59 protein-coding genes (2 of these 59 only partly in view) are annotated in these 54,830 nt (G+C 68.9%); 33 read left to right on the top strand and 26 right to left on the bottom strand.

All coding sequences use genetic code 11. The annotated features are described in order from the left end of the window. The 3 genes from cysK to J7654_RS18210 form a co-directional block, all read left to right on the top strand. Window positions 1-151: the end of a cysteine synthase A gene (gene cysK, locus J7654_RS18220; RefSeq protein WP_209737239.1), read on the top strand. The gene continues 854 nt to the left of window position 1, outside the view; 151 of the gene's 1,005 nt are visible here — the last part of the coding sequence; its start codon lies off the left edge, out of view; the stop codon is at window positions 149-151. 110 nt (window positions 152-261) lie between these two features. Then, window positions 262-1,233, top strand: a complete 972-nt coding sequence (locus J7654_RS18215; protein WP_209737238.1) for a mechanosensitive ion channel family protein — start codon at window positions 262-264, stop codon at window positions 1,231-1,233. Window positions 1,234-1,270: 37 nt separating this feature from the next. Then, entirely contained in the window at window positions 1,271-2,161 is an 891-nt protein-coding gene (locus J7654_RS18210) for a universal stress protein (RefSeq protein WP_209737237.1), read from the top strand. Between the two features lie 52 nt (window positions 2,162-2,213). Here J7654_RS18210 and J7654_RS18205 read toward each other — a convergent pair whose 3' ends face one another. Further along, window positions 2,214-3,578, bottom strand: a complete 1,365-nt coding sequence (locus tag J7654_RS18205; protein WP_209737236.1) for a cytochrome P450 — start codon at window positions 3,576-3,578, stop codon at window positions 2,214-2,216. A gap of 169 nt (window positions 3,579-3,747) precedes the next feature. Between J7654_RS18205 and gyrB the strand changes: the two genes are divergently transcribed. The 5 genes from gyrB (at window position 3,748) to J7654_RS18180 (ending at window position 8,753) form a co-directional block, all read left to right on the top strand. Next, window positions 3,748-6,195 carry a DNA topoisomerase (ATP-hydrolyzing) subunit B gene (gyrB, locus tag J7654_RS18200; protein WP_209737235.1) on the top strand — a complete coding sequence of 816 codons (2,448 nt, stop codon included), beginning with the start codon at window positions 3,748-3,750 and terminating at the stop codon, window positions 6,193-6,195. Between the two features lie 69 nt (window positions 6,196-6,264). Further along, on the top strand, window positions 6,265-6,717 hold the full coding sequence (gene aroQ / locus J7654_RS18195) for a type II 3-dehydroquinate dehydratase (protein WP_209737234.1): 453 nt from the start codon (window positions 6,265-6,267) through the stop codon (window positions 6,715-6,717). A 14-nt stretch (window positions 6,718-6,731) separates the two neighbouring features. After that, window positions 6,732-7,661, top strand: coding sequence for an ABC transporter ATP-binding protein (locus J7654_RS18190; protein ID WP_209737233.1), 930 nt, complete (start codon window positions 6,732-6,734; stop codon window positions 7,659-7,661). Window positions 7,662-7,696: 35 nt separating this feature from the next. Beyond that, a complete protein-coding gene (locus J7654_RS18185; RefSeq protein ID WP_425340255.1) occupies window positions 7,697-8,419 on the top strand; it encodes an ABC transporter permease in 723 nt (240 codons plus the stop codon). Between the two features lie 52 nt (window positions 8,420-8,471). After that, window positions 8,472-8,753 carry an Rdx family protein gene (locus tag J7654_RS18180; RefSeq protein WP_209737231.1) on the top strand — a complete coding sequence of 94 codons (282 nt, stop codon included), beginning with the start codon at window positions 8,472-8,474 and terminating at the stop codon, window positions 8,751-8,753. Window positions 8,754-8,799: 46 nt separating this feature from the next. Here J7654_RS18180 and J7654_RS18175 read toward each other — a convergent pair whose 3' ends face one another. Next, the gene (locus J7654_RS18175; protein WP_209737230.1) at window positions 8,800-9,435 is read right to left on the bottom strand and encodes a DUF1236 domain-containing protein; all 636 of its coding nucleotides are present in this window, start codon (window positions 9,433-9,435) and stop codon (window positions 8,800-8,802) included. 109 nt (window positions 9,436-9,544) lie between these two features. Here J7654_RS18175 and J7654_RS18170 point away from each other — a divergent pair, with 109 nt between their 5' ends. From J7654_RS18170 to yacG, 5 genes are all read left to right on the top strand, one after another. After that, window positions 9,545-9,706, top strand: coding sequence for a hypothetical protein (locus J7654_RS18170; protein ID WP_209737229.1), 162 nt, complete (start codon window positions 9,545-9,547; stop codon window positions 9,704-9,706). Between the two features lie 77 nt (window positions 9,707-9,783). Then, window positions 9,784-11,073 (top strand): UDP-N-acetylglucosamine 1-carboxyvinyltransferase, encoded by a 1,290-nt coding sequence (murA, locus tag J7654_RS18165; RefSeq protein WP_209737228.1) that lies wholly within the window; start codon window positions 9,784-9,786, stop codon window positions 11,071-11,073. A gap of 162 nt (window positions 11,074-11,235) precedes the next feature. Continuing rightward, window positions 11,236-11,454, top strand: coding sequence for a translation initiation factor IF-1 (gene infA, locus J7654_RS18160; RefSeq protein WP_158876295.1), 219 nt, complete (start codon window positions 11,236-11,238; stop codon window positions 11,452-11,454). 21 nt (window positions 11,455-11,475) lie between these two features. Next, on the top strand, window positions 11,476-12,114 hold the full coding sequence (locus J7654_RS18155; RefSeq protein WP_209737227.1) for a Maf-like protein: 639 nt from the start codon (window positions 11,476-11,478) through the stop codon (window positions 12,112-12,114). Continuing rightward, complete coding sequence (gene yacG, locus J7654_RS18150) at window positions 12,111-12,314, top strand: DNA gyrase inhibitor YacG (protein WP_209737226.1); 204 nt, start codon at window positions 12,111-12,113, stop codon at window positions 12,312-12,314. The genes J7654_RS18155 and yacG overlap by 4 nt, the downstream gene beginning before the upstream one ends. A gap of 131 nt (window positions 12,315-12,445) precedes the next feature. On the opposite strand, the gene J7654_RS18145 is transcribed toward yacG, so the two are convergent. The 7 genes from J7654_RS18145 to hrcA all read right to left on the bottom strand — a co-directional run bounded on the left by J7654_RS18145 (window position 12,446) and on the right by hrcA (window position 17,481). After that, window positions 12,446-12,850: a GFA family protein gene (locus J7654_RS18145; protein ID WP_209737225.1), complete on the bottom strand. Its 405-nt coding sequence runs from the start codon at window positions 12,848-12,850 to the stop codon at window positions 12,446-12,448. Between the two features lie 11 nt (window positions 12,851-12,861). Beyond that, entirely contained in the window at window positions 12,862-13,209 is a 348-nt protein-coding gene (locus J7654_RS18140; protein WP_209737224.1) for a DUF3088 domain-containing protein, read from the bottom strand. Window positions 13,210-13,212: 3 nt separating this feature from the next. Continuing rightward, window positions 13,213-14,493: an NAD(P)/FAD-dependent oxidoreductase gene (locus J7654_RS18135; protein WP_209737223.1), complete on the bottom strand. Its 1,281-nt coding sequence runs from the start codon at window positions 14,491-14,493 to the stop codon at window positions 13,213-13,215. Between the two features lie 17 nt (window positions 14,494-14,510). Then, entirely contained in the window at window positions 14,511-14,651 is a 141-nt protein-coding gene (locus tag J7654_RS18130) for a DUF3096 domain-containing protein (protein ID WP_209737222.1), read from the bottom strand. A gap of 10 nt (window positions 14,652-14,661) precedes the next feature. Beyond that, window positions 14,662-15,441, bottom strand: coding sequence for a 3-hydroxybutyrate dehydrogenase (locus tag J7654_RS18125; protein WP_209737221.1), 780 nt, complete (start codon window positions 15,439-15,441; stop codon window positions 14,662-14,664). Window positions 15,442-15,569: 128 nt separating this feature from the next. Continuing rightward, complete coding sequence (grpE, locus tag J7654_RS18120) at window positions 15,570-16,226, bottom strand: nucleotide exchange factor GrpE (RefSeq protein WP_209737220.1); 657 nt, start codon at window positions 16,224-16,226, stop codon at window positions 15,570-15,572. A gap of 130 nt (window positions 16,227-16,356) precedes the next feature. Beyond that, window positions 16,357-17,481, bottom strand: coding sequence for a heat-inducible transcriptional repressor HrcA (hrcA, locus tag J7654_RS18115; protein ID WP_209737219.1), 1,125 nt, complete (start codon window positions 17,479-17,481; stop codon window positions 16,357-16,359). A 125-nt stretch (window positions 17,482-17,606) separates the two neighbouring features. Here hrcA and rph point away from each other — a divergent pair, with 125 nt between their 5' ends. From rph to J7654_RS18085, 6 genes are all read left to right on the top strand, one after another. Beyond that, the gene (rph, locus tag J7654_RS18110) at window positions 17,607-18,323 is read left to right on the top strand and encodes a ribonuclease PH (RefSeq protein WP_209737218.1); all 717 of its coding nucleotides are present in this window, start codon (window positions 17,607-17,609) and stop codon (window positions 18,321-18,323) included. Between the two features lie 115 nt (window positions 18,324-18,438). After that, window positions 18,439-19,074, top strand: coding sequence for an RdgB/HAM1 family non-canonical purine NTP pyrophosphatase (gene rdgB, locus J7654_RS18105; protein WP_209737217.1), 636 nt, complete (start codon window positions 18,439-18,441; stop codon window positions 19,072-19,074). Beyond that, the gene (gene hemW, locus J7654_RS18100) at window positions 19,071-20,270 is read left to right on the top strand and encodes a radical SAM family heme chaperone HemW (RefSeq protein WP_209737216.1); all 1,200 of its coding nucleotides are present in this window, start codon (window positions 19,071-19,073) and stop codon (window positions 20,268-20,270) included. Before rdgB ends, hemW begins: the two co-directional genes overlap by 4 nt. Further along, entirely contained in the window at window positions 20,267-20,590 is a 324-nt protein-coding gene (locus tag J7654_RS18095) for a YnfA family protein (RefSeq protein ID WP_209737215.1), read from the top strand. The genes hemW and J7654_RS18095 overlap by 4 nt, the downstream gene beginning before the upstream one ends. Next, window positions 20,587-21,480: a 16S rRNA (cytidine(1402)-2'-O)-methyltransferase gene (gene rsmI, locus J7654_RS18090; protein ID WP_209737214.1), complete on the top strand. Its 894-nt coding sequence runs from the start codon at window positions 20,587-20,589 to the stop codon at window positions 21,478-21,480. Before J7654_RS18095 ends, rsmI begins: the two co-directional genes overlap by 4 nt. Then, window positions 21,477-21,839, top strand: coding sequence for a YraN family protein (locus J7654_RS18085; protein ID WP_209737213.1), 363 nt, complete (start codon window positions 21,477-21,479; stop codon window positions 21,837-21,839). Before rsmI ends, J7654_RS18085 begins: the two co-directional genes overlap by 4 nt. A 6-nt stretch (window positions 21,840-21,845) precedes the next feature. Here the strand turns inward: J7654_RS18085 and J7654_RS18080 are convergent, their stop codons facing one another. Beyond that, window positions 21,846-22,493 carry a TetR family transcriptional regulator gene (locus J7654_RS18080; protein WP_209737212.1) on the bottom strand — a complete coding sequence of 216 codons (648 nt, stop codon included), beginning with the start codon at window positions 22,491-22,493 and terminating at the stop codon, window positions 21,846-21,848. A gap of 125 nt (window positions 22,494-22,618) precedes the next feature. Here J7654_RS18080 and J7654_RS18075 point away from each other — a divergent pair, with 125 nt between their 5' ends. The 6 genes from J7654_RS18075 (at window position 22,619) to J7654_RS18050 (ending at window position 32,679) form a co-directional block, all read left to right on the top strand. Further along, window positions 22,619-23,959 (top strand): efflux RND transporter periplasmic adaptor subunit, encoded by a 1,341-nt coding sequence (locus J7654_RS18075; protein ID WP_209737211.1) that lies wholly within the window; start codon window positions 22,619-22,621, stop codon window positions 23,957-23,959. Window positions 23,960-23,971: 12 nt separating this feature from the next. Next, entirely contained in the window at window positions 23,972-27,154 is a 3,183-nt protein-coding gene (locus J7654_RS18070) for an efflux RND transporter permease subunit (RefSeq protein ID WP_209737210.1), read from the top strand. Window positions 27,155-27,399: 245 nt separating this feature from the next. Beyond that, window positions 27,400-29,301, top strand: a complete 1,902-nt coding sequence (locus J7654_RS18065) for a potassium transporter Kup (RefSeq protein WP_209737209.1) — start codon at window positions 27,400-27,402, stop codon at window positions 29,299-29,301. 61 nt (window positions 29,302-29,362) lie between these two features. After that, the gene (gshB, locus tag J7654_RS18060; protein ID WP_209737208.1) at window positions 29,363-30,301 is read left to right on the top strand and encodes a glutathione synthase; all 939 of its coding nucleotides are present in this window, start codon (window positions 29,363-29,365) and stop codon (window positions 30,299-30,301) included. 97 nt (window positions 30,302-30,398) lie between these two features. Next, on the top strand, window positions 30,399-30,995 hold the full coding sequence (locus tag J7654_RS18055) for an SH3 domain-containing protein (RefSeq protein ID WP_209737207.1): 597 nt from the start codon (window positions 30,399-30,401) through the stop codon (window positions 30,993-30,995). A 151-nt stretch (window positions 30,996-31,146) separates the two neighbouring features. Further along, window positions 31,147-32,679, top strand: a complete 1,533-nt coding sequence (locus J7654_RS18050) for a YifB family Mg chelatase-like AAA ATPase (RefSeq protein ID WP_209737206.1) — start codon at window positions 31,147-31,149, stop codon at window positions 32,677-32,679. Window positions 32,680-32,724: 45 nt separating this feature from the next. Here the strand turns inward: J7654_RS18050 and J7654_RS18045 are convergent, their stop codons facing one another. Continuing rightward, window positions 32,725-33,747, bottom strand: coding sequence for an adenosine kinase (locus J7654_RS18045; RefSeq protein WP_209737205.1), 1,023 nt, complete (start codon window positions 33,745-33,747; stop codon window positions 32,725-32,727). A gap of 138 nt (window positions 33,748-33,885) precedes the next feature. On the opposite strand from J7654_RS18045, the gene J7654_RS18040 reads away from it, so the two are divergent. Beyond that, window positions 33,886-34,665, top strand: coding sequence for a sulfate transporter family protein (locus J7654_RS18040; protein ID WP_209737204.1), 780 nt, complete (start codon window positions 33,886-33,888; stop codon window positions 34,663-34,665). On the opposite strand, the gene nth is transcribed toward J7654_RS18040, so the two are convergent. Next, window positions 34,595-35,380 carry an endonuclease III gene (nth, locus tag J7654_RS18035; protein WP_209737203.1) on the bottom strand — a complete coding sequence of 262 codons (786 nt, stop codon included), beginning with the start codon at window positions 35,378-35,380 and terminating at the stop codon, window positions 34,595-34,597. The two genes, J7654_RS18040 and nth, sit on opposite strands and share 71 nt — an antisense overlap. A gap of 85 nt (window positions 35,381-35,465) precedes the next feature. Between nth and J7654_RS18030 the strand changes: the two genes are divergently transcribed. The 3 genes from J7654_RS18030 to J7654_RS18020 are packed head-to-tail and all read left to right on the top strand — an operon-like array spanning window position 35,466 to window position 37,587. Continuing rightward, window positions 35,466-35,951 (top strand): DUF2244 domain-containing protein, encoded by a 486-nt coding sequence (locus J7654_RS18030; RefSeq protein ID WP_209737202.1) that lies wholly within the window; start codon window positions 35,466-35,468, stop codon window positions 35,949-35,951. Between the two features lie 59 nt (window positions 35,952-36,010). Then, window positions 36,011-36,907, top strand: coding sequence for a bifunctional helix-turn-helix domain-containing protein/methylated-DNA--[protein]-cysteine S-methyltransferase (locus tag J7654_RS18025; RefSeq protein WP_209737201.1), 897 nt, complete (start codon window positions 36,011-36,013; stop codon window positions 36,905-36,907). Next, on the top strand, window positions 36,904-37,587 hold the full coding sequence (locus tag J7654_RS18020; RefSeq protein ID WP_245195567.1) for an endonuclease III domain-containing protein: 684 nt from the start codon (window positions 36,904-36,906) through the stop codon (window positions 37,585-37,587). The genes J7654_RS18025 and J7654_RS18020 overlap by 4 nt, the downstream gene beginning before the upstream one ends. On the opposite strand, the gene dapB is transcribed toward J7654_RS18020, so the two are convergent. The 10 genes from dapB to rpmI form a co-directional block, all read right to left on the bottom strand. After that, entirely contained in the window at window positions 37,557-38,357 is an 801-nt protein-coding gene (gene dapB / locus J7654_RS18015) for a 4-hydroxy-tetrahydrodipicolinate reductase (RefSeq protein ID WP_209740708.1), read from the bottom strand. The two genes, J7654_RS18020 and dapB, sit on opposite strands and share 31 nt — an antisense overlap. After that, window positions 38,357-40,168, bottom strand: a complete 1,812-nt coding sequence (locus J7654_RS18010) for an ABC transporter ATP-binding protein (protein WP_245195566.1) — start codon at window positions 40,166-40,168, stop codon at window positions 38,357-38,359. Before J7654_RS18010 ends, dapB begins: the two co-directional genes overlap by 1 nt. Window positions 40,169-40,230: 62 nt before the next feature. Further along, complete coding sequence (locus J7654_RS18005) at window positions 40,231-41,259, bottom strand: glucokinase (protein WP_209737200.1); 1,029 nt, start codon at window positions 41,257-41,259, stop codon at window positions 40,231-40,233. 53 nt (window positions 41,260-41,312) lie between these two features. Next, entirely contained in the window at window positions 41,313-42,287 is a 975-nt protein-coding gene (mepA, locus tag J7654_RS18000) for a penicillin-insensitive murein endopeptidase (protein ID WP_209737199.1), read from the bottom strand. Between the two features lie 139 nt (window positions 42,288-42,426). Continuing rightward, window positions 42,427-44,841 (bottom strand): phenylalanine--tRNA ligase subunit beta, encoded by a 2,415-nt coding sequence (pheT, locus tag J7654_RS17995; protein WP_209737198.1) that lies wholly within the window; start codon window positions 44,839-44,841, stop codon window positions 42,427-42,429. A 24-nt stretch (window positions 44,842-44,865) separates the two neighbouring features. Beyond that, complete coding sequence (locus J7654_RS17990; RefSeq protein WP_209737197.1) at window positions 44,866-45,261, bottom strand: hypothetical protein; 396 nt, start codon at window positions 45,259-45,261, stop codon at window positions 44,866-44,868. Window positions 45,262-45,317: 56 nt separating this feature from the next. After that, window positions 45,318-46,367, bottom strand: a complete 1,050-nt coding sequence (locus J7654_RS17985) for a glycosyltransferase family 2 protein (protein WP_245195565.1) — start codon at window positions 46,365-46,367, stop codon at window positions 45,318-45,320. A gap of 10 nt (window positions 46,368-46,377) precedes the next feature. Beyond that, window positions 46,378-47,460 carry a phenylalanine--tRNA ligase subunit alpha gene (gene pheS, locus J7654_RS17980; RefSeq protein ID WP_209737195.1) on the bottom strand — a complete coding sequence of 361 codons (1,083 nt, stop codon included), beginning with the start codon at window positions 47,458-47,460 and terminating at the stop codon, window positions 46,378-46,380. A gap of 154 nt (window positions 47,461-47,614) precedes the next feature. Continuing rightward, entirely contained in the window at window positions 47,615-48,031 is a 417-nt protein-coding gene (gene rplT, locus J7654_RS17975) for a 50S ribosomal protein L20 (RefSeq protein WP_209737194.1), read from the bottom strand. A gap of 53 nt (window positions 48,032-48,084) precedes the next feature. Then, window positions 48,085-48,285 (bottom strand): 50S ribosomal protein L35, encoded by a 201-nt coding sequence (rpmI, locus tag J7654_RS17970; protein ID WP_209737193.1) that lies wholly within the window; start codon window positions 48,283-48,285, stop codon window positions 48,085-48,087. A gap of 273 nt (window positions 48,286-48,558) precedes the next feature. Here rpmI and J7654_RS17965 point away from each other — a divergent pair, with 273 nt between their 5' ends. Beyond that, on the top strand, window positions 48,559-49,428 hold the full coding sequence (locus J7654_RS17965; protein WP_209737192.1) for a hypothetical protein: 870 nt from the start codon (window positions 48,559-48,561) through the stop codon (window positions 49,426-49,428). A gap of 32 nt (window positions 49,429-49,460) precedes the next feature. Here J7654_RS17965 and infC read toward each other — a convergent pair whose 3' ends face one another. Next, window positions 49,461-50,000, bottom strand: coding sequence for a translation initiation factor IF-3 (gene infC, locus J7654_RS17960; RefSeq protein WP_209740704.1), 540 nt, complete (start codon window positions 49,998-50,000; stop codon window positions 49,461-49,463). A gap of 228 nt (window positions 50,001-50,228) precedes the next feature. Between infC and J7654_RS17955 the strand changes: the two genes are divergently transcribed. Both J7654_RS17955 and J7654_RS17950 read left to right on the top strand, forming a co-directional pair. Then, window positions 50,229-51,008 carry an alpha/beta hydrolase gene (locus J7654_RS17955; protein WP_209737191.1) on the top strand — a complete coding sequence of 260 codons (780 nt, stop codon included), beginning with the start codon at window positions 50,229-50,231 and terminating at the stop codon, window positions 51,006-51,008. A gap of 30 nt (window positions 51,009-51,038) precedes the next feature. After that, window positions 51,039-51,890: an SDR family NAD(P)-dependent oxidoreductase gene (locus J7654_RS17950; RefSeq protein WP_209737190.1), complete on the top strand. Its 852-nt coding sequence runs from the start codon at window positions 51,039-51,041 to the stop codon at window positions 51,888-51,890. 3 nt (window positions 51,891-51,893) lie between these two features. Here the strand turns inward: J7654_RS17950 and J7654_RS17945 are convergent, their stop codons facing one another. Further along, window positions 51,894-52,643 (bottom strand): TSUP family transporter, encoded by a 750-nt coding sequence (locus J7654_RS17945; protein WP_209737189.1) that lies wholly within the window; start codon window positions 52,641-52,643, stop codon window positions 51,894-51,896. Window positions 52,644-52,788: 145 nt separating this feature from the next. On the opposite strand from J7654_RS17945, the gene cobT reads away from it, so the two are divergent. Further along, window positions 52,789-53,805 carry a nicotinate-nucleotide--dimethylbenzimidazole phosphoribosyltransferase gene (gene cobT / locus J7654_RS17940; protein WP_209737188.1) on the top strand — a complete coding sequence of 339 codons (1,017 nt, stop codon included), beginning with the start codon at window positions 52,789-52,791 and terminating at the stop codon, window positions 53,803-53,805. On the opposite strand, the gene J7654_RS17935 is transcribed toward cobT, so the two are convergent. Continuing rightward, on the bottom strand, window positions 53,802-54,005 hold the full coding sequence (locus J7654_RS17935) for a DUF3329 domain-containing protein (RefSeq protein ID WP_209737187.1): 204 nt from the start codon (window positions 54,003-54,005) through the stop codon (window positions 53,802-53,804). The genes cobT and J7654_RS17935 overlap by 4 nt on opposite strands. 3 nt (window positions 54,006-54,008) lie before the next feature. After that, window positions 54,009-54,830: the 3' portion of an OpgC family protein gene (locus J7654_RS17930; RefSeq protein ID WP_209737186.1), read on the bottom strand. It continues 369 nt past the right edge of the window; 822 of the gene's 1,191 nt are visible here — the last part of the coding sequence; its start codon lies off the right edge, out of view — the gene reads right to left on this strand; it ends in the stop codon at window positions 54,009-54,011.

Genomic DNA, 54,830 nt, shown 5'->3' with positions numbered 1-54,830 from the left:
GGGCGCCGCGCTGACGGCGGCGATCGCGGTGGGCTCGCGGCCCGAAAACGAGGGCAAGAACCTCGTCGTCATCATCCCCTCCTTCGCCGAGCGCTATCTTTCGACCGCGCTGTTCGAGGGGCTGCTGGAGGACGAGGCGCCGAAGGCCTGACCGCGCCCCGAGGCCGGGTCATCCACAGGGGCCGCGCAAGCGGCCCTTTTCTTTTTCATCGAACGACCATCCTTAAAGGGCAGGCTCAAGGACGACGAGGACCCGAACGCATGGACATGGAGACGCTGGAGGAAACGCGCGTGGCCGCCGGCCGCTTCACGGAGGCGCTGATTGCTTTCCTGCCCAGCCTGATCTCGGCGCTCGTCATCCTCATCATCGGCCTTTTCCTGGCCGGCTGGCTCTCGCGCGGGGTGGGCAACGCGCTCGGCCGCTCGGTTCGGCTCGACCCCACCGTTCGCGCGCCGATCGTGGCCATCGTCAAATATCTCGTCGTCATCATGACGCTCGTCATCGCGCTGGGGCAGGTCGGCGTGCAGATGACCTCGCTGCTGGCGATCCTGGGCGCGGCGGGCCTTGCCATCGGCCTTGCGCTGCAAGGCACGCTCACCAATATCGCCGCCGGCATCATGCTTCTGTGGCTCCGGCCGTTTCGCGTGGGCGACTATATCGAGACAGGGGCCTTTTCCGGCACGGTGCGCGAGATCGGCCTGTTCGTCTCGCATCTGGAGACCTTCGACGGCCTCTTCGTCTTCGCGCCCAACTCCACTTTGTGGAACGTGTGGTTGCGCAACCATTCGCGCGCGGCCGCCCGCACGCTGGCCTGGACCATCGTATTGAAGCGCGAGACGCCCTATGACGAGGCTCGCGACATCCTGATGAAGCAGGGCCGGCTCACCCGCAACCGCGAGGTCTTCCTCGACGAGCTGGCGGCCGATACGCAGACGCTGGTCCTGCGCGCACAGGTGGAGGAGGGAACCATCTCCAACGCCCAGCACCGCATGGCCGAGGACATCCGAAAGCGGTTTTCCGACCGCTTCGGGCCGGAGGGCGAGCCTTTGCAGATCAAGCGCCTCCTGCCGGCCGACGCCGACCCGTCGCGCTTCATGGACAGGGCAGAGGCGCCGAAAGCCCATGCGCAGCTCGTTAACCACCGCGCCGAGGCGCCCAAGCAGGGCACGACCACCACACCGGCCACGCCCGGGGGCGCAGCACCCGACGCTTCCGTGGCCGCTGAAACTTGACCGAGATCATGGCGGCGCGCCACGAGATGCCGGACCCATGAACCAGAGAGGAGACCAGAAGATGCGCACCATGCTTCTTGCCACCGACCTGACGGCCCGTAGCGACCGCGCGCTCGACAGGGCCGCGCGGCTTGCTCGCGAGACGGGCACCCGTCTGACCGTCGCCCATGCCATCGAGGACGTGAAGGGCGTCGAGGAAAGCGTCAACGTCCCGTCATGGCGGCGCGGCAAGCCGGCCTGGAAGCGCCTCGACGCGCTGAAGGCAGCGGCCGCGGCCGATATCCGCACCCAGATCGGCGAGCAGCCGGTGGAGCCGCAGATCGTCATCGGGGAGGAGAAGGCGCCCGAGCTGATCGCCCGGCTTGCGGCGGACGGCGATTTCGACCTGGTCGTCACGGGTGTCGCGCGCGATGCCGGGCAGGGGCGCGTCGTGCTCGGCTCCACGGTGGAGCGGCTGATCAAGAGCGGTCTTGCCCCGGTGCTGATCGTGAAATGCCGGCCGGTGGAAGGCTATCGCACTGTCGTGGCCGCCAGCGACCTGTCCCCCACCTCCGCCCGCGCCCTTCGCGCCACGCTCGATCTCTGCGCCCAGTCCGAAGTCGCCGTCCTGCACGCCTACGAGACGGAGGAGGAGGGCATAGCGGTGCACGGCGGAAGCGAGCAGGACCCGGCCTATCGCAAGGCGCTGGAGGATGCGCGGCGTTTCGTCGCCGATGCGGCAGGCGACCAGGAGGGGCGCGTGCGCCTCGTGCTCGAGCCCGGCTCGCCCCTCTCGCTCCTCAATTCCTATGCCACGGACCACGAGGCCGATCTCGTGGCGCTCGGCACCCATGGGCGAACGGGGTTCTTCGCCCGCCTGATGGGGTCCGTCGCGGAAAGGGTGCTCCTCACCGCGCCCTGCGACGTCCTGGTCGTGCGCGGAAAGTGACGGCCCTCGTTCTCGTTCCCCATCCGTAATTTGGGGCGAAGAGCCGGGGCCGTCATCGCCGGCTGACGCGCATCGGCAGGCCGCCACGCGGCTGCACGGTGATCTTCTGCACCGGATAGGGTGGCTTCTCGCCAACATAGTCGAAGCGCAGGCGGCGCATCAGCAGCGCCAGCGCGATGACGCCTTCCTGCATGGCGAAGGAGGAGCCGATGCACACGCGCGGGCCGACGCCGAACGGCAGGTACTGGAAACGGTCGATGGATTCGCGGTTTCCCGGCAGGAAGCGCGAGGGGACGAAGTCGAGCGGGTTCTCCCACAGCAGTTCGTGGCGGTGGACGAGCCAGGGCATGACCAGCACCGAGGCGCCGGCGGGAATGTCCATGTCGCCCACGCGGTCGGCCTCCAGCGCCGTGCGGTTGAGCGAGGGGGCCGGCGGGTAGAGCCGCATCGCCTCCTCGAAGGCGGCGCGGGTGTGGTGCAGGCTGTCGAGCCATGTGGCGGGGTCCGGCAGGCCGGGCAGGAGCGCGTCGATCTCCGCCTCCACCTTCTCGCGCTCCTCCGGCGCCTGGCTGAGGAGATAGAGCGTCCAGCCGAGCGCGCGGGCCGTGGTCTCGTGCCCGGCGCCGATGAAGGTGATGATGTTGTCCTCGATCTCGGAGGCCGAAAGGCCTTCCGCCTTCAGGAGCATGGTCAGGAAGTCGTTGGGCGCGGCCTGCGGGTCGGTCTCCATCAGCCTGCGCCGCCGCTCCATCGTGCCCGCGATGACGCCGCGGAAATAGTTGGTGGAGCGCTGGCCGAGCAGGCGCCCGATACGCGGCAGGAAGGCCGGCGCGTCGAGGATGTCGAGCGGGTCCACGCGCCCCATGCGCTTGAGGAACAGCTCCATCGCCTCGGCGAATTCCTTCGGCTCGCCGGTGATGTCGTTGGAGAAGAGCGTCGCCTGCAGGATGTCGTAGGTCAGGAGCGTCATCTGGAAGGCGATGTCGGCGCGCCCGTCCGGCAGGCTCTCAAGCCCTTCGGCGAACAGGCGCGAGCGCTCGGCCATGGCCGGAGCGAGGGCGTGGATGTTGCGCGGTGTGAAGACGGGGGCCAGCGATTTGCGCGTGCGCTTCCACAACTCGCCCTCGGCCGTCAGAAGGCCGTCGCGCAGCATGGGGCGCAGCACGCGTTGCCGCAGGGGCTGCATCGCGTAGTTCCGGGCGTTGTCCACGAGAAGGGCGCGGATGGCCTTCGGATCGTTGACGATGATGGTGGGCACGCTGAGCCAGTTGGCGCGCAGCCAGGGCTCCTTGAAGGCGCGGGAGCCCCAGATCTCGATGGGGTTCCGTGAGGCTGTCCAGACGAAGCCGGCAAAGCCCAGCGGCTTGGTGTGGGGAATGGGAGCGGGCGCGCGGAACGGGACGGTGGCGGTCTGCATCGGGCGGGTCCTTCGGTTCCCTCGCATATGGTGGGCCGCGTGCGAGGCGTCGAGGGCACGTCCGTCGCGCCTCAAGCCTTTCATCGCGGCGCGTTCGTCGTTATATTCAGGCCCTTGCGAGCGGTCGCTTCATCAAGCGGCGCCTCCCGCCTCGATGCCAAGGAACTCCATGTCAGACGCGAACGAGACGAACCCCGGCGCCGGCGCCGAATACGGCGCCGATTCGATCAAGGTGCTCAAGGGTCTCGATGCCGTGCGCAAGCGGCCCGGCATGTATATCGGCGATACCGACGACGGCTCGGGCCTGCACCATATGGTCTACGAGGTGGTGGACAACGCCATCGACGAGGCGCTGGCGGGCCACGCGACGCTGGTGACGGTGACGCTGAACGCCGACGGCTCCTGCACGGTGACGGACAACGGGCGCGGTATCCCGACCGATATCCACACGGGCGAGGGCGTTTCGGCGGCCGAGGTCATCATGACCCAGCTTCATGCCGGCGGTAAGTTCGACCAGAACTCCTACAAGGTCTCCGGCGGCCTTCACGGCGTGGGCGTCTCGGTCGTCAACGCCCTGTCGGTGTGGCTGAAGATGAAGATCCGCCGCAAGGGGCAGATCCACGAGATGAGCTTCACCCACGGCGTGCCGGACGCGCCGCTGGCGCAAACGGGCGATGCCGGGGAGGAGACGGGGACGGCGATCACCTTCCTGCCCTCCACCGAGACCTTCACCAAGACCGAGTTCGACTTCGGCACGCTGGAGCACCGCCTGCGCGAGCTGGCCTTCCTCAATTCGGGCGTGCGCATCACGCTCACCGACCGCCGCCATGCCGACGAGAAGCGGGTGGAGCTGTTCTACGAGGGCGGGCTGGAAGCCTTCGTCCGCTATCTGGACCGTGCCCGCAAGCCGCTGATCTCCGAGCCCATTTCGCTGCGCGGCGAGAAGGACGGGATCACGGTGGAAGCCGCCTTGTGGTGGAACGACAGCTACCAGGACACGGTGCTGGCCTTCACCAACAACATTCCCCAGCGCGACGGCGGCACGCACATGGCCGGCTTCCGCGGCGGGCTGACGCGCCAGATCACCGGCTATGCCGAAAGCTCCGGCACCTTGAAGAGGGAGAAGGTCACGCTGACCGGCGACGATTGCCGCGAGGGGCTGACCTGCGTGCTTTCGGTGAAGGTGCCGGACCCGAAATTCTCCTCCCAGACCAAGGACAAGCTGGTCTCCTCCGAGGTGCGGCCGGTGGTGGAGAGCCTCGTGAACGAGACGCTCTCGACCTGGCTGGAGGAGCATCCGGCCGAGGCCAAGGTGGTGATGAGCAAGGTCATCCAGGCCGCCGCCGCGCGAGAGGCCGCCCGCCGCGCCCGCGAGACGGTGCGCAAGGACGTGATGAGCATCTCGACCCTGCCGGGCAAGCTGGCCGACTGCCAGGAGAAGGACCCGGCCAAGTCCGAGATCTTCATCGTGGAAGGCGATTCGGCCGGCGGCTCGGCCAAGGGCGCGCGCTCGCGCCAGAACCAGGCGATCCTCCCCCTTCGCGGCAAGATCCTGAATGTGGAGCGCGTGCGCTTCGACCGGATGCTCGGTTCGGACCAGATCGGCACGCTGATCACCGCGCTCGGCACCGGCATCGGCAAGTTCGAGGACAGCGCGCACGGCTTCAACCCGGACAAGCTGCGCTACCACAAGATCATCATCATGACGGACGCCGACGTGGACGGCGCCCATATCCGCACCCTCCTGCTCACCTTCTTCTTCCGGCAGATGCCGGAGCTGATCGAGCGCGGCTATGTCTACATCGCCCAGCCGCCGCTCTATAAGGTGACGAAGGGCAAGCAGAGCCAGTATCTGAAGGACCAGAAGGCGCTCGACAACTACCTGATCGAGGGCGGGCTGGAGGACGCGACGCTGACGCTGGGCTCGGGCGAGGTTCGCTCGGGCCGCGACCTGCGCGCCGTGGTGGAGGACGCGCTCCTGATGCGCCAGGTGCTGACGGGCCTTCATTCGCGCTACGACCGACAGGTGGTGGAGCAGGCGGCCATCGCCGGCGCGCTTTCGCCAGCGGTGGCCGACAGCGGCGCGGATGCGCCCTTCATGGCCGAGCGCGTCGCCAAGGCGCTCGACGCCGTGGCCGAGGAAACCGAGCGCGGCTGGCGAGGCGAATCGACCGGCGAGGGCGGCTACCGCTTCACCCGCACGGTGCGCGGCGTCTCCGAATCGCGAGTGCTCGACGCGGGCCTGATCGCTTCCGCCGACGCCATCCAGCTCAACCGGCTGGCCACGAGGCTGGGGGAGGTCTATTCGACCCCGCCCGTCCTCAAGCGCAAGGAGAGCGAGCACGAGATCTCCGGCCCGCTCGCGCTGCTGACGGCCGTGTTCGAGGTGGGCCGCAAGGGCCTCTCGCTCCAGCGCTACAAAGGCCTGGGCGAGATGGACCCCGAGCAGCTCTGGGAGACGACGCTGGACCCGGACGTGCGCTCGCTTCTCCAGGTGAAGATTTCGGATGCCACGGATGCCGACCTCCTCTTCTCGCGCCTCATGGGCGACGAGGTGGAGCCGCGCCGCGAGTTCATCCAGGACAACGCGCTCCAGGTCGCCAATCTCGACATCTAAAGGCTGTCGCAAAGCCCTGGGGGAGGGCGCGTCAGCGATGTTCAGCCCGGTAGGAGGCGAGGGAAGATTTTGAGCCGCATCGTCCATGTCCTGAACGGGCCGAACCTCAATCTCCTCGGCCAGCGCCAGCCGCATATCTACGGCCAGGAGACGCTGGCGGATGTGGAGGCTCAGTGCCGCGAGGTGGGCGAGGCGGAGGGCCTGTCCATCGAGTTTCGCCAGAGCAATCGCGAATACGAGATCATCGACTGGATTCACGAGGCGAGGACGGTGGCCGCCGGCATCGTCATCAACCCGGCGGCCTTCACCCACACCTCTGTCGCGATCCTCGACGCGCTGAGCGCCTGCGACTTTCCGATCATCGAGGTGCATATCTCCAACGTGCACAGGCGCGAGCCTTTCCGCCACCACTCCTACGTCTCGGGCGTGGCCGCGGGCGTCATTGCCGGCTTCGGCACGCAGGGCTATGTCTTTGCCATCCAGCGCCTCGCAAGGTTGATCGGCGAGGCCCCCGCGCGCTGAAAGCGTTTCCCGCAATGCCCCCCATCCTCGACATTTCCGGCCTCGCCAAGACCTATGGCAACGGCTTTCGGGCGCTCAACGGCGTCGATCTCACCATCTCCGAAGGCGAGATCTTCGCGCTTCTGGGCCCCAACGGCGCCGGCAAGACAACGCTGATCGGCATCGTCTGCGGGCTGGTGAAGCTCGACCAGGGCCACGTGCGCGTGGCCGGCCACGACATCGAGAAGGATTACCGCGCCGCGCGCTCGATGATCGGCCTCGTGCCGCAGGAATTGACGACGGATGCCTTCGAAACGGTGTGGGCGACGGTCTCCTTCTCGCGCGGGCTCTTCGGCAAGAGGCGCGACGACGCGCATGTGGAGCGCGTGCTGCGGGACCTGTCGCTCTGGGACAAGAAGGACTCCAAGATCGTCACGCTCTCGGGCGGCATGAAGCGCCGTGCGCTGATCGCCAAGGCGCTGGCGCACGAGCCGCAGATTCTCTTTCTCGACGAGCCGACGGCCGGCGTCGACGTGGCGCTGCGGCGGGACATGTGGCGCGTGGTGCGCGCCCTGCGCGAGACGGGCGTCACCATCATCCTCACCACCCATTACATCGAGGAGGCCGAGGAGATGGCCGACAGGATCGGCGTGATCTCCCGGGGCGAGCTGATCCTGGTGGAGGAGAAGGAGAGGCTCATGGCCCGGCTCGGCCGCAAGGAGCTGATCGTGGAGTTGCAGGCCCCGCTCGAGGCCCTGCCCGCACGCCTTGCCGCCGAGGGGCTGCGCCTTGCCGAGGGCGGGATGAGCCTTCACTACACCTACGAGACCGGCGGCGAGCGCACCGGCATCACCGCGCTCCTGCGCGACCTGGAAGCGGAGGGTATCCGCCTTCGCGACATCAGCACGCGCCAGAGCACGCTGGAGGACATCTTCGTGGAGCTGACGCGGGAGAGCGCCTCGTGAACTGGCGCGGCATCTGGGCGATCTACCATTTCGAGATGGCGCGCACCTTCCGCACGCTCCTGCAGAGCATCGTCTCGCCGGTCATCTCCACCTCGCTCTACTTCGTGGTTTTCGGCGCGGCGATCGGCTCGCGCATCACGGAGGTGGACGGCGTGCCCTACGGCGCCTTCATCGTGCCGGGGCTGATCATGCTCTCGCTGCTGACGCAGAGCCTGGCGAACGCCTCCTTCGGCATCTACTTCCCCAAATTCACCGGCACGATCTACGAAATCCTCTCCGCGCCGATCTCGCCCTTCGAGATCGTGGCGGGCTATGTCGGCGCGGCCGCCACGAAGTCCGTCGTGCTGGGGCTGATCATCCTCGCCACGGCGACGCTCTTCGTGCCGATCCGAATCGAGCATCCCCTCTGGATGCTGGGCTTCCTGATCCTCACCGCCCTGACCTTCAGCCTCTTCGGCTTCATCATCGGGATATGGGCGGACGGCTTCGAGAAGCTGCAACTGGTGCCGCTGCTCATTGTCACGCCGCTGGCGTTCCTGGGGGGCAGCTTCTACTCCATCCGCATGCTGCCGGAGTTCTGGCAGGACGTTTCGCTCGCCAACCCGGTCGTCTACCTCATCAGCGGCTTTCGCTGGAGCTTCTACGGGACGGCCGATGTCGGGGTGGGGGTGAGCCTGGCCATGACGATGGTCTTCCTCCTCGGCTGCCTCGGCGCGATCGTCTGGATCTTCCGCAGCGGCTACCGCCTCAAAGTCTAGACGTTCCGCCCCCGCCCCGGCTTGCCGGGAATGCTCAGGAGTAGCCCTTTCCATGACCGATACCCGTCCGCGAGTCGAAATTCTCTATTGCACCCAGTGCCACTGGCTGCTGCGCTCGGCCTGGCTGGCGCAGGAGCTTCTTTCAACCTTCTCGAACGATCTCGGCGAGGTTGCCCTGAAGCCCGGAACGGGCGGCATCTTCCAGATCCGCTGTGATGGCGAGGTGGTGTGGGACCGCACGGTCGACGAGGGGTTTCCCGAGGCCAAGGTGCTGAAGCAGCGGGTGCGCGACCGGATCGACCCCGCCCGCTCCCTCGGCCATTCCGACCGCTGAAACGAAAAAAAGGCCCCCGGTTGGGGGCCTTTCTCAAGAGTGCCGTTCAGGGACGGTAGTAGATGACCTGACGGCTGTCGTCCGCCACGATATAGGGGCGGCCATTGGCGTAGAAGTAGGAGTAGCCGCTCTGGTCCGGCAGCGGCTGGAGCGTGACGGAGGACGGCACCGAAGCGCCGACTTCCAGCTCGCCATCCAGCGTCACCTCGTCCACCGGGTTGGCTTCCACATAGGTCACGACATCCGGGCGCACGCCGGCGGGCGAATAGACGACCTGCCGGTTGGAGGTGTTGACGACGACCGGGCGGTTTCCGTCGGCGTAGATATAGGCGAACTCGTCATTGCCGGGGATGGCGACGAGCTCGACGCTCTCCGGCACAACCATGCCTTCGGTGATCTCGCCTTCCACGACGACAGGCTCGACCGGGTTGGCGACGACATATTCGCGCACTTCGGGCGCAACCGAGGCGCTGGCACCCACGGCCGTGCCGATGAACCCGCCGACGACGGCGCCGAGCGGCCCCCCGACGAGCGCACCGGCGACGGCGCCCGTGCCGGTGCCCGTCAGAATGCCCGTGGCCTGCGTGGCGGAGTTGGGCTCCTCGACGGTCCTCACGGTGGTCTGCGCCCCGGCGGTGCCGGCGAAGGCGACGAGGGCGGTGGTCAGTATAAGCTTACGCATTTTATTGTTCCTGAGGATTGAACCCTTCGAACTCTCAAATGCGTGAACGGCCCGTTCCGTTCCGTCATCTTAGATGGCGGGCGCGTTCGTCATGGCCTAAAAGCGCAGAATGACCAAGGTCTTCTCCGTTCTCCTCGTCCTCGCCATGCTGGTCCAGCTCATCCGCCCGCTCGGCCTGCCGGGCCTGAGGAAACGCGCCGATTTCTGGAAGATCGCCCTTCTGGCGCTCGGGCTCTTCGCGGTCGCGGCGATGATCCATCCCCAGGGATAGGGCCTTGTTTGAACCGGGGGCTGTCCTCGTGTAGGAGGAGCCTTCGTTTCTTCCTCCCTCCCGTGTCCGGACCCTTCATGGATCGCATTCGCATTCGCGGCGGCAACGCCCTCAACGGGACGATCCCGATCTCCGGCGCCAAGAACGCGGCCCTGCCGCTGATGATCGCCTCGCTGCTGACGGACGACACGCTGACGCTGGAGAACGTGCCGCATCTGGCCGATGTGGAACAGCTCATCCGCATCCTTGGCAACCATGGCGTGGACTACACGGTCTCGGGCAAGCGCCTCGCCTACGATCCGGCGAGCGGGCGCACGATCCATTTCACCGCCCGCACCATCGTCGATACCACCGCGCCCTACGAGCTGGTTTCCAAGATGCGGGCGAGCTTCTGGGTCATCGGCCCGCTGCTGGCGCGCTGCCACAAGGCGCGCGTCTCGCTGCCCGGCGGCTGCGCCATCGGCACGCGGCCGGTGGACCTGTTCATCGAGGGCCTGCGGGCGCTGGGCGCCACGATCGACATCGAGAACGGCTATGTCGTGGCCGAGGCCAGGGGCGGCCTCGTCGGCAACCGCTACGTCTTCCCCAAGGTGTCGGTCGGCGCGACGCATGTCATGCTGATGGCGGCCTCGCTGGCCCGGGGCGAAACGGTGATCGAGAACGCGGCGCGCGAGCCGGAGATCGTCGATCTGGCCGATTGCCTGAACGCGATGGGCGCCCGGATTTCGGGCGCCGGCACCTCCACCATCACCATCCAGGGTGTCAGCGCGCTGTCGGGCGCGCGCCACCGCGTGCTGCCGGACCGGATCGAGACGGGCACCTATGCCATCGCCGTCGCCATGGCCGGCGGGGACGTGACGCTGGCGGGCACGCGCTCCGACCTCCTGGCCACGGCGCTGGAGAGCCTGCGCCACGCCGGCGCGACCATCGAGGACGTGCCGAACGGCATCCGCGTGCGGCGCGAGGGAGGGGGGATCGGCGCGGTCGATGTGGCGACCGACCCGTTCCCCGGCTTCCCGACCGACCTCCAGGCGCAGTTCATGGCCCTGATGACGAAGGCGGACGGCGTCTCGCACATCACCGAGACGATCTTCGAGAACCGGTTCATGCATGTGCAGGAGCTGGCGCGCCTCGGGGCGAGGATTTCGCTGGCGGGGCAGGTGGCTCGCATCGAGGGCGTGCCGCGGCTGGCAGGGGCTCCGGTGATGGCGACGGACCTGCGCGCCTCCGTCTCGCTGGTCATCGCGGGGCTGGCGGCGGAGGGCGAAACCACGGTCTCGCGCGTCTACCATCTCGACCGCGGCTTCGAGCGGCTGGAGGAGAAGCTCGGCGCCTGCGGGGCGGAAGTGGAGCGCATTTCGGGCTGACAGGCGGGACGCGCTTGCTTTTTGCCCGCCAAAATCCGATCTAGGCAGCGTTGAGGCCGCCCGAAGCCAGCGCGGCCGCCGCATTTTTGCATTCGGTATCATTTCCAGCGAGACAGGAAGGGCCTTTCGGCCCGCTCGCGCACAACCAGGGTTCGAACACGCATGGCGAAAGAAGAAGTTCTCGAGTTTCCCGGCACGGTCACGGAGCTCCTGCCCAACGCGACCTTCCGCATCAAGCTCGAGAACGACCACGAGATCATCGCCCACACGGCAGGCCGGATGCGCAAGAACCGCATCCGCGTGCTGACGGGCGACAAGGTGCTGGTCGAGATGACGCCCTACGACCTGTCCAAGGGCCGCATCACCTACCGCTTCAAATAGGCGGCGCGAGGAGCCTCGACCATGGCCCCTGCAGGCGGCAAGCATCTCGTTCTGGCCTCCGGCTCGCCGCGCCGCCTGGCGCTGTTGCAGCAGGTGGGCATCGAGCCCGCGCGCCTGTTGCCGGCCGATATCGACGAGACGCCCGAGCGGGCCGAGCATCCGCGCTCGCTCGCCAAGCGGCTGTGCAAGGAGAAGGCCGAGGCCGCCGCGCTCACGCTGCGCCGCATCGGCGAGGCCGAGGGAGCCTATGTCCTGGCGGCCGACACGGTCGTCTCGGTCGGCCGGCGCATCATGCCCAAGGCCGAGCTGATCGAGGACGCCGTGGCCAATCTGCGCACGCTCTCCGGGCGCACGCATCGTGTCTATACCGGCGTCTGCCTCGTTACGCCCGAAGGGCGGGTGCGCCAGCGGCTGGTGGAGACGCGCGTTCGCTTCAAGCGCCTCTCGCGCCAGGATATCGACGGCTACATGGCCTCGGGCGAATGGCGCGGCAAAGCCGGCAGCTACGCCATCCAGGGGCTGGCGGGCGGCTTCGTGGTGCGGCTCGTGGGCTCCTACACCAATGTCGTCGGCCTGCCGCTCTACGAGGCCCTGTCGCTGCTGACGGGCGAGGGGTTCGACCCCGCCAGGGCGCGGGGGGATGTCGAGGAGCCGGCGTGAAGCCCGCCCTCGGCGCCAAGGTGACGCCGCTGCGGCCCAAGCGCAACTGCCCCGAATGCGGCCGTCCGTCCGAGCGGGCGCACTATCCCTTCTGCTCGCCCCGCTGCAAGGCGGTGGACCTCAACCGCTGGCTCTCCGGCGCCTATGTCATTCCCGGCACCGAGGACGAGATTCCCGACCCGGAGACGGACGAGCGATAGGCACCATACGATTTTCGTCCGCACGTCTCGTGAGACGTGCGGGGCTTGTCGATGCACGGCGGCCTCGTCCTCCTTTGCGAGGATAAGAAGGCCGCCAACACGCCTTGAGCGCCGACGAGTCGGCCGTCATTTCAATCTTCCGGCCGGCCCGGCAGCGTATCGATGGTGCCGCTCCACGGCGGTGCCGAGCGGCACCATATCCGGTCTCTTGGCGCCAACTCGGCCCGCTGCGAGATGCTTCCCCACCGGATGCCCCATTCCTGTGCTTCCTCTCCCTCGCCGTGGGTGAAGAGGGGAGAGCCGCAGCGGCCGCAGAAGAGCTGGTGGCGGGGCCTGCCATTGTCCCCGTGCTTCACGTAGGTCCGGGGTTCCTCGCCCATCAGCTCGATGTCCGAGCGCGCGGCGATGGTGGAGACGCGATAGGGCGAGCCGGTGAGCTTCTGGCAGTCCGTGCAATGGCAGATCGTCACCTTGCCCGGATCGATCCGGGCGCGGTAGCGCACCGCCCCGCAATGGCAGCTTCCGTCGATATCCATCGTTCAGCGCCTCATGGATGGGGCAGGGGAAAGCCGTGACGCTCCGCCAGTGCGGAGAGGATCGCATCCTTGTCCGCGATCAGCGCCCTTCCTTCGTGGCGGCCCGTTTCGTGGGGGGATGCTTCTCCCTCCGCAAGGATGAGAAGGGGAAGCCACTGGTTGGCTTCACCCGCCATCTCGATCACCTCGCCGCGCGGACGCGGCCAGGCCACGCGGCGCACATCGAGCCGGGCGGCAAACTCTGGAAAGCCCGCCAGCAGGCCTTCGATCAGCGCGCAGTGCCAGCAAAAGAAGCTTTGTCCGGGATAGGCGGGATCGGAAAATCCCGGTTTCACGAGGAAGAGCGTGTCGCGTTCCACCGTTCAGCCCCCGTGCAATTTGAACGCCGGCCCCTTGGCCGGCGAGACCATGTCGGCGAGGATCGCCACCGAGCCGCGCAATCTCCCCAGCACGCGCCATTGATGCTGGCGCTCCAGCCCGTGATAGGCGGCGGCGGCGAACTGCCCGGCGATCATGAAGTCCTGCCGGCGGCCGAAGATGACCTGGCCCACCGTGCCGGCGCGGCCCAGCGAGATCAGCCGGCCCTTGTCGTCATGGGAGAAGGGCTCCGGCGTCTCGCCCCTCAGCCTTCGCGGCAGCGACCTAGCCAGATAGGCGGCCTGCTGGCTGGCGGCCTGCGCCGTCGGGGGAAGGGGGCGCTCGGCCCCCTCGGGCGTGAAGCTTGCCGAATCGCCCAGCACATGGACCGCCTCGTCCACCGTGGCGCGCAGGTGCCGGTCCACCACGATCCGGCCCTTGCCGTCGATCTCGAAATCGCCGAGCGCCTTCAGCACCGGGTTGCCGGCAAGGCCGGCCGCCCAGACGGTCAGGTCCGCGGGCCATGTCTCGCCCTTCCTGGTGCGCAGCTCGGCGTTCGTCACCTCGGAGACCTCGGCGTCCGTGACGATCTTCACGTCCAGCGAATGGAGGCGCTTGACGATGCTCTCGCGCAAGGTCTCGTCGATGCCCGGCATGAGGACGGGCGCGGCCTCCACCAGCGTGATGTCGAGGAGCTTGGCCTCGTTCCCCGCCCCGGTCTCCACGAAGCCGCGCTCCGAATAACGCAGATGGGCGGCCAGCTCGGTGCCGGTGGCGCCCGTTCCCACGATCACCACGCTTGTCGGCGTGCCGGTGGCGCGCGCCTCGATCATGTGGCCGATGAAGCGGTCGCGGAAGGCGTCCGCGTCGTCCTTGCCGTCGAGGCGAATGGCGTGTTCGGCAACGCCGGGGGTGCCGAAATCGGGCGTCGCCCCGCCCAGCGCCACCACGCAGCGATCATAGGCGATCTCGCGGGCTTCGGCGAGAACCCGGCCGTCGGCGCTGGTCACCGCCGCCAGCCGGACCCGCCGGGCGGCGCGCTCGATGCCCGTCACCTCGCCCTGCTCGAAGCGGAAGCCGCGCAGGGCGGCCAGGAGGTAGTAGGAGATTTCCGCCAGCGATGTCGCGACCGTGCCGGCGGCCATCTCGTGCAGGCGCGGCTTCCAGGTGTGGCTGGGGCTCTTGTCGACGAGGATCGTCTCGATCCCATCCGCCCGGCCGAGCTGCGAGGCCAGCTCCAGCCCGCCGGACCCTCCTCCCAGAATGACGATGCGCTGCTTGGGCAAAGGGCCTCTCCGCTGGGCTAGAGGATATCGGGGAAGAGGCCCGTCAGGCCGATGAAGATCAGGTAGAGCGCCACGATGATGTTGAGCAGCCGGGGGATGACGAGGATGAGAACGCCCGCGATGAGCGCGACGATCGGTTGAACGGCGATGATTTCCATATCTGCTTCCTTAGCCCATGTACCAGCCGTGGCTGGGAATGATGGATTGGCCCGTCAGCGCGCTGGAGCGGAAGCTCGCCAGGAACACGGCGATGTCGGCGACATCCTCCAGCGTCGTGAACTCCCCGTCGACCGTTCGGCCCAGCATCACCTTCTCGACCACCTCCTCCTGCGAAATGCCGAGGTCGCGCGCCTGTTCCGGGATCTGCCTCTCGACCAGGGGCGTCTTCACGAAGCCGGGGCAGATGATGTTGGAGCGCACGCCGTGCCTGCCGCCCTCGCGCGCCATGACGCGGCACAGGCCCAGCATGCCGTGCTTGGCCGCCACATAGGCGCTCTTCAGCGGGGACGGCTCGTGGCTGTGCACCGAACCCATGTAGATGAGCGACCCGGAGCGCCGGGGATACATGTGCCGCACGCAGGCGCGGGTGAGCAGGAACGCGCCGCCCAGATGGATATCCACCACCTTGCGGAACTCGTCGTAGGGGAAGTCCTCGATCGGGTGGACGATCTGGATTCCGGCATTGGAGACCATCGTGTCGATACGGCCGAAGCGGTTCGCCGTCTCGTCGACGCCCGCGTTCACCGCCGCCTCGTCCGTCACGTCCATGGCGATGGCGACGGCCTCGCCGCCCGCCTCTTCGATCGCGGAGGCGGTCGTGCGAGCGGCGGCCTCGTCGAGGTCGCAGATCGCCAGCCTCGCACCCTCCCTGGCATAGGCCTCCGCAATGGCCCTGCCGATTCCCGAGCCGGCGCCCGTGACCAGCGCAACGTTTCCCTCCAGACGCATGCGCGATCCTCCCCGGCGGCAGGCGCGGACAAGCCCGCCGGCAGGCAGATAAGGCGGCGCGGGCGCCCGGCAAACGCGAAAACGGCGGCCGATGGCCGCCGCGTCGCTCGGGTCTGGAAAGCCGCCGTTCAGGCGTCCTTGGTGCTCTCGTCCGGCACCCCGGGCCTGGTGTCGAGGGTGTTGGCCTTGGGCCCGCCCTTGGAAACGCCCACCATGGCCGGGCGCAGCACCCGCTCGCCGATGGAGTAGCCGTCCTGCACCACCTGGACGACGGTGTTGTTGGGCGTGTGCGGGTCGGGCACCTCGAACATGGCCTGGTGGAAATTGGGGTCGAAGCGCTGGCCCTGCGGCTCCAGCTTCTTCACGCCGTGGCGCTCCAGCGAAGAGAGCATGGAGCGGCCCACCATCTCCACGCCCTCGACGAGAGCCGCAAGGCCCGCATCGCCGCCCTCGCGCGCCTCGGCCGGCACGGCGGCCAGGGCACGGTCGAGATTGTCGGCTACCGACAGCATGTCGCGGGCGAAATTTGCGACCGCGAACTGGCGGGCATCCTTGATCTCGCGCTCGGTGCGCCGGCGCAGGTTCTCCATCTCCGCGGCCAGCCGCAACATGCGGTCCTTCACCTCCGCGTTCTCGGCCTCCAGCGCCTCGATGCGGGCGCGGTCGGCCTCGGCCGCCTCCTCACCGCCCCATGCGGGGGCATCCTCGGCGGCCGGCGCCTCGCCGACGGGGGCCTCGGGCGCCAGATCCTGGGGCTCGCGGTGTTCGGTGTCGCTGATGGTCATCTCGTCGGCAAGCTCCGATGCTGCTCCGCCGCGCTTGAGGCGTCTGGCGGGCCCTGTCGGCCCCGCGCCCCGCGTCGCCGGACTGAAGAAAAACTCGTCGTGGCCGATATCGAATGCGTTCGGGTGAAAATCAAGGCCGGGTGGGCACGCCCGCCTCGCCGAGGAGGCGGGAGACGAGCCGCGCGGTGTAGTCCACCATCGGCACGATGCGCCGGTAGTTGAGGCGCGTGGGCCCGATCACCCCCACCGCGCCGACGATGCGCTGCTGCCCGTCCGCATAGGGCGCGACGATCAGCGAGGAGCCCGAGAGGGAGAAGAGCTTGTTCTCCGAGCCGATGAAGATGCGCACGCCCTTGCCGGATTCGGCCAGGTCGAGAAGATCGATGATCGAGCTTTGCGTTTCGAGGTCGTCGAAGAGGTGGCGCAGGCGCTCCAGATCCTCGCTCGCGGTGATGCTCTCCAGGAGATTGGCGCGCCCGCGCACGATGAGGCGCGAGGGCTGCCCGGCCGATGCGCCCGACCACACCGCGAGCCCGGCCTCCACGAGCTGGCGCGACAGGGCGTCCAGCGCATCGGCCGTCTCCTGCTTGAGCGTGGCGATGGAGGCGCGGGCCTCGCCGAGAGTGCGCCCGACCACGTGGGCATTCAGGAAGTTGCCGGCTTCCACGAGCTGGGAGGCGGTGGTGCCGGCCGGCAGGTCCACCACGCGATTCTCCACCTCCCCGTTCTCGCCCACCAGGACGGCGAGGGCGCGGGTGGGCTCCAGCCGCACGAATTCGATATGCTTCAGCCGGACATCGGCCTTGCCCGTCACCACGAGGCCCGCCCCGCGCGAGAGGCCCGAGAGAAGCTGGCTCGCCTCGGTGAGGAGCGTCTCCACGCCGCGCTGGTCGCCCAGGACGCGCGCCTTCTCCTCGATCTCCTCTCGCTCGCCGCGGCCCATGTCTCCTGTTTCCAGAAAGGCGTCGACGAAGAAGCGCAGGCCGAGCTCCGTCGGCAGGCGGCCGGCGGAGACATGTGGCGCGTAGATGAGGCCGAGCTGCTCCAGATCGCTCATCACGTTGCGGATGGAGGCCGGGGAAAGCGCGGTGGAAAGCAGCCGCGAGAGGTTGCGCGAGCCCACGGGCTCGCCCACCTCCAGATAGGTGTCCACGATCAGCCGAAAGATTTCGCGCGAGCGCTCGTCGAGCGGGCCGGGCAGGTCGAGGGGGATGCGCCCCCGGCCGCCCCCTGGAAAAGCCGGTGTCGTTGCCATGCCGGAACTATAGGAACGCGAAGGGGCCACGCCAAGCGGTGAGGGGCGCGCGGGGAAATGTTTTGCACCGCGCGCTCGCCATGGTTAAGGACCGGCCACGATCATCGTCAGAAAACGAGCATCACATGCGGCCTTCCAAGCGCGCGGCGGACCAACTGCGGGACGTTTCCCTCGAACGCGGATTCTCGCGCCATGCGGAAGGCTCCTGCCTCGTCAGGTTCGGCGACACGCATGTCCTGTGCACGGCGAGCCTGGAGGAGCGCGTGCCGGGGTGGCTGAAGAATTCCGGCAAGGGCTGGGTGACGGCCGAATACGGAATGCTGCCGCGCGCCACGCACGAGCGGATGCGCCGCGAGGCCGCCTCCGGCAAGCAGTCCGGCCGCACGCAGGAGATCCAGCGCCTGATCGGCCGTTCGCTGCGCGCCGTGGTCGACCTCCAGGCGCTGGGCGAGCGCCAGATCTCCATCGACTGCGACGTGATCCAGGCCGATGGCGGCACGCGAACGGCCTCCATCACCGGCGCCTTCGTGGCGCTGGCCGAGTGCCTTTCCTGGATGGAGCAGCGCTCCATGGTGAAGCGCGACAAGGTGCTGAAGGACCATGTCGCGGCCATCTCCTGCGGCATTCACAACGGCGTGCCGGTGCTGGACCTCGACTATCTGGAGGATTCCTCGGCCGGCACGGACGCCAATTTCGTCATGACCGGCAAGGGCGGCATCGTCGAGATCCAGGGCACCGCCGAGGCCGACCCCTTCTCCGAGGAGGAGTTGCAGGCGCTTCTCTCCCTCGCCAAGGCGGGAATCGCGACCCTCGTGGAGAAACAGCGCGCGGCCCTCGCCTGAGGGTGGGCAAAGCCTTGCGGGGCCGGCCCGGAGCTTCCGCCGGGCGCTCTCAAGCCCTGCGCCAACTTGGCCCGCCACAATGGCGGCGGGCAGCGATACCGGATTTGAAGAGCCCATGACCCTTCTCGACCCCAAGGACGGCCCCATCCTGATCGCCAGCCACAATGCCGGCAAGATCGCCGAATTCCGCGAGCTTCTGGCGCCGCTGGGCTTCGACGTGGTTTCGGCGGCCGACAAGGGCCTGCCGGAGCCGGAGGAGACCGGCACGAGCTTCGAGGAGAATGCGCGGCTGAAGGCGCTGGCGGCGGCGCGCGCGACGGGCCTCCTCGCGCTTTCGGACGATTCGGGGCTGGCCGTCGATGCGCTGGGGGGCGAGCCGGGCATCTACTCGGCCCGCTGGGCCGGCCCGCAGAAGGATTTCACCATGGCCATGCGCTCGGTGGAGGAGAAGCTGCAGGGGACGGGCTCCGACAAGCGCACCGCCCGTTTCGTGGCCGTCCTGTGCCTCGCCACGCCCGAGGGCAGCACGCGGGAGTTCCGCGGCGAGGTGGAGGGGGAGCTGGTCTGGCCGCCGCGCGGCACGCTCGGCTTCGGCTACGATCCGATGTTCCTCCCGGCCGGCCGCAGCCTCACCTTCGGCGAGATGGAAAGCCACGAGAAGCACGGCTGGCAGCCCGGCCAGGCGGAGGCGCTCTCGCATCGCGCGCGGGCTTTCCAGATCTTCGCGCGGGAAGCGCTCGGGGTGTCATGAACGCCCATTCCGGCCGGCTCACCGCCATCCGCCCCTTCACGCCGCCAGCCGGCGATCCGGGCTTCGGCGTCTATGTCCACTGGCCGTTCTGCGCGGCCAAATGCCCTTATTGCGACTTCAACAGCCATGTGCGCCACCAGCCGGTGGACCAGGAACGCTATGTCGCCGCCTTCCGGCGCGAGATCGCCGAGATGGCGCGGCGCTCTGCGGGCGAGCGCGTCACCTCGATCTTCCTCGGCGGAGGCACGCCTTCCTTGATGGAGCCCGCCACCGTGGGCGCCATACTGGAGGCCGTGGCCGGGAACTGGACGGTGGAGGAGGGCGCCGAGATCACGCTGGAGGCCAACCCCTCCTCCGTGGAGGCGACGCGCTTCCGGGGCTACCGGGCCGCCGGCGTGAACCGCGTTTCTCTCGGCGTGCAGGCTCTGAACGACACGGACCTGCGCCGGCTGGGCCGCCTGCACGACGTGTCGCAGGCGCTCGGCGCCATCCGGCTGGCGCGCGAGATTTTCCCGCGCCTGTCCTTCGACCTCATCTACGCCCGGCCGAACCAGAGCGTGGCGGGATGGGAGGCGGAACTGGGGCAGGCCATAGACCTGGCTGCCGACCATCTCTCGCTCTACCAACTCACCATCGAGGAGGGCACGGCCTTCCACGCGCTCCACAAGGCCGGCAAGCTCATCGTGCCGGACGGCGAGCTTTCGGCCGAACTCTACGAGGCCACGCAGCAGATCACCGCCGCGAGGGGCCTGCCGGCCTACGAGATCTCCAACCACGCCGTGCCGGGCGCCGAATCGCGCCATAACCTTACCTATTGGCGCTACGGCCTTTATGCCGGCATCGGCCCCGGCGCGCACGGGCGCCTCAACGGCCCGGACGGCAAGCGCCACGCGCTCTCCAACGAGCGCCATCCCGAGACCTGGCTGAAGATGGTCGAGGACTGGGACGCCGGCATCGCCGAGGACGAGCCGCTGGGCGCGGCCGAGCAGGCGGACGAGCTGCTTCTCATGGGCCTTCGCCTCGTGGAGGGGCTGGACCTGAAGCGCTGGCGCCGACTGACGGGCCGCGACGTGGACCCGGTGGTGGAGGCGGACCTGCGTAGCCACGGCATGATCGAGCGCCTGGGGCCCGACAGGCTGCGCGCGACGCCCGCCGGCATGCTGGTGCTCGACGCCGTGGTCGCGGACCTGGCATGACGCTGCTGGTCTATGCGGGCGCGGCGCTGGCCGAGATCGCCGGCTGCTTCGCCTTCTGGGCCTGGCTGCGGCTCGGCAAGTCTGCCCTCTGGCTCGTGCCGGGCATGGCTTGCCTCATCGCCTTCGCGGTGCTTCTGGCGCAGGTGGAAGCCTCCCACGCCGGTCGTGCCTACGCCGCCTATGGCGGCATCTACATCCTCGCCTCCATCCTGTGGCTCTGGGTCGCGGAAGGGGCGCGGCCCGACCGGTTCGACCTCATCGGCATGGCGATCTGCCTCACCGGGGCGGCCGTCATCCTCTGGGCGCCGAGGGCGGCATGAGCGAGGAGCGGACTCGGCGTTTCACGCTGCGCGGCGCAGACTTCACGGCCGTGGCGCCCGAGCCCGGCCTCTATCTTGTCGCCACGCCCATCGGCAATCTTTCCGACATCACCGTGCGGGCGCTGGAGATCCTGGCCGGGGCCGACCAGCTCGCCTGCGAGGACACGCGCGTGACGGCCAAGCTGCTCCAGCGCTTTTCCATCGACGCCCGGCCGCTCTCCTATCACGAGCATAACGAGGCGCAGGCGGGCGAGGCGCTGATGGCGGCGCTTCAAGCCGGCCGCTCCGTCGCGCTCGTCTCGGATGCCGGCACGCCGCTCGTTTCCGATCCCGGCTTCCGGCTGGCGGAGCGCGCCATCGCGGCCGGCATTCCGGTGGTGCCGGTGCCGGGCGCCTCGGCGCCGCTGGCCGCGCTCCTGGCCAGCGGCCTGCCGTGCGACGCCTTCTTCTTCGCAGGATTCCTGCCCTCCAAGGAGACCGGCCGGCGCAAGCGGCTGGAGGAGCTGGCGCGCGTGCCAGGGACGCTCATCTTCTTCGAATCGCCCAACCGCGTGGCCGCGAGCCTTTCGGAGATGGCGCTCGTCCTCGGCGCCCGGCCGGCCGCCGTCTGCCGCGAGCTGACCAAGATGCACGAGACGATCTATCGGGGCCCCCTGCCGGAGCTGGCCGCCTCCTTCGGGGCCATGGAGCGGGTGCGCGGAGAGATCGTCGTGTGTGTCGGTCCGCCTCCGGCCGGGGAAGGGGGCGGAGAGGCCGACGCGCCGTCCATCCTCAAGGGGCTTCTGGCCGAGATGAAGCCGGCGCAGGCCGCCGCCGAGGCCGCGCGCCTGACCGGCCTTTCGAAGCGAGAGCTCTATGCGCTGGCGCTCAGCCTGAAGGGCGCGGGGTGAGAGCCGAGCGCCGCCGCGCCTTCCACGCCAAGGGCCACCGGGCCGAATGGCTGGCGGCCTGGGCGCTGCGCCTGAAGGGCTACCGCATCCTTGCTGTGCGTTATCGCACCAGGCTCGGCGAGATCGACCTGATCGCCCGGCGCGGCGATGTCGTGGCGGTGGTGGAGGTGAAGGCGCGCCCGACCCTGGCCGAGGCGATGGAGGCGGTGGGCCCCGCCGCGCAACGGCGCATCGCGGCCGCCGCCGACCTCTGGCTGGCACGCCAGCGCGACCATGCGCGCATTTCGCTGCGCTTCGATATCGTGGCCGTCACGCCGCGGCGCTGGCCGGCGCATGTGCCGGACGCATGGCGCGGCTGAGGCCGCTCAGGATTGCGTGCCCGCGCCTTCGGGGCAGCAAGATGGCTCGGCGAAGCTGGCGAACAGCGCGCTCAGCATCGGTTCGCCGACGCTCAGGATGTCGAACTCCTTCTCGCTGCGAAGCCACTGGTTGATCAGCCCCGCCATGCAGGCGACATGGGCGAGCGCCGCCGAATCCGGGGTCCAGCGCGAGGACAGCAGCCCGCGCTCCGACGCGTCCAGAAATATGGCGCGCACGACATTGTGAACGTCGCTGTCGGCGGAACGCATCCGGGCAAGCACCTCGCCCATCTCCCCCACATACTCGCAACGCAGGAGCATGATGGAGCAGATGCGCTGCGAGCGCTCGTTGGAGGCCAGATAGCGCAGGGCGTCCAGCGAGATGTCGAGAATCCGCTGGAAAGGGTCGTTCGAGCCGGCCGCCTTCATGAAGGCGGCCATGTATTCCTGCGGCAGGCGGCCGCGCTCCTGCATCGCCTCGAACAGGGCGGCCTTGTCGGCGAAATGCCAGTAGATGGCCCCGCGCGTGAGGCAGGCCGCGCGGGCGATGTCGTTGAGCGTCGCGGCCGACACGCCCTTTTCGTGGAACACCGCCTCCGCGGCGTCGAGAAGCGCCTCCCGCGTCTCCAGTGCTGCTGACTTCGTGCGACGCAATTTCGCGGCTCCCTCGTTGCAAAGATTTATACATGTATGTATGTTGCGCGGCAATACGTAGTCGTGGAGCCGGGTCCGCATTGCGGGGCCGCCTGATACGTCTCGTCCTCTTTCGGGTGCCTTTCATGTCAGCGTTCCGTCCGGCTCGCCTTTTCGCCGCCGCCCTATCGCTCGCGTTTCTCGCCGGTTGCCAGGAGCAGGAGCCTGCGGCGCAAGCCCAGCAGGCCGCGCCTCCGCCCTCGCCGGTGGGCATCGTGGAGGTGAGCCTCGAGTCGATCCCCGTCGTTTCGGAGCTTCCGGGTCGCATCTCGCCCACGCGCATCGCAGAGGTTCGGCCCCGCGTGGGCGGCATCGTGCTGGAGCGTATCTTCGAGCAGGGAATCGATGTGGAGGAGGGTGATCCGCTCTTCCGGATCGATCCGGTGACCTTCGAGGTGCAGGTGCAGGCTGCCGAGGCCAGCGTGGCGCGCGCCGAGGCCGTCTTGCGGCAGGCGACGCAGGAGGCCGAGCGCACCCGCACTCTTGTGCAGCGCAACACGCTGGGCACGGCGAACCTGGAAACGGCCGAGGCCGCGCAGGCGCAGGCGCAGGCCGATCTGGCCTCCGCCCAGGCCAACCTTCGCACTGCCCAGATCAATCTCGACTACGCCACCGTGCGCGCGCCCATCTCCGGGCGTATCGGCCGCGCACTGGTGACTGAGGGCGCGCTGGTGAGCGCGACGGGCACCGAGGCGTTGGCCACCATCCAGCAGCTCGACCCCGTCTACGCCGATATCCAGCAGCCGGTCGCCGAACTGCTGCGCCTTCGCGAGGCGCTGCGCACGGGCGCGCTGACCGAGATCGAGCCGGACGTGGCGCAGGTGAAGCTGATGCTCGACGACGGCAGCGAGCACCCGCATACGGGCCGGCTCCTGTTCTCCGAGGCCACGGTGGAGCCCACCAGCGGCCAGGTGACGCTGCGCGCCGAATTCCCCAATCCCGACGGCACCCTGCTTCCGGGCATGTATGTGCGCGTGGCGGTGGAGCAGGGCGTGGACCAGAACGCCATCGCCGTGCCCAACCAGTCGCTTCAGCGCGACACGGCCGGGCGCGCGTTGCTCTATATCGTGAACGCCGAGAACGTCGTGGAGGCGCGGCCCGTCATGGTGGCACGCGAGGTCGGCAATCGCAGTGTGATCTCGCAGGGCCTTTCGGTGGGTGAGCGCGTCGTCGCGGACGGCTTCCAGAAGACCGGTCCGGGCGCCACAGTGACGCCGGTTCCGTGGGAAGGCGGCGTGGGCGAGTCCGCCAGCGCCCCGGCCGAGGGCGGAGAGCAAGCCCCCGCGGCCGCGCCCGCCGAGGAAGCGCAGCCGGAAGAGCCGGCGGCCGAAGCCGAGACGCCGCCGGCCGAGGGCGAGAGCGAGGCCGAGAACACGCAAGGGGACGCTGTGCCTTCGCCCACGCCCCGCGCCGAAGCCGCACAGTAAAGGCCGCCTCCGATGCCTCGTTTCTTCATCGATCGGCCCATCTTCGCATGGGTCATCGCCATCTTCATCACGCTCGCCGGCGTCCTGGCACTGCCCAGCCTGCCGGTGTCGCAATATCCGAACGTCGCGCCGCCTCAGATCACGATCTCGACCGCCTTCCCCGGCGCCTCGCCCGAGGACCTCTACCTCCAGGTCACTCAGCCGATCGAGGAGGAGCTGAACGGCATCGAGGGCCTGCTCTATTTCGAGTCCACCTCGGAAGCGACGGGCGCGGTCTCCATCACCGTCACCTTCGAATCGGGCACCGACGTCTCGCAGGCCGTGGTGGATACGCAGAACCGGCTGCGCCGCGTGGAATCCTCGCTGCCGCAACAGGTTATGCAGCAGGGCGTGCTGGTGGAGGAGGCCGGATCGAGCTTCCTGATGGTGATCTCCCTCGTCGCCGAGGAGAACAGCGAGTACGACGCGGTCGCGCTCGGCGATTACATCACGCGCAACGTCCTGAACGAGGTGCGGCGCGTCGAAGGCGTGGGCCGGGCGCAGCTCTTCGCCTCCGAGCGCGCCATGCGCGTGTGGATCGACCCTGACAAGCTCGTCGGCCTCAATCTTTCCGTCGACGACATCACGGCGGCCATCACGCAGCAGAACGCCCAGGTCGCGGCCGGTTCCATCGGCGCCCAGCCCAACCCCGTGAGCCAGCAGACCACCGCCACGATCCTCGTGCAGGGCCAGTTGCGCACGCCCGAGGAGTTCGGCGCGATCGTCCTGCGCTCCAACGCCGATGGGGCCCTGGTGCGCCTGTCGGACGTGGCGCGCGTGGAGGTGGACGCGGAAAGCTACAACTTCAACACCTTCCTGAACGGCCAGCCCTCGGCGGCCATCGGCGTGCAGCTCTCGCCCACCGGCAACGCGCTGGACACGTCGGCGGGCGTGCGGGAGGTCATGGAGCGCCTCGCGCCGCTGTTCCCTCAGGGGGTGAGCTACGCCATCCCTTACGACACGACGCCCTTCGTCTCGGCCTCGATCCAGACGGTGATCATGACGCTGATCGAGGCGGTCGTGCTCGTCTTCATCGTGATGTTCGTGTTCCTGCAGAACTTCCGCTACACGATCATCCCCACCCTCGTGGTGCCGATCGCGCTGTCGGGCACGCTCGCGGTCATGTTGATCGCCGGCTTCTCGGTCAACGTCCTGACGATGTTCGCCATGGTGTTGGCGATCGGCATCCTCGTCGACGACGCCATCGTGGTGGTCGAGAATGTCGAGCGTATCATGGCCACGGAAGGGCTGCCCCCCAAGGAGGCGACCCGCAAGGCGATGGACCAGATCACCGGCGCCCTCATCGGCATCGTGCTGGTGCTGACCTCGGTGTTCATTCCGCTTGCCTTCTTCCCGGGCTCGGTGGGCATCATCTACCAGCAGTTCTCGCTGACGATGGCGACCTCCATCCTGTTCTCGGGCTTCCTCGCCCTGTCGCTCACCCCGGCGCTGTGCGCGACCTTCCTGAAGCCGATCAAGGCGGGCCACGGCCACGCCAAGCGCGGGCCCTTCGGCTGGTTCAACCGCGGCTTCGACAAGACGACGCGCGGCTACACCTCCGGCGTGGGCTACGTCATCGCCCGGACCGGCCGGTTCATGGTCGTCTATCTGGCGCTGCTGGCGGGCCTTGGCTGGTTCTACGTGCAGATCCCCTCGGCTTTCCTGCCGCAGGAGGATCAGGGCTTCCTCATCGCCAACTTCCAGGGGCCGGCGGGCTCGACGGCCAACCGGCTGCGCGAGGTGACGTCAGAGGCGGAAGAGTTCATCCTCTCCCAGCCGGGCGTCGCCAACATGGTGACGATCCAGGGCTTCTCCTTCTCCGGGCAGGGGCAGAACTCGGGACTGGCCTTCATTACGCTGGACGACTGGGACGAGCGCGGCCCGGCCGAGAGCGCGGACGCGCTGGCCGGCACGATCACCATGCGCCTGCTCCAGTTCCGCGACGCCATCGCCTTCGCCTTGTCGCCCCCACCCATCCAGGGCCTGGGCAACACCGGCGGCTTCGCCTTCCGCCTGCAGGACAGGGCCAATAACGGCACTGCCGCGCTCCTGGCGGCGCGCGACCAGCTCCTGGCCGGCGTGCAGCAGAGCCCGATCCTGGGGCAGGTGAACTTCGAGGGCCTGCCCTCGGGGCCGCAATTGATGCTGGAGATCGACCGCGAGAAGGCCAATGCCTTCGGCGTGACCTTCGCCGACATCAACCAGACCATCTCGGCCAGCCTCGGCTCGTCCTATGTGAACGACTTCCCCAATGCCGGGCGCATGCAGCGCGTGACGGTGCAGGCGGAGGAGCGCACGCGCATGAGCATCGACGGCGTGCTGAACCTGAACGTGCGGAACGCGCAAGGGGGCATGGTGCCGATCTCGGCCTTCGCCACGGCTGACTGGACGCTCGGCTCGGCGCAGATCGTGGGCTATAACGGCTATCCGTCGGTCCGCCTCTCGGGCGATGCGGCACCCGGCTACTCCTCCGGCGCGGCGATCGCGGAGATGGAGCGTCTGGCGGGCGAACTGCCAGCGGGTTTCGCGTTCGAGTGGACGGGGCAGTCGCTCCAGGAAATCCAGTCGGGCAGCCAGGCGCCGTTCCTGATCGCCCTGTCGATCCTGTTCGTCTTCCTGTGCCTTGCGGCGCTGTATGAAAGCTGGTCGATTCCGCTGTCGGTGATGCTCGTCGTGCCGCTCGGCATCATCGGCTGTGTGGCGGCCGTGCTCCTGAGAGGCCTGTCCAACGACGTCTACTTCATCGTCGGCATCATCACGATCGTGGGGCTTTCGTCCAAGAACGCCATCCTCATCGTGGAGGTCGCCAAGGACCTGATGATAGAGGGGATGGGCCTGATGGAGGCGACGCTCGAGGCCGCGCGCCTGCGCTTCCGCCCGATCCTGATGACCTCGCTGGCCTTCACCATGGGCGTCCTGCCCATGGCCATCGCTACCGGCGCCTCGGCGGCCAGCCAGAACGCCATCGGCATCACGGTGATCGGCGGCATGATCGCCGCCACGGTGCTGGCCATCTTCTTCGTGCCCGTCTTCTTCGTCTTCGTCCTGCATTGGACAGGCATGGGGGCGAAGCTGGAGAAGCGCGCGAGGGAGAACCCGCACGGCCATTCCCCGCAGCCGCCGCAGCCGGAGGCACATCCGGCGCCGGCGGAATAGAGACCAAGGAAAAGGGGCCCTCGCGGCCCCTTTTTTCTTGCCTGCTTGTCGCGGCCTCCGCGCCATCCCATTTGAGCGTGCTACGGATTTCGCTTTGCGGATGAGCGCCGGAGGGTCTATGAGCCCGCCGGCGTTCACCGCGCGGCCCGGCCGGCCAGGAGCCGGCTCCGCCGCCGAACGTGCCGCCAGCCGGGAAGAGAGCCGGCCCCCACGGCGTCGCCCCCTCTCTTCGAGACCCATGACCCATGTCGGTCGATCCAGTCATCGCGCCGGGAGCCGGGGGCGTCGCGCCCCGGCCCGCAGCCGCGTTCGCGCCTCTCGTCGTCGGTTGCATCGGCGTCGTCTACGGCGATATCGGCACCAGCCCGCTCTACGCCTTGCGCGAGGCGCTGCTCCATGCGGGGGAGGACGGGCTCGAGCCCGAGGAGGTGGTGGGGATCGTCTCGCTCCTCCTCTGGACGCTGACGCTGACCGTCTCGGTCAAATACGTCTCGCTCGTGCTCAAGGCCGACAATAACGGCGAGGGCGGTGTCCTGTCGCTGATGGCGCTGGCGCAGCGCTTCTGCGGGCGCACCGGGGCGCTCCTGTTCATCGGCATCCTGGCGGCCTCGCTCTTCTACGGCGATGCCATCATCACGCCGGCGATCTCCGTGCTTTCGGCAATGGAGGGCCTGCGGCTCGTCTCGCCGCAATTGGCAGGCGCCGCCCTGCCGCTGACGCTGGCGATCCTGACGGGGCTGTTCGCCGCGCAGACTTTCGGCACCGCGCGCATCGCACGGCTGTTCGGCCCGGTGACGATCCTGTGGTTCCTCGTCCTGGGCGGGCTCGGGCTTGCCCATATCGGCGACGAGCCGGCGATCCTGGCGGCGATCAACCCGCTCGCGGCGCTCGGCTTCGTCGCCGATCACGGGCTGACGGCGCTGGCGATCCTGGGCACCGTCTTCCTGGCGGTGACGGGGGCCGAGGCGCTCTATGCCGATCTCGGTCATTTCGGCCGCGCGCCGATCCGCTTCGCCTGGGGCACGCTGGTCTTCCCGGCGCTGGCGCTCAACTATCTGGGGCAGGGGGCACTGATCCTCTCCGACCCCGGGGCGGTGGAGAACCCGTTCTTCCTGCTCGCGCCCTCATGGGCGCTCGCCCCGCTGGTGATCCTGGCCACGCTGGCCACCGTCATCGCCGCGCAGGCGGTCATCACAGGCGCCTTCTCGCTCACCCATCAGGCCATCCAGCTCGGGCTGCTGCCACGCATGGAGGTGCGCCATACGTCGGACGAGCATGCGGGCCAGATCTATATCCCGAGGGTGAACTTCCTGATCTATCTCGGCGTCGTCGGCCTCGTCCTGTTCTTCGGCTCCTCGGGCGAACTGGCCGGGGCCTACGGCATCGCCGTCGCGGGCAACATGATGGCGACCTCCATCCTGGCGGTCATCGTCTTTCGCCAGGCATGGGGATGGGCGGTGCCGCGGATCGTGCTCGTCATGGCGCCCATCGTGGCGCTGGAGACGCTGTTTCTAGGCGCCAATCTCACCAAGATCGCCGATGGCGGCTACGTACCTGTGGGGCTGGCCGTGGTGCTGCTTGTGGTGATGGGCACCTTCGTGCGCGGCACGCGGCTGGTCGCCGACAAGGCGCAGCGCGACGCCGTGCCGATGGACAGGCTGGCCGCGATGCTGGAGCGCTCCCCGCCGGCCACCGCGCGCGGCATGGCCGTGTTCATGACGGCCGACCCGCAGGTCGCGCCCTCCTCGCTCCTGCACAATCTGAAGCACAACGGTGTGCTGCACGAGCGGAACCTGATCCTCACGGTGCGCACCGCCGACCGCCCGCGCGTGGGCGAAGGCGAGCGCCTGCGGATCGAGCCGATCAATGCGCGGTTCAGCCTCGTCACCGTGACCTTCGGCTATATGGAGGAGCCCAACGTGCCCGCCGCGCTGGCGCTGGCGCGGCGCAAGGGGCTGGCGTTCGAGATCATGTCCACCTCCTTCTTCCTGTCGCGCCGCTCGTTGAGGGCGCTTCCGGGGCGGGGAATGCCGAACTGGCAGGACCGTCTCTACATCGCGCTTAACGGGCAGGTCGCCGACGCCACGCAGTTCTACCGCCTGCCCACCAACCGCGTGGTGGAGATGGGCCAGCAACTCGCGATCTGATGGACAAGCGCCCCATGCCCGGCTAACGCGGGGCACGGAAAGCCTCTCGGAAGGATGTGCCATGGCTCTGAAGGTCGCGGTCCAGATGGACCATGTCTCCTCGATCACCATCAAGGGCGATTCGACCTTCGCCCTGTGCCTGGAAGCGGAACGGCGCGGCCACCGGCTCTTCCACTACACGCCCGACCGCCTGAGCTTCCGCGACGGCGTGGTCTCGGCGCGCGTGGAGACGATGAAGCTCCAGGAGGAGCAGGGCCGGCACTTCACGCTCGGCCAGCCGGAGCGCACCGACCTCTCCACCATGGACGTGGTGCTCCTGCGCCAGGACCCGCCCTTCGACATGAACTACATCACCTCGACGCACCTCCTGGAGCGCATCCACCCCCGGACGCTGGTGGTCAACGACCCCGCCTGGGTGCGCAACATGCCCGAGAAGATTTTCGTCACCGAGTTCCCCCATCTCATGCCGGAGACCCTGATCACCAAGGACCCGGAGGAAGTCGCCGCCTTCCGCGCCGAGCATGGCGAGATCGTCATGAAGCCGCTCTACGGAAATGGCGGGGCGGGCGTGTTCCACCTGACGCGGGAGGACCGCAACCTCTCCTCCTTCATGGAGACCTTCGCGCTCCTGTTCCGCGAGCCCTTTATCGTCCAGCGCTATCTGCCGGACGTGCGCAAAGGCGACAAGCGCATCATCCTCATCGACGGGGAGCCGGTGGGCGCGATCAACCGCGTGCCGTCCGAGACGGACGCGCGCTCCAACATGCATGTGGGCGGGCGCGCGGAGGCGACGGAGCTGACGGACCGCGAGCGCGAGATTTGCGAGGCCATCGGCCCCGCGCTGAAGCAGCGGGGCCAGATCTTCGTGGGCATCGACGTGATCGGCGACTATCTCACCGAGATCAACGTCACCTCGCCGACCGGCATCCGGGAGGTGAAGCGCTTCGGCGGCGCCGATATCGCCAGCCTCTTCTGGGATGCGGTGGAAGCCAGGCGCTGAGCCTGCGGTTCTTGAACGCTCGATGAACGGGGCGTTCCGGGATCGTTCGGTTTGCGCGTGCCATTTTGGCGTCAAGCTCATCGGAGGGAGACACCCCATGCTGAACAGAACGCTCATCCGCTCGCTGGCGCTGGCCGGGGCGCTGATGGTTCCGGCCATCGCCTCGGCGGCGCCGGCCATCGCCACGACCAACGTCAATTTGCGCTCGGGCCCCTCCACCGCCTATCCGGCGGTGGACGTGGTGCGCGGCGGGGCCGCCGTGGAGGTTCACGGCTGCCTGTCGAACCGCTCGTGGTGCGACGTCACCTATCGCGGCTATCGCGGCTGGATGTCGTCGAACTATCTCGCACAGACCTATCGCGGCACCCGCTACAGCGGCCCGCGCTTCGTGGAGCGTGTGGGGCCGCCGGTCGTCAGCTTCTCCTTCGGCAATTACTGGGACCGCCATTACCAGGGCCGCTCCTTCTACCGCGACCGTGAGCGTTATCGCTCCATTCACGACGGCCCGCGCCGGGGCGACTGGAACCGACGCGACGACCGCCGCCCCGACTGGCGTGAGCGCGACGACCGGCGCGGCGAGTCGCATCGCCGCGATGACGACCGGCGCGGCGGCTGGGATCGCCGGGACGACGACCGGCGTGGCGATAATCGCGGGCGGGACGACCGCCGCTGGGAGGACCGCCGCGATCGGTAAGATTTTACCTTTTCGCAAGCTTTGAGGAAAACGGCGGGCCGGGGGCGATTCGTTCCCGGCCCGTTCTTGTTTCGATCCCGCGAAACGTCTAGCCTTGCGCGTGAGGCGTGTGCGCGTTGGGTTCGGCACGCCGGCAGGGCGAGGTGGCATCATGATCGCGCGGGTCGCAACCGTGGCGTTCCAGGGCGTCGAGGCGGTTCCCGTCGATGTCGAGGTGATGGTGGCGCCCGGCAAGATGGGCATGCAGATCGTGGGCCTTGCCGACAAGGCCGTGACGGAGAGCCGGGAGCGGGTGCAGGCCGCGCTGCACGCCTCCGGCCTGTCCATGCCGCCCAAGAAGGTGACGGTCAATCTGGCGCCCGCCGACCTGCCCAAGGAGGGCAGCCATTACGACCTGCCCATCGCGCTCGGGCTGATGGCTGCGCTCGACGCGATTCCGGCCGATGCGCTCTCCGGCTTCTGCGTGATCGGCGAATTGTCGCTGGACGGAACGCTGGCGCCCGTGGCCGGCGCGCTTCCGGCGGCGGTGGGCGCCAATGCGCGGGGCCTCGGCCTGATCTGCCCGGCGGCCTGCGGTCCGGAAGCGGCCTGGGCCAGCCCCGACATGGCCATTCTCGCTCCTCGCAGCCTCATCCAGCTCGCCAACCATTTTCGCGGCACGCAGGTTCTCGGCCGGCCCCGGCCGGCCATCCGCGAGGATGCGGCGGCGATGCCCGATCTCGCCGATATCAAGGGGCAGGCGGTGGCCAAGCGCGCGCTGGAAGTGGCGGCGGCCGGCGGGCACAATCTCCTGATGGTCGGTCCGCCCGGTTCCGGCAAGTCCATGCTGGCCGCGCGACTGCCCTCGCTCCTGCCGCCGCTCGGCCCAAGCGAGCTTCTGGAAGTGTCGATGATCGCTTCGGTGGCGGGGGAACTGCCGGGCGGCCGCCTTTCGGACCGCCGGCCCTTTCGCGCGCCCCATCACTCGGCTTCCATGGCCGCCCTGGTCGGCGGCGGGCTGAGGGCGCGGCCGGGGGAGGTGTCGCTCGCCCATCGCGGCGTTCTCTTTCTCGACGAGTTTCCCGAGTTTTCGCCAGCCGTGCTCGATTCGCTGCGCCAGCCGCTGGAATCGGGCGTGAGCGTCATCGCGCGCGCCAACCATCGCGTCTCCTATCCGGCGCGCTTCCAGCTCGTGGCGGCGATGAACCCCTGCCGCTGCGGCATGGCCGGCGAGCCGGGCCATAGCTGCGCGCGGGGCCCGCGCTGCGCGAGCGACTATCAGGCCCGCCTCTCGGGCCCGCTGCTGGACCGCATCGATCTGCGGGTGGAGGTGCCGGCCGTGACGGCGGCGGACCTCATCCGCCCCGGCGCCAGCGAAACCTCGGCCACGGTGAAGGCGCGGGTGGAACGGGCGCGCGCCATCCAGAGCGCGCGCTTCACCGCGCTGGCCACGCCGGGCATCGGCTGCAACGCGGAATGCCCGGCCGCGCTGGTGGAGCGGATCGCGATGATGGATGAAAGCGGGCAGGCGCTGCTCAGCGAGGCGGCGGAGCGCATGAAGCTCTCGGCCCGCGCCTATCACCGCATCCTCAAGGTGGCGCGCACGCTGGCGGATCTGGAGGGCGAGGCGGCCGTGCGGCGCGTGCATCTGGCCGAGGCGATCTCCTACCGCATGGCGGGGGAGCGTTTGCGGAACGCGGCGTGAAGGGCAGGCGAATCGGCGGGGCCACCGCCTCGCGTGCCTCGCCCCTCAGGCGTCCTTCCTTTCTCCGATCCTGGCCAGGATCGCGGCCGCCTGGGGCAGGTCGCGCAAGGGGCGCTGTGGGCGAGGGCCGATCTGCTCGATGATATGCCCGGCGGCGATGGCGCCGAGCGCGGCGCAGTCGGCATGGCCAAGGCCGGCCGTGTAGCCGCGCAGGAAGCCCGAGGCGAAGAGGTCGCCGGCCCCGGTGGTATCGAGCAGCCGCTCGACGCGGCTTGCCGGGAAGGCCTGGCGCTCGGCGCCCTTCACCACGACGCAGCCCTTTTCGGAGCGGGTGACGATGGCGAGACGGTGGGTGTCGGCGCCGATCTTCTCCAGCGCCTCCTCGAAATCCTGCGTCTCGTAGAGCGACAGCGCCTCGGCCTCGTTGGCGAAGACGATGTCGACCTTGCCCGAGCGCATCAGTTCGAGGAACTCCGCGCGGTAGCGCCCCACGCAGAAGGCGTCCGACAGCGTCATGGCCACCTCGCGCCCCGCCTCATGGGCAAGCTGCGCGGCCTTGACGATGGCCGCCTTGGCGCTCGGCTGGTCCCAGAGATAGCCCTCGAAATAGGTGACGCGCGCGGCCGCCACGATGGCGGGGTCGATATCCTCGGGCGTCAGCTCGGTGCAGGCGCCCAGATAGGTGTTCATCGAGCGCTCGCCGTCCGGCGTGACGAAGATCATCGAGCGCGCGGTGGGCGGGTCGCCCGCAAGCGGGGCGCTTTCGAAATGGACACCGAGCGCGTGGATGTCGTGCGCGAAGATGCGGCCCAGCTCGTCGTTCGAGACCTTGCCGAAATAGGCGCCCGTGCCGCCGAGGCTTACCAGCCCGGACACCGTGTTGCCGGCGCTGCCGCCCGACATCTCCACCGCCGGCCCCATCGCGTCGTAGAGCTCCAGCGCGCGATCCGTGTCCACGAGCGTCATCGCGCTTTTCTGGACCTTCAGGCGAGCCAGTGTCGCCTCGTCGGTCTGCGAAATGATGTCGACGATGGCGTTGCCGATGGTGAGAACGTCGAAGGTCTGCATCCGGGCCCTTGAGATCCTGCTGCGCTACAGGAAGCGCATTACCCGGCGCGGGCGCAAAAGGCGAGCGGCAAGCGCCGGCATTGTGGCGGGGCCGCGCCGGCCCTATCTCGGCACCAGCCCACCGGGAGCCCGCCGCCGATGATCTTCACCGCCGCCCGCCTTGCCTTGACGGACATCTTCTCCCAGCCCTTCCGCGCCGCGCTGTGGAAGACGCTGGGGCTGACGGCCGTCGTCCTGATCGCCCTCTGGTTCGCGGTGCGCTGGCTCTTCGAGGTGGTGGCGATCCCCTTCTTCGCCAATTTCGCGCCCGACATGCCGGCCTGGGTGGACAATGCCGGCACCTTCGCCGGCTGGGCGGCCTCCATCGCGCTCGCCTTCCTGCTGGCCTTCCTGATCGCGCCCGTCTCTGCGGTGATCGCCGGGCTGTTCCTCGACGACGTGGCGAAGGTGGTGGAGGAGCGGCATTATCCCGCGAGCCCCAAGGGCCGGGCGATGGATTTCCTGCCGGGGGCGATCCTCTCCCTGAAGTTCTTCGGCATCGTGATCCTCGGCAATCTCGTCGCCTTCCTGCTGCTGTGGGTGCCGCTGGTGAACGTAGCCGCTTTCTTCGTGGTGAACGGCTATCTCCTGGGGCGGGAATATTTCGAGTTCGCGGCCCTGCGCTACCGGCCGGAAGAGGAGGCGAAGGGACTTCGCGCGCGCTACGGGGCCTCGGTTTTCCTCGGCGGGCTTCTGCTGGCGGCCTTCCTCGCGGTGCCGGTGCTGAACCTGTTGACGCCCCTCTTCGCCGCCGCCTTCATGGTGCATCTGCACCAGCGCGTCTCGGCGCGCGAAGGCGGGCTCGCGCTCAGCCGCCCGGACGCGTCGCCCCCGGTGGAAGCGGCTGCGGACCCGGCCCTCGATCGGGCAGGGCGATAAGCTCGGCCGGCACGTCGTTCCACTTCTCGTCGGCCCTGCACAGATCGGCGATGATGCACACGGCGCAGTCCGGCTTGCGCGCCTTGCACACGAAGCGCCCATGCAGGATGAGCCAATGGTGGGCGTGGCGCAGGTAGCCCTCCGGGATGATCTTCAGGAAGCCGCGCTCCACCTCTTCCGGCGTCTTGCCGGGGGCGATCTTCAGGCGGTTGCCGATGCGCTGGATATGGGTGTCCACCGCCAGCGTTTCCTGCCCGAAGGCGGTGTTGAGAACCACGTTGGCGGTCTTGCGCCCGACGCCTGGCAGGCTCTCCAGCGCCTCGCGCTCGCGCGGCACCTTGCCGCCATACGCATCGCGCAGGATTTCCGAGAGGCGCTGCACATTCCGGGCCTTGTTGCGGTAGAGGCCGATGGTCTTGATCGCCTCGCGAATCTCATCCTCCCCCAGCGCGGCCATGGCGGCGGGGTCGCTGGCGCGCGCAAAGAGCGGTCCGGTCGCCCGGTTCACGCCCATGTCCGTCGCCTGGGCGGAGAGGACGACGGCCACGAGAAGGGTGAAGTCGTTCACATGCGCCAGTTCCGGGGCGGGGTTGGCGCGCTGGACGGCGAAGCGGCGGAAGATTTCTGCAATCTCCTCGGCCGAATAGGGGATTTTCGGCGCGCGTGCTGCGGTCTTGCGCTTCACCGCCGCCGCGATCCTCGCGTTTTTCGTCATGCGCCGTCCGATTTCGACTTCATTTCGCCCGCATCTGCCATACCCTCGCATCCGGCCCCGCAAAAGGCGAAACACGGATGCGCCGATGACTTCCGCCCCCCAACAGGACGCGCCCATCTTCAGCGCGCTGCTCACGCCCTACCGCTCGCTCGGCCGGAAGGGCTTCAACCGGCTGATGATCGGGCTCGGCCTCGTCAGCGCGGCGCTGGGCGCCGGCTTCGTCGCGAAGGGCGCATGGCCGGTGATCGGCTTCTTCGGGCTCGATGTCCTCATCCTTTGGCTCGCCTTCCGGGCCAGCTACCGCTCCGGCCGGGCGCGCGAGGAGGTGAGCGTGACGCGCACCGAACTCCTGATCCGCAAGGTCTCGCCGGCGGGCAAGGTGCAGGAGGCGCGCTACAACCCGTTCTGGACGCGGTTCCTCGTCAGCCGGCACGAGGAGATCGGCGTGACCGGCATGGCGGTGACGGGCAAGGGCCGCACGACGGAGATCGGCGCCTTTCTCAATCCCGCCGACCGCGAAAGCTTCGCGGTCGCGTTCGGGCGGGCCCTGTCCACCGCGCGGCGCGGCTGAAAAAACGGGTGGCGGCGGGCGGCGCGGGGTGCTCTCCTTGGCCGACAAGGAGTTCTTCCATGCTGCATGAACCGATCCGGGACGGCGCTCCCGCCTTGCGCCCGCTCGATCCGCCGGCCGACTACGCGCTGGTGCGCGCGGTCATCGAGTTCATCTCGCAGGAATATCGCGCACAGCCCTCTCTGGCCGAGATCGCCCGCGCGCTGCGCGTGCCCGAGGCGGAGCTTTGCGAGACCTTCCGCCGCTGGTCGGGGCTGACGCCCAAGGCCTTCCTCCAGGCCGTCACCATCGACCATGCCCGCCGGCTGCTGGCCGAGGGGCTGCCGCTTCTCGACGCGGCGATGGAGGTCGGGCTCTCCGGCCCTTCGCGCCTTCACGACCTCTTCGTCAAGCACGAGGCGGTTTCGCCCGGCTCCTGGAAGGCGCGGGGGCAGGGGCTGTCCTTCGCCTACGGTTTTTCAGCCTCGCCCTTCGGCCGGGCGCTGGTGCTGTGGACCGACAAGGGAATCGCCGGCATCGCCTTTTCCGACGAGGCGCATGGCGGCGACGAGGGCGCGCTTGAGGACATGACGCGGCGCTGGCCGGCGGGGCGTTTCGCGCGCGACGACGAGGGCGCGGCCGCCCGCGCGGCGGCCATCTTCGACCCGGCCGCCTGGAGGCCGGAGCGGCCCTTGCGCATCGTTCTCATCGGCACCGATTTCGAGGTGCGGGTATGGGAGGCGCTGCTGTCGATCCCCACCGGCCACGCCACCACCTATTCGGCGCTGGCCAGCCGCGTGGGGGCGCCGAAGGCGGCGCGCGCGGTGGGAGCGGCGGTGGGCCGAAACCCGATTTCCTTCGTCGTGCCCTGCCACCGCGTGGTGGGCAAGGGCGGCGCGCTGACCGGCTATCACTGGGGGTTGACGCGCAAGCGCGCCATGCTGGGGTGGGAGGCCGGGGTGCTGGCGCGCGCGTGACGGACAGGCTGCGGCTGAACGGGCACGAGGTGGAGGAGGCATTCCGCCGCCTGGCCCTGCACATGCCCGGCCGCACGCCCAACGCGAAGGGGCCGAAGGACCAGCCGGGCGCCTTCCGCTCGGTCGTCGCCTGCATCCTCTCTGCCCAGAGCCGCGACGCCAACACCGCCCTTGCCGCCGCGCGCCTCTTTGCCATCATCGAAACGCCCGACGATCTCCTGGCGCTGCCCGAGGCGCAGCTCATCGGGGCGATCCGCCCCTGCGGGCTCTACAACATGAAGGCGCGGAACCTGCGCCGCCTGGCGGCGAGCCTGATCGAGGAGCACGGGCGCGTGGTGCCCCGCACGCGCGCGGGGCTGATGGCGCTGCCGGGCGTGGGGCGCAAATGCGCCGACATCGTCCTCGCCTTCACCTTCGATGAGCCGGTGATCGCGGTGGACACGCATGTGAACCGTGTCTGCAACCGGCTCGGCCTCACCTGCCAGACCACGGCCGAGCGGACGGCCGCCGAGCTGGAGGCGCGGGCGCCGGACTGGGTGCGGGCCGACGGGCATTTCTGGCTTATCCAGTTCGGCAAGGCCGTGTGCCTCTCGCAACGCCCGCGCTGCGAGGCCTGTTTCCTCAGCGATCTGTGCCTGTGGCTGAAGCGTCAGAGGCCGAGCACGTCGCGCATGGAATAGAGGCCGGGCGCGCAGCCCTTCGCCCAAAGCGCAGCCTTGACCGCGCCACGCGCGAAGATCGAGCGATCCTCCGCGCGGTGGGAAAGCTCGATACGCTCGCCCTCGCCGGCGAGGATCACCTCGTGCTCGCCCACCACGGAGCCGCCCCGCAGCGTGGCGAAGCCGATGCTGCCGGCCTGCCGCGCGCCGGTGTGCCCGTCGCGCACCCGCACGGAAGCGGCCGCGAGGTCCACCCCGCGCCCGGCGGCGGCGGCCTGGCCGAGAAGCAGCGCCGTGCCCGAGGGCGCGTCCACCTTGTGGCGATGGTGCATCTCCAGCACCTCCACGTCGAAGGCGTCCGGCCCCAGCGCACGGGCTGCCTGTTCGACGAGGACGGCGAGGAGATTGACGCCGAGGCTCATATTGCCGGACTTCACGATCCTCGCGCCCTCGGCGGCCTGCGCGAACGCCGCATCGTCCTGTGGCGCAAAGCCGGTCGTGCCGATGACATGGACAAGCCCGCGCTCTGCGGCCATCCTCGCCACGGCGAGGCTCAGCGCGGGGGCGGTGAAGTCCACCACGCCGTCGGCGCCGGCCATGGCGGCTTCCAGATCGTGCGTGATGGCCACGCCCGCATGGCCCGCGCCGGCCAGAAGCCCCGCGTCCTGCCCGAGGGCGAGGGAGCCCTCGCGTTCCACGGCGGCGTGAAGGGCGGCGCCTTCCGTCTCGGCGATCACCTTCACCAGCGTGCGGCCCATCCGTCCGGCCGCGCCCAGCACCACGAGCTTCATCATCGCGTTTCCTCCAGGGCAGGGGCATTTTCGGCGCGCGTGCGCTGCAATCCGTGCAGGCCAGCATAGAGGCCGTCCGGCCGGCCGACCAGTTCGTCATGCGTGCCGCGCTCGGCGATGGCGCCGCGGTCCACGACGAGGATCTGGTCGGCATTGACGATGGTGGAGAGGCGGTGCGCCACGACGATGACCGTGCGGTCCTTCATCGCCGTTTCCAGCGCCGCCTGCACCAGCGTCTCCGACCGGTTGTCGAGCGCCGAGGTCGCCTCGTCGAGGAGGAGGATGGGCGCGTTCCGCAACAGCGCGCGGGCGATGGAGAGGCGCTGGCGCTGGCCGCCCGAGAGGGTCGCGCCGCCTTCGCCGACCGGCGTCTCGTAGCCGAGGGGCTGGGCGAGGATGAACTCCTGCGCCTGCGCCTGCCGCGCCGCCTCCTCGACCTCGGCATCGGTGGCGGCCGGCCGGCCGTAGCGGATGTTCTCGCGGATCGTGCCCTCGAACAGGGTCGGGGCCTGCGGCACATAGGCGATCTGCGAGCGCAGCGAGGCCTTGCTGACGGTGGAGATGTCCTGCCCGTCGATCAGGATGCGCCCCTGCGGCAGGTCGTGGAAGCGCTCGATGAGCGCGATGATGGTGGACTTGCCGCCGCCCGACGCGCCGACCAGCGCCGTGGTGCACCCGGCAGGCGCGGTGAAGGAGACGTTCCGCAGCACCGGATCGCCCGGATGATAGGCGAAGGTGACGCCCTCGAACACGATCTCGCCGCGCGGCACGGCCAGCGCCGGCGCCCCCGGCGCGTCGGCCTGCCGGGGCATCAGGTCCAGGATTTCGTAGATCATCCGCGCGTTCACCAGCGCGCGTTCGAGCTGCACCTGGAGGCGCGCCAGGCGCCGGGCCGGGTCGTAGGCCAGCAGCAGCGCAGTGATGAAGCCGAACATGGCGCCGGGCGAATGGCCGTATTCGATGGCGCGGTAGCCGGACCACGCGATGACGCCGGCGATGGCGAGCCCGGCAATGGTCTCCGTCACGGGCCCCGAACGCTCGGTGACAATGGCGATGCGGTTGGCCCGCTCCTCCGCCGCCAGGATCAGTTTCTCCGTGCGCTCGCGCAAGGGAGCCTCCATGGTGAAGGCCTTCACCACCTGTATGCCCTGCGCCGTCTCCTGCATGGCGCCGAGCACGCGCGCATTGAGGTCCACCGACTGGCGCGTGGCCTTGCGCAGCTTGCGGGCAAGGCGCGCGATCATGATGCCGATGGGCGGGCCGGCCAGGAGCGCGATAGCCGAGAGCACGGGGTCCAGCCAGATCATCACGCCGATCAGGAAGAGCAGGGTCAGGAGGTCGCGCGCGATGGAGGTGACGGTGAGGTTCAGCGTGTCGCGCACGCCCGTGACGTTCTGGCTGATGCGCGCGGCGAGCTGGGCGGAGCGGTTCTCGCCGAAGAAATCGACCGAAAGCTCGGTGAGATGGGAGAAGAGGCGGCGCTGGTAGCGGGCCACGATATCGTTGCCGATGCGCGAGAGGACGACGCCCTGCACATAGGTGGCCGCGCCCCGGATGAGGAAGGTGAGGAACACCGCGACCGGCAGGGAGATAAGCATGGCCGGGTTGCCGGCCACGAAGATCTCGTCGATCACGTCGCGCATGATCCAGGCGAGGAAGGCCGTGGTGCCGGCGACGAGCACCATGGCCGCCACGGCCAGCGCGTAGGCGCGCACATGCTCGCGCCCGTTCTCGGCGATGATCCGCTTCAGAAGGCGGAAGGCTTCGCCGCGTGTGTGCTCGTCGGAGAGGGAGGGCTTGGGAGAGGGCAAGGCATCGCGGCTCGTTCGTCGCCGCCTCTATAGCGGCTGGCGTGCCGCCTTGCTACCTTCGCTCACGCCCTCCAGCGCCGCTCCTCGGTCTCGAGGCCGAAGGTCTGCGGCGCGCGGGCGTAGGCGGCCAGCCCCGCCAGCGCCGCCAGCGGCTCGGTGATCACGAAGAGCGGCATCTCTCGCAAAAGCTCGCCATGCGGCTCCTTGTCCTCGAAGGCGTCGCGCATCTCCTGCGCTTTCAGCACCGGCGCGATGCGCTGGAAGATGCCGCCGCCGATATAGACGCCGCCGCGCGCCATGAAGATGAGGGCCAGGTCGCCCGCCACGCGCCCCAGATAGATAGCGAAAAGATCGACCGTCTCGCAGGATTGCGGGTCGCGCCGCGCAACGGCGGCCTCCGTGACCTGCGCCGGCTTGCTATGAACCGGCGCTGTGCCGTCCGCCGCGCACACGGCGCGGTAGAGGTTCACGAGGCCGCGCCCCGAGAGGATCTCCTCCGCCGAGACGCGCTCGCCCAGATGCGGCAGATGCGGCCAGATGGCGCGGTCCCTTTCGGTGCGCGGGCCGATATCGACATGGCCGCCTTCGCCCGCGACGGGAATCCACATGCCGCGCGTGCGCACGAGCCCGGCGACGCCGAGCCCCGTGCCGGGGCCGAGGACGACGCGGCTCGCGCCCTCCTGCGCCGTGCCGCCGGTGCCGATCTGGCTGAGACCGCCGGGGGGGAGGGCCGCGACGGCCAGCGCCTGCGCCTCGAAATCGTTCAGAAGGAGGACGTCCTCGAAGCCGAGATCGCCGATCAGAGCGGTGGGCCGCACCACCCAGGGGCTGTTGGTCAGGTCGATCTCATCCCCGTCGATGGGGCCGGCCAGCGCCAGCACCGCCGATTTCGGCCGCAGCGCGGTCCGGCCCAGGACGCCGGCCCGTATGGCGTCGTCTATGTTGGGAAAGTCGGCCGTCGGCAAAACCGGGAATGTCACCGGTTCGGCATGGGCATCGGCCAGGATGGAGAAGCGCGCGTTGGTGCCGCCGATGTCCCCCAGAAGGATCGGAAACGGCAGGGGGCTGGAGCTTTCTGGCGACGTTGGCATCGCTTGGACCTGAACTGTTTGAAGCCTGCCCGCTCTAGCATCCGCCTGCCGGCTCATGGAAGGGGGCGGGGGCTCGGCAGCGGCACGCTTTGCGGCAGAAAGCCCGTTGCGGCAGGCGGCAGGGCAGGTGCGGCGCCTGCCTGCGCCAGGGCCGGCGCGGAACCGGCCGGCGCGCGGGCGAGCGCGACGCAGGCCCTGGGCAGTTCGGAGAGCTGCATCGGCGGCTTGGGCTTGTAGGGCGGGGCGTCGGGCGGCGGCGGCTGGAGCGCCACGTCGAACCACCATTGCAGGCTGGCATCGCAGCCCTCGCTTGCCGGCACGGGGCTCTGCTTCTCGCAGGACGTGCCGGCGGGGCATGAGAGGCGGACATGGAAATGATAGTCGTGGCCATAGGTGGGGCGCACCTTGCGCAGCCACGAGCGGTCTCCGCCCGCCGTCTCGCACAGCTTCTTCTTGATACCCGGATGAACGAAGATGCGGTCCACCTCCCTGTCCAGCGCCGCGCGGCGGATGAGACGCAGATGCTCCGGGCGCCACTTCGCCTCGTCCACCGTCAGCGCGCTGCGCCTCAACAGCGAGGGCATGTCCATCGTCTCTCGCTCCTCTTCGGTCAGCCGGCGGGCCGGCATCTCGGTGAGGTACACATCGGCGTCGAGGCCGATCTGGTGCGAGGCATGGCCGACCGCCGGGCCGCCGCGCGGCTGCGATATGTCGCCCAGAAGCAGCCCACGCCAATTGTCGTTCCCCGCCGCCGCTTGCGAGAAGCGTTGCAGGAAGGCGATGGTATTGGGGTGCCCCCAGGATTTGTTGCGCGAGCGGCGCACGTCCTGCCAGTGCGGCCCGTCCGCCGGCATCTGGACGCCGCCGGCCAGGCAGCCCTTGGCATAGGTGCCGATGGCGTCGCGCGTGGCGCCGGCCGGCTGCGACAGGCCGCCGAAGACCTCGCGTGCCACCTGCGCCTGTGCCGGCAGCGCCAGCGCCATGAGGCCGCAGGCCGCCAGGATGAGTCTCGCCGCTCTCACGCCCATTGCCGGATCGTCCCCCGCTTGACCACCGGCCAGGATCGCAGCCGCGAATGGACCGGACCTTGCCATGATCAGGAGAAGCCGAGGATACGGGCGGATTGAAGGCTGGGCGGCCCCTAGGAAGGCCCGCCCGGCCGCGACTTCAACTGCGCAGCGTTGCGCCCGTCGCCTTGGCGACGGCGGCGACGATCTTGGCCGAGACGGCTTCGATTTCCTCCTCCGTCAGCGTCCGCTCCATGGGCGTCAGCGTCACCTCGATGGCGACGGACTTGCGGCCCTCCCCCAGCGAAGCGCCGGAGAAGATGTCGAAGACCCGCACCTCGGAGACGAGCTTGCGGTCGGCACCCTCGGCCGCACGCACGATCTTCAGCCCCTGCGTGCCCGCGTCCACCACGAAGGCGAAGTCGCGCCGCACGGGCTGGAAGGGCGAGAGGGTCAAGACCGGCTTGGTGCGAGTAGGCTTGCGGCGCGGCTCCGGGACCTCGTCGAGATAGACTTCGAAACCGGCCAGCGCGCCGGTCGCGCCCATCGCCTTCAGGACCTTGGGGTGGAACTCGCCGAACTCGGCCAGAACCGTCTTCGGCCCGAGCTTGATCGCTCCCGAGCGACCCGGATGATACCAGGCGCTGGCGGGCGCATCGACCTGGAGCCGGTCCACCGGCACGCCCGCCGCCTCGAGGGCCGCGATGGCGTCCGCCTTGGCATCGAAGACGCCGACGGGCTCGGCGGCGCCGTTCCAGAAGCGCCCAGCGCCTTCGTGCCGGGCGCTGGCGCGGCGCAGGCCGGCCGCGACCCGCCGCTGGCCCTCGGGCTCCAGCGAGCGGTAGACATGGGAGACCTCGAACAGCGCCACGTCGCCATAGCCGCGCGCGGCGTTGCGCACCGCCGCCGAGATGAGGCTCGGCAGGAGCGAGGGGCGCATGTCGGAAAGATCGGCCGCGATGGGGTTCTCCAGCCGCAGGGCCTCGCCGCCACCGCCGAAGAGCACGGCCGCCTCGTGGCTGACGAAGGAATAGGTCACCGTTTCCACCATGCCCCGCGCGGCGAGAGCGCGGCGCGCGGCCCGGCCCTGCTTCTGCGCGGCGGTGAGCACGGGAGCGGCCACGCCCGAGGCGCGCGGCAGGGGCTGCGGTGCAATCTCGTCCACGCCCACGAGGCGCATCACCTCTTCCACGAGGTCGGCCTTGCCCTCGATGTCCGGGCGCCAGGAGGGCCGGGTCACGAGCGCATGGTCGCCCTTCTCTTCCACGGCGAAGCCCAGGCGGTCCAGCATCTCCACCTGCCGTTCGGCCGGAACGACGAGCCCGGTCAGGCGCTCGACCTCCGAGAAGGGCAGGCGGATCGGCGCCGCTGCCGCCACCTCGCCGCCGACCACGAGGGCGCGCGAGGGCTCGCCGCCGCACAGGTCGAGGACCATTCGCGTCGCAAGGTCGAGGCCGGCCCGCATGAAGGCGGGATCGACGCCGCGCTCGAACCGGTAGCGCGCATCCGTCACGATGCCGAGCGAGCGGCCCGTGCGGGCGATGTCGAGCGGCTCCCAGAGAGCGGATTCGATGAGGACGTCGGTGGTCGTCTCGTCGCAGCCCGAATGCTCGCCACCCAAAATGCCGCCGATCGATTCGACGCCGCCCTCGTCCGCGATGACGCAGACCTTGGGGCCCAGCACGTGGGTGCGCCCGTCGAGGCCGGGCAACTCCTCGCCCTCGCGCGCCTGGCGCACCACGAGGTTGCCGGAGACCTTGGCCGCGTCGAAGACATGCAGCGGGCGGCCCCGGTCGAAGGTGACGTAGTTGGTGATGTCGACGAGCGCGTTGATCGGGCGAAGGCCGATGGCCCGCAGGCGCTTCTGCATCCACTCCGGGGAGGGGCCGTTCCTCACGTCCCTGACGAGGCGCAGCGCGAAGGCATGGCACGTCGCGCTCTCGATGGATACACCGACCGGGCATTCGCCCGCGCCCTCCACCGGCTCCACTGCGCCGGAGCGCAGCGTGCCGAGGCCGGAGGCGGCAAGGTCGCGCGCGATGCCGTGGATGGAGGTCGCATCCGGGCGGTTCGGGGTGAGGTTGATCTCGATGACGGGATCGCCGAGCCCGGCATAGTCGGCGAAGGGCGTTCCCACCGGCGCGTCGGGCGCAAGGTCGATGATGCCGTTGTGCTCGTCGGACAGCTCCAGCTCGCGCTCCGAGCACATCATGCCGAAGCTTTCCACGCCCCGGATCTTGCCGACGCCGAGCGTCGTGTTGATGCCCGGCACATAGGTGCCCGGCAGGGCGAGCACGCCCACCAGCCCGGCCCGTGCATTGGGCGCGCCGCACACGACTTGCAGCGGCTTGCCCTCGTTGATGCCGGGGCCGGCATCGACGGCGAGGACGCGCAGCTTGTCGGCATCGGGATGCGGCTCGGCCGAGAGAACCTTTGCGATGGTGAAGGGGCGCATCGCCGCCTTGTCGTCGATGCCTTCCACCTCGAGGCCGATCGCGGTCAGGCGCGCGGCGATCTCCTCCAGCGAGGCGTCGGTTTCGAGATGGTCCTTCAGCCAGGAAAGGGTGAACTTCATCGGATTATCGGTCTTTCGGCAAAATCAGCGGTCGGCGGCGCGGCCGGCGACCTGGCGCACGGCGGCGTTGGCATGGACGAAGCGGTAGGCCGAGAGCGCGGCCACCGCGAAGACGAGGTTGACGAGGATCAGGGCAAGCCAGCCCAAGGGCTGGTCGAAGGCGAAGCGGTCGATCACCGTGGGCAGGAGGATGCCGAGAGCCAGCGATGCGAGGGCCGCCGGCGTGCCGGGCAGCCTGGCGTAGAGAAGCGCGAAGAGGGCGACCGTCACGAGCGCCAGCACATAGTCCGAGAGCGAGAACAGCGCGGTGGTGAAACCCACGCCCGCAAACAGCCATGCGGCAAAGCCGGACACCAGCGTGCCGAGCACGGCGCCGGCGATCACCGCTATGATCTCCAGGATCACCCATTTCGCAGTCATGTCGCGGCCCCCGGCTCTTCTGTTCAGCCGCTTGTTGCCCGGACTTGGCCCCCGGGTCAAATGGCGCGTGCGCGAAGGTCTTCCATAAAGCCGCGTCGCACGAACTCCATCGAGGGGCCGACCGGGATCGAGCCTTCGTAGGCGAGGGACAGATCGGGCGTGAAAGCGCTGTTCTGCGTGATCTCGCGGTAGAAGACGGCGCCGCCGAAATGCTCGCCCTCCTCGACATAGCGCTGGAACTCGCGCACCGATTCGGAGGAGAACTTGTAGTGCAGGAGGACGGCGCTGGGCGCGGTGAAGTTGCGCTCCAGCGGCAGGGGGCCGTGAATGCTGGCCCCGTTCTCCTGCGTGCGGGCGTCCACGAAGACCACGGGGAACTTCGTCATGCGGATTTCGCTGCCGAAGAGCCGCGTGCGCGGGCCGCCCCGGATCGAGAGGGATATCTTCTCCACCCGCGCGGCGTATCCTCCGCCGTCGATCAGGCTGGAGACGTCGCTCGGCTTCTCGTGCCGGGCGGGGTCGAACACGCCGTCGGCGAGGCGTCCGGGCGGATAGAGGTCGAGCATGGGCGCGAGCGCGCGCTTGGCCCCGTGGGCTTCCAGGTCGGCGATGAAGGCGCGCAGGCCGCGCGTTTCGCAATCGGGAAACAGCAGGAACTCGTCGGCATCGACATTGACGTACCAGCGGTCGCGCCCCAACAGGTCGAACAGCATGTCGTGCCAGATCCGGCCCATGCAGCTTCGCGCATAGCTGACATTGGAGCCGAAGAGATCGACATCGGCCTGCGCCAGCAGGAACTCGCGCGTGCCGTCGTCCGATCCGTCGTCCACGATCGCAAACCGCGTCACGCCGAGGCGCCGGTAGTGTGCGAGGAAGGAAGCGACGTAGCGCCCCGCATTGCGCACCACGCAGACGAGCGGCAGATCCGCGCCCGAAAGGGGGCGGGGCGGCGCGCCGAGCGGGGAGAGGGCAACCCCCTCCACGGAGGCCGCGCGGCGGCGGTAGCGGGCATCGCGCAGGCGAAGCGCCAGCCGGCGCAGGGGGCTCATGCGGCGCATGGCGTCCCACTCGCGCGGGTCGGAGACGGGATAGCGAAACTGCTTCACAGCCTGCCTGCTACGCGCTGAGGCCCGAGAAGAGCGTGGGCATGTCGAGCGGGCGGAAGCCGTAATGCTCCACCCAGCGCACATCGGCGTCGAAGAAGGCGCGCAGGTCAGGCATGCCATATTTCAGCATGGCGATCCGGTCGATCCCCATGCCCCAGGCGAAGCCCTGCACCTCGTCCGGATCGAGCCCGACGCCACGCAGGACGTTGGGGTGCACCATGCCGCAGCCGAGGATCTCCATCCAGTCCGTGCCCTCGCCGAAGCGCACCTCCGAGCCCGAGCGGTCGCACTGGATATCCACCTCCAGCGAGGGCTCGGTGAAGGGGAAGAAGGAGGGGCGGAAGCGCATGTTGAGCGAAGGCACCTCGAAGAAGGCCTTGCAGAACTCGGTCAGCACCCACTTCATGTTGGCGACATTGGCCGAGCTGTCGATCACCAGCCCTTCCACCTGGTGGAACATGGGCGTGTGAGTCGCGTCCGAATCCTGCCGGTAGGTCTTGCCGGGAATGACGATGCGGATCGGCGGCTTCTGCTTCTCCATGGTGCGGATCTGCACCGGCGAGGTGTGGGTGCGCAGAACGCGCCGCTCGCCCGCCGCATCCGGCTTGAGGAAGAAGGTGTCGTGCATCTCCCGCGCCGGATGGCCCTCGGGGAAGTTCAGCGCGGTGAAATTGTAGTGGTCGGTCTCGATGTCCGGCCCTTCGGCGATGGCGAAGCCGAGATCGGCGAAGATGGCGGTGATCTCGTCCACCACCTGGCTGATCGGATGGATACGCCCGCGCGAAAGCGGGGAGGAGCGCACGGGCAGGGTGACATCGAGTGTCTCGGCCTTCAGGCGCGCTTCGATGGCGGTATCGGCGAGGATTTCGCGGCGGGCGAGAATCGCGGCCTGCACGCGGTCGCGCAGGCCGTTGAGGGCAGGGCCGGCCTCCCTGCGCTCATCCGGGCTCATCCTGCCCAGGCTCTTCAGCCGCTCCGAAATCTCCCCTTTCTTGCCGAGCGCGGCTAGGCGCACGGCCTCCAGCGCGGCATCGTCGCCGGCCGCCTCGATGTCGGAAAGATAGTTCGCTTCCAGCGCGGAGAGATCGCTCACCGTCTCATCGTCCTTTTCGCCTGGCCGCTCGGGGGCAGCCTCTCGTTTCGGAGGTTCCTTACGACAAGGGCGGGGGCGGCGCAAAGCGCAAGCTCCAACGAAAAAGGCCCGGCGCGGCGGCCGGGCCTTTTCAATGTCGGGAAGGCAATGCGGCTCAGGCCGCGCGCTTCTCGCCGATGGCGGCGGCATGGGCCGTCTCGCTGGTCTCCTTGATGTAGGAGAGCGCGTTCTTGGCCTCGCCGACCAGGGCGGCGAACGCTTCCGGCTCATGGATGGCGATGTCGGAGAGCACCTTGCGGTCCACCTCGATGCCGGCCTTGTTCAGCCCGTCGATGAAGCGGCCGTAGGTCAGCCCGTGCTCGCGCACGGCGGCGTTGATGCGCTGGACCCACAGGGCGCGGAAGTTGCGCTTCTTGGTGCGGCGGTCGCGCGTGGCATATTGCTTGGCGCGATCCACCGCCGCCTTGGCGGCGCGGATGGTATTCTTGCGGCGGCCGTAAAAGCCCTTCGCGGCCTTCAGAACCTTCTTGTGCTTGGCGTGGGACGTAACGCCCCGCTTAACGCGTGCCATGATCTTCGCTCCTTAAAATGTATAGCCGTCTAAAATCTTTGAACCCTGGCCGCTTAGCGGTTGTAAGGCATATAGATCTTGACGATCCGCGTATCGGGCTCGGACAAAATCATCGTCCCGCGCGCATTGCGGATGAAGTCGTTGGAGCGTTTAATCATGCCGTGGCGCTTGCCGGCGGCACCAGCCTTCACCTTGCCGGTGGCGGTCATGCGGAAGCGCTTCTTGGCGCTCGCCTTGGTCTTCATCTTGGGCATTTTGCTCTCCTGGGGTGGAGCCGCGATCCCCTCTCTCCGCCGCGGTAAGCGGCAGACCCGATGCGCAAGGCCGGGAGGGCGCGACAGCATTTGGAGCCGACACGGCATGCCCTGCCGGCCGACTCCCTGGAATTTTGACGCGCGCGCTTTTTAGACCGCGAGGCGAGGTGAACGCAAGCCCCGAGAAACCTCTCCCACAGGAACCGCGCATATTGTGGTATCAGTTGGAGGATAACGTGTATAAAACATATGCACGTTGCTTGGACGGCATTTATGGACGTTCGCCCCTATCCCGATAACCTTCAGGACATCGAGGATCTCGCTCGTCGCGCCTCCTTGGCGCCGGCCCTGTGGAGCGGCGTGATCGAGGCGATCGCTCGGCATTTCCCTGGTTCGCGCTGCGAATTGACGAGCGAGCCCAGCGAAATGACGGAGCGGAATGGGTTTGGCCGGCTGCATCTGACGCGCCGTGGCATGCGCCCGTTCGGTCTGCGGGAAGGGCTAAGTGCCGATGGCTCAATGGCCGGTATGGAGCCCGGCAAGGTCGTGCTGGCGCACCGGCCGGGTGCACAGGCCATGCCCACCGGCGTCAGGCTCGTGCTGCATCGCGGGGCGGGGCGGCTCTGGAGCATTGTGGTACGTCCGCCCGCGGGGGCGCGGGGTTCGCTTCCTTCGATCGCGGGTATGCTGACGCGGCTCGGCCCCGTGCTGGCCGGCGCTTTTCGCACGCGCCACCATATCGGAACCGGTGCTGTTCCTGCCCGCGAGGACATCGACATCGCCTGGGATGCGCTAAGACACGGCACCGCGCTGCTCTCGCGCGAGCGCCGCATCCTGGCCGCGAACGTCGCCGCCGAGGACGTGTTGTCCTCCCGCGCCGTGTTCATGCCGGTTGGGCATCACGGGCGCTTTCGCCTCCGTTCGGCCAGCGCGGACGACGCGTTCGAGAAAGCCATGGGCCGCCTCCTCTTCGGCCGAGGCTGCCGCGCGACCGTATCCTGCGTCGACCCGGCCAGGGGGGAGGGGGTTGTCATCAACCTGGCAACGCCTGGCTCATGCTTCGTGACACGTACCGAGGGCGCCCCGGCGCAGCCGGAGCACCTCGTCGTCATCCTGATGCCCCGCCCGCGCTTCATCGCCTGAACGCAGTCAAAGGCCCCTCGAAGCCCCGGGCGTCAGCCCTTGGGGGCCAGCACCATCATCATCTGGCGGCCTTCGAGCTTGGGCTCGGCCTCCACCTTGGAGATTTCGGCCGTCTCCTCGCGCACGCGGTTCAAGAGCTTCATGCCGAGCTCCTGGTGCGCCATCTCGCGGCCACGGAAGCGCAACGTCACCTTGACCTTGTCGCCCTCGTCGAAGAAGCGCCGGACGGCCTTCATCTTCGTCTCGTAGTCGTGATCGTCGATGTTGGGACGCATCTTGATCTCTTTGACCTCGATGGTCTTCTGGCGCCTGCGCGCCTCGGCGGCCTTCTTCTGGCCCTCATATTTGAGCTTACCGAGATCGAGGATCTTGCAGACGGGCGGATTGGCGGTCGGCACGATCTCCACGAGATCGAGACCGGCTTCCTCGGCCAGCGCCATGGCCTCCTGGGTCGGAACCTGGCCGCGATTCTGGCCGTCAGCGTCGATCAGTTGGACGGCGGGAACCCGGATGTCCCGGTTGGAGCGCGGCCCTTCCTTCTGGGCCGGCGGCGCGCGAAATGGTCTGCGAATGGTCGTTGTCTCCTGAAGTTGACGACACAGATTCCGGTGCGGAAAAAGCCCTGCGGCTCCTGCCAATCCGGCTTCGGGCACACGTTTACGCGCGCGTCGCGATGACCGGCAAATGCGCATATAGCACGCTCGGCATGCGAATTCACGTCGCACTGCGGCGATTTTGTCGATACGGCGCTGAAATGAAGGCATGACGGAAGAGAAACACGCGAAAGGAACGACCAGCCGATGACGGAACAGCCCCCCTCCTTCCACGAGGTCTCCATCGCCGGCGCGCCGCGGCGTCTCGCCTTCCTCAAGGTGGAGGGAGAGGGGCCGACGATCGTCTGGCTCGGCGGCTACCGCTCCGACATGCGCGGCACCAAGGCCGAGCGGCTGAGCGAGATGGCGCGCGGTGCGGGATGGAGCTTCCTGCGGCTCGACTATTCGGGCCACGGCGAATCGGACGGGCGTTTCGAGGACGGGACGATCACGGGGTGGACGGCCGAGGCGAGGGCCGTGATCGAGGCGCAGACGAGCGGCGCGCTCATCCTCGTCGGCTCGTCCATGGGCGCGTGGATCGCGTTGCGGCTGGCGCGTGAGCTGGAGGCGGGCCGCGTGGCGTCGCTCCTGCTGCTCGCGCCTGCGCCCGACTTCACCAGCCGCCTCGTCGAGCCTTCGCTGACGGGGCCGGAATGCGTGGCGCTGGAACGTGACGGCTTCATCGCGCGCCCCTCCGACTACGGACCGGAGCCGACAGTCTACACGCAGGGCCTTCTCGACGACGGCTGCCGGGCGGCGGTGATGGACGGGCCCATCGATACCGGCTGCCCGGTGCGCATCATCCAGGGCATGGCAGACCCGGACGTGCCCTACGACCACGCGCTGGAGCTCGTTTCGCACCTGCCCGGCGAGGGCGTCGTCCTTACGCTTGTCGCCGATGGCGACCACCGCCTCGCGCGCGAGGAGGATCTGGCGCGCATGGAGAGCGCCGTGTCCGACCTCGTTCGCGACGCGCGACAGGCCTGAACCAACGCAAAGCAAAGCCGGAAAAGACACATGCCTCATCCCGCCATCGCACCCGAGCGGACCGCCGTCATCACCGGCGCAGCCTCCGGCATCGGCCTTGCCGCCGCGAAAGCCTTCGTGCGCGCCGGCATGAAGGTCGCCATCGTGGACCGCACCATGGAGGGGCTGGCCAGCGCCCGTGACGAGCTGGCCGCGCTCGCCGGTTCCGACGAGCGGGTCGTGGCGGCCGCCTGCGACGTCACCGACCGGCAGGGCATGGAGCGCACGGCGGCCCATGTCGGTCGCACGCTCGGGCCGGTTCATGTGCTGATGAACAATGCCGGCATCCAGCCCGGTTCCTCGATCTTCGGCGAGCAGGCGCAGTGGGACGCCGTTCTCTCGGTCAATCTGGGCGGCGTCATCACCGGCACGCGCGTCTTCGGCCCGGCGATGATGGCCCATGGCGAGCCGGGGCTCATCCTCAACACCGGCTCCAAGCAGGGCATCACCACGCCGCCGGGCGATCCGGCCTACAATGTCTCCAAGGCGGGCGTGAAGGCTTTCACCGAGGCGCTGGCGCACGAGTTGCGCACGCGCGAGGGCTGCCGTGTCGGCGCCGCGCTCCTCATTCCCGGCTTCGTCTTCACCGGGCTCACCGCGCGGGGGCGGCAGGAGAAGCCGGAAGGGGCGTGGACGCCGGAGGAGACGGTGGCCTTCATGCTGGAGCGGCTGGAAGCGGGCGATTTCTACATACTGTGCCCCGACGGAGAGGTGAGCCGGAACATGGACGAGAAGCGCATCGCCTGGGCTGCCGGCGACATCGTCCACAACCGGCCGCCGCTCTCGCGCTGGCACCCGGACCATGCGCAGGCCTTCCGGGACTTCGCCGCGCGCGAGGACTGACGCTCAGCTCGTCCACAGGAGGCGGGCCGCCAGCGCGAGGCAGACGGTGACGAGAAGCGGGCGGATGAGGGCCGCGCCGAAGCGCATGGCCGATGCCGCGCCGAGCTGGGCGCCGGCGAACTGCGCCAACCCCATGGCCAGCCCGAGGGACCAGTGCACCGAGCCGAAGGCGGCGAAGACGAGAAAGGCCCCGACATTGGAGGCGAAGTTGAGCAGCTTCGTGTGCGCGGTCGCTTTCAGCACGCCGTAGCCGGCAAGGCCGACGAAGGCGAGCATGAAGAAGGAGCCGGCGCCGGGCCCGAAGACGCCGTCGTAGAAGCCGATCGCCGGCACCACGAGGAGCGCGAACAGGAAGGGCGTCAGGCGCCTTTCGCGGTCGATGTCGGAGATGCCCGGCTTCAGGGCGAAATAGATGGCGATGCCGATCAGCAGGAACGGCAGGATCGCGGCGAGGAGGTCTCCCGGCACATATTGCGCCAGAAGCGCGCCGAGCGCCGCCCCGCCGGCCGACAAGGCCATGGCGGGCAGCACTTCGCGCGGGCCCACATGCCCCTTCCGCACAAAGGCGATGGAGGCCGAGCCGCTGCCGAACAGGGCCTGGAGCTTGGCCGTGCCCAGCGCCGACACCGGGTCGAGGCCGGCCAGCAGGAGGGAGGGGATGATGATCATTCCACCGCCGCCGGCAATGGCGTCCATGTAGCCGGCGGCAAAGGCAGCGCCGACGAGAAGGACGATGACGAGTTCGGGGGACATGATGGGGCCGCTCGTTGCGGGAAGGGCGCCCGGCTGTAACGCGCGCCGCCGGCTTTGAGAAGGGCGCGGCGGCCGATTTGCCTGCCGGCCCCTTCGCGCCTATGACGCGCACACGCCCGCCATGCCAATTCCTGGAAGTGTCCCGATGTCCGCCACCGGCCTGCCCTTCGACGATATCCGCGCCCTTCTTGCCCGGATGGAGGGGCCGGACCGTTCCGCGCTCCACGCCAAGCGCCATCGCGAGGCGGAACTGGTCAAGCCCGCGGGCTCGCTCGGGCGCATCGAGGATCTTTCGGACTGGCTCTCGGCCTGGCAGGGGCGCGCGCCGGCCGTGCGGCGGCCGGTGGTGGCGATCTTCGCGGGCACCCACGGCGTGGCCGCGCGCGGCGTTTCGGCCTACCCGTCGGAAGTGACGCGTCAGATGGTGGAGACCTTCGCGGCGGGGGGCGCGGCGATCAACCAGATCTGCGCCGCCTACGATCTGGGCCTCAAGGTGTTCGACCTCGCGCTGGACTTTCCCACGCAGGATTTCACGACGGGAGCCGCGCTGGACGAAAAGGCCTGCGCCGCCACCATGGCCTTCGGCATGGAGTGCCTGGAGGGCAGCCCGGACCTTCTGTGCCTGGGCGAGATGGGCATCGGCAACACGACCTCGGCGGCGGCCGTTCTCGCCGCGCTGTTCAACGGGGCCGCGAGCGAATGGGTCGGCCCCGGCACGGGGCTGGACGCACAGGGCGTGGCGCGCAAGACGGCCGTGGTGGAGGAGGCGCTGGCGCTGCATCGCGCTCATCTGGCCGATCCGCTGGAGGTGTTGCGCCGGCTGGGTGGGCGCGAGATGGCGGCCATCGCGGGCGCCATCCTGGCCGCGCGGCTCCAGCGCGTGCCGGTGATTCTCGATGGCTTCGCCACCACCGCGGCGGCCGCGGTTCTCTTCAAGCTCGATGAAACGGCGCTGGACCACTGCCTCTTCGCCCATGTGTCCGCCGAGCCGGGGCACCGGCAGGCGCTGGAGCGCCTCGGCAAGGTGCCGCTCCTGGCGCTGGGCATGAGGCTGGGGGAGGGCACCGGGGCCGCCCTCGCGGCCGGTATCGTTAAGGCCGCCGCGGCCGTGCATTCGGGCATGGCGACCTTCGAGCAGACCGGGGTTTCGAAGAAGCTTTAGCGCTCTTCCCCGGAGGCCGGGCCCGCATCGAAATTCAGGAACAGGGCCCAGACGCCGTAGGCGGCGATCAAAAGCGTCAGGACGCCCCAGAACGTCTGATCATTGTACCATTCGATAGCGGACCAGGCCAGGCAGAAGGCCACCACCAGCACGCGCCGCCAGAGCGGGCGGAAGAAGGGATGGGAAGAATCGTTGCGCATGGCCTATCTCCTGGCCGGCGCTTGCCCGAGAGGCATGGCGGGGGTGCCGGCCGCCATGCGCTCGGCGGGCTGGGAGCGCGGCTTGCGCGAGGCCACGCGCCACCAATCGAGATAGGCGGCCAGCGCGACTTGCAGAAGCAGTCCGCCGCCGACCAGGGCGGTGTCGAGCAGAAAGCCGGGCTCGCGCACGAAGCGCACGACCTGCGCGCTGAGCGAGAGCATGGTGCCGAGGGCGAAGACCGGCAGGCTATGCCGGCCCATCGCCGCCAGCGGATTCTCGCGCGAGACACGTAGCGAGGGCAGGAAGCGCGGCAGATAGGCGAAGACATAGACCAGCGCCAGAAGATGCAGGACCCGGGGGAGGGTGGCGAAGGTCTTGTCGATATCCTTGATGAGGAAGTGGAACGGCAGCGACGTCTGCCAGTGCCAGAGCGCGTTCACCGTCACGTGGAGCGAATAGGCCAGGAAGGCCAGCGCGGCCGCGAAGACCCAGGGCCGATAGGCGATCGCCGCCTTGCCCTCCATCTTCATCAGGCCGCAATAAAGCCCGGCGGCGAAGATCACCTGCCAGGCGAAGGGATTGAAGAACCAGCCGCCGGGATTGGGATAGTTCGGCATGTTGAGCCGCCAGACCCCGCACGCGATCCAGAAGGCCACCGAGGCGGCCATCATGGCGCGCGCGCCGAAGGCGCGCAGGATGAGGAGGAGCGCGGGCAGGAAGACCAGCAGCACCATGTACATCGGCAGGATGTTCACATAGCCGAACTGGTGGCCAAGGGTGGCAAGGCCCAAGAGCGTGTCGAGCGTGCGCGTCAGGAGATGGCC

It is taken from the genome of Aureimonas populi (genome assembly GCF_017815515.1).
Lineage (GTDB): Bacteria > Pseudomonadota > Alphaproteobacteria > Rhizobiales > Rhizobiaceae > Aureimonas > Aureimonas populi.
The sequence above is the reverse complement of the archived record's forward strand: the minus strand, read 5'-3'. Positions and strand labels throughout refer to the sequence as shown.

Bases quoted from the DNA above. Each gene is read 5' to 3' on its own strand.
- J7654_RS18175 (WP_209737230.1), bottom strand. From the start codon at position 9,435: ATGCGTAAGCTTATACTGACCACCGCCCTCGTCGCCTTCGCCGGCACC.
- J7654_RS18170 (WP_209737229.1), top strand. From the start codon at position 9,545: ATGACCAAGGTCTTCTCCGTTCTCCTCGTCCTCGCCATGCTGGTCCAG.
- J7654_RS18145 (WP_209737225.1), bottom strand. From the start codon at position 12,850: ATGGATATCGACGGAAGCTGCCATTGCGGGGCGGTGCGCTACCGCGCC.
- murA (WP_209737228.1), top strand. From the start codon at position 9,784: ATGGATCGCATTCGCATTCGCGGCGGCAACGCCCTCAACGGGACGATC.
- rplT (WP_209737194.1), bottom strand. From the start codon at position 48,031: ATGGCACGCGTTAAGCGGGGCGTTACGTCCCACGCCAAGCACAAGAAG.
- J7654_RS17965 (WP_209737192.1), top strand. From the start codon at position 48,559: ATGGACGTTCGCCCCTATCCCGATAACCTTCAGGACATCGAGGATCTC.
- cobT (WP_209737188.1), top strand. From the start codon at position 52,789: ATGTCCGCCACCGGCCTGCCCTTCGACGATATCCGCGCCCTTCTTGCC.
- J7654_RS18065 (WP_209737209.1), top strand. From the start codon at position 27,400: ATGTCGGTCGATCCAGTCATCGCGCCGGGAGCCGGGGGCGTCGCGCCC.
- gshB (WP_209737208.1), top strand. From the start codon at position 29,363: ATGGCTCTGAAGGTCGCGGTCCAGATGGACCATGTCTCCTCGATCACC.
- nth (WP_209737203.1), bottom strand. From the start codon at position 35,380: ATGACGAAAAACGCGAGGATCGCGGCGGCGGTGAAGCGCAAGACCGCA.
- rsmI (WP_209737214.1), top strand. From the start codon at position 20,587: ATGAGCGAGGAGCGGACTCGGCGTTTCACGCTGCGCGGCGCAGACTTC.
- hemW (WP_209737216.1), top strand. From the start codon at position 19,071: ATGAACGCCCATTCCGGCCGGCTCACCGCCATCCGCCCCTTCACGCCG.
- J7654_RS18005 (WP_209737200.1), bottom strand. From the start codon at position 41,259: ATGCCAACGTCGCCAGAAAGCTCCAGCCCCCTGCCGTTTCCGATCCTT.
- J7654_RS18040 (WP_209737204.1), top strand. From the start codon at position 33,886: ATGATCTTCACCGCCGCCCGCCTTGCCTTGACGGACATCTTCTCCCAG.
- J7654_RS18185 (WP_425340255.1), top strand. From the start codon at position 7,697: ATGGCGCGCACCTTCCGCACGCTCCTGCAGAGCATCGTCTCGCCGGTC.
- J7654_RS18075 (WP_209737211.1), top strand. From the start codon at position 22,619: ATGTCAGCGTTCCGTCCGGCTCGCCTTTTCGCCGCCGCCCTATCGCTC.
- J7654_RS18025 (WP_209737201.1), top strand. From the start codon at position 36,011: ATGCTGCATGAACCGATCCGGGACGGCGCTCCCGCCTTGCGCCCGCTC.
- rpmI (WP_209737193.1), bottom strand. From the start codon at position 48,285: ATGCCCAAGATGAAGACCAAGGCGAGCGCCAAGAAGCGCTTCCGCATG.
- J7654_RS18130 (WP_209737222.1), bottom strand. From the start codon at position 14,651: ATGGAAATCATCGCCGTTCAACCGATCGTCGCGCTCATCGCGGGCGTT.
- J7654_RS18210 (WP_209737237.1), top strand. From the start codon at position 1,271: ATGAACCAGAGAGGAGACCAGAAGATGCGCACCATGCTTCTTGCCACC.
- J7654_RS17955 (WP_209737191.1), top strand. From the start codon at position 50,229: ATGACGGAACAGCCCCCCTCCTTCCACGAGGTCTCCATCGCCGGCGCG.
- J7654_RS18180 (WP_209737231.1), top strand. From the start codon at position 8,472: ATGACCGATACCCGTCCGCGAGTCGAAATTCTCTATTGCACCCAGTGC.
- J7654_RS18055 (WP_209737207.1), top strand. From the start codon at position 30,399: ATGCTGAACAGAACGCTCATCCGCTCGCTGGCGCTGGCCGGGGCGCTG.
- mepA (WP_209737199.1), bottom strand. From the start codon at position 42,287: ATGGGCGTGAGAGCGGCGAGACTCATCCTGGCGGCCTGCGGCCTCATG.
- hrcA (WP_209737219.1), bottom strand. From the start codon at position 17,481: ATGGCAACGACACCGGCTTTTCCAGGGGGCGGCCGGGGGCGCATCCCC.
- J7654_RS17990 (WP_209737197.1), bottom strand. From the start codon at position 45,261: ATGACTGCGAAATGGGTGATCCTGGAGATCATAGCGGTGATCGCCGGC.
- J7654_RS18215 (WP_209737238.1), top strand. From the start codon at position 262: ATGGACATGGAGACGCTGGAGGAAACGCGCGTGGCCGCCGGCCGCTTC.
- J7654_RS18190 (WP_209737233.1), top strand. From the start codon at position 6,732: ATGCCCCCCATCCTCGACATTTCCGGCCTCGCCAAGACCTATGGCAAC.
- J7654_RS18125 (WP_209737221.1), bottom strand. From the start codon at position 15,441: ATGCGTCTGGAGGGAAACGTTGCGCTGGTCACGGGCGCCGGCTCGGGA.
- grpE (WP_209737220.1), bottom strand. From the start codon at position 16,226: ATGACCATCAGCGACACCGAACACCGCGAGCCCCAGGATCTGGCGCCC.
- J7654_RS18205 (WP_209737236.1), bottom strand. From the start codon at position 3,578: ATGCAGACCGCCACCGTCCCGTTCCGCGCGCCCGCTCCCATTCCCCAC.
- J7654_RS18155 (WP_209737227.1), top strand. From the start codon at position 11,476: ATGGCCCCTGCAGGCGGCAAGCATCTCGTTCTGGCCTCCGGCTCGCCG.
- J7654_RS17935 (WP_209737187.1), bottom strand. From the start codon at position 54,005: ATGCGCAACGATTCTTCCCATCCCTTCTTCCGCCCGCTCTGGCGGCGC.
- J7654_RS18095 (WP_209737215.1), top strand. From the start codon at position 20,267: ATGACGCTGCTGGTCTATGCGGGCGCGGCGCTGGCCGAGATCGCCGGC.
- J7654_RS18030 (WP_209737202.1), top strand. From the start codon at position 35,466: ATGACTTCCGCCCCCCAACAGGACGCGCCCATCTTCAGCGCGCTGCTC.
- J7654_RS18050 (WP_209737206.1), top strand. From the start codon at position 31,147: ATGATCGCGCGGGTCGCAACCGTGGCGTTCCAGGGCGTCGAGGCGGTT.
- J7654_RS17950 (WP_209737190.1), top strand. From the start codon at position 51,039: ATGCCTCATCCCGCCATCGCACCCGAGCGGACCGCCGTCATCACCGGC.
- J7654_RS18045 (WP_209737205.1), bottom strand. From the start codon at position 33,747: ATGCAGACCTTCGACGTTCTCACCATCGGCAACGCCATCGTCGACATC.
- dapB (WP_209740708.1), bottom strand. From the start codon at position 38,357: ATGAAGCTCGTGGTGCTGGGCGCGGCCGGACGGATGGGCCGCACGCTG.
- pheT (WP_209737198.1), bottom strand. From the start codon at position 44,841: ATGAAGTTCACCCTTTCCTGGCTGAAGGACCATCTCGAAACCGACGCC.
- J7654_RS17945 (WP_209737189.1), bottom strand. From the start codon at position 52,643: ATGTCCCCCGAACTCGTCATCGTCCTTCTCGTCGGCGCTGCCTTTGCC.
- rph (WP_209737218.1), top strand. From the start codon at position 17,607: ATGCGGCCTTCCAAGCGCGCGGCGGACCAACTGCGGGACGTTTCCCTC.
- J7654_RS18070 (WP_209737210.1), top strand. From the start codon at position 23,972: ATGCCTCGTTTCTTCATCGATCGGCCCATCTTCGCATGGGTCATCGCC.
- gyrB (WP_209737235.1), top strand. From the start codon at position 3,748: ATGTCAGACGCGAACGAGACGAACCCCGGCGCCGGCGCCGAATACGGC.
- rdgB (WP_209737217.1), top strand. From the start codon at position 18,439: ATGACCCTTCTCGACCCCAAGGACGGCCCCATCCTGATCGCCAGCCAC.
- infA (WP_158876295.1), top strand. From the start codon at position 11,236: ATGGCGAAAGAAGAAGTTCTCGAGTTTCCCGGCACGGTCACGGAGCTC.